The sequence below is a fragment of the Methanoculleus sediminis genome, from assembly GCF_001017125.1.
GTDB lineage: Archaea > Halobacteriota > Methanomicrobia > Methanomicrobiales > Methanoculleaceae > Methanoculleus > Methanoculleus sediminis.
Window position 1 is genome coordinate 1 of the sequence record NZ_JXOJ01000005.1, and the last position, 57,484, is coordinate 57,484.

Consider the following 57,484-nt stretch of genomic DNA (forward strand, 5'->3'; position numbering starts at 1 on the left):
TGTCCCCACCCCCCAGGCGCGATATCCCCACGGTCCACTGCATCGGGCTTTGTCCTCGCTTTGGTTGTCACATCAACCGTGGCAGGAACCCTAATGCCTTTTCACGCTCGTGCTCACAGTGCCGCCGCGTCCATGCTTCCGGTCACTTCCTACCCATCCACCATACACCCCGCCGGAACCCCCTCTCCCCCGCGCTACCCATAAATACCCGGAGCCGGTAGATACCCCTCATCGAGGTGAAGCGCGGTGAGAAGCGAACTTGAAGAGGAGATCGCGAAACTCTCCTCCCTCGCACGGGAGCGCGGTGCGGAAGCGCGGCGGATAGCGGCCCACGATGTCGTCGTCGCGGAGTGGGTGCGGTTCAAGTGCCGGTTCGGGTGCAAGGGCTACGGAAAACACATGTCCTGCCCGCCCTACGCCCCCACCCCCACAGAGACAGAGCGGCTGCTCGCCGAGTACGGCACCGCCCTCCTTCTGCGGTTCGAGGGCATCCCCGGCCACCCCGACCTCAGACCCGACGAGATACCGCTCGACTTCCACCCGTTCTTCCGCGACCTCATCCTCTGGGTGAACTCGACGGTGCACCTCCTCGAGAAGACGGCTTTTTATGACGATTTCCCGAAGGCCTTCGGGTTCGGGGGATACCCCTGCATCTACTGCGAGCACCTGCACTGCGTCGCCGAAGAGCACGAAGGGGTCGTCGACGAGAGCATCCGGAGGCTCTGCCGGCATATGGACCTCGTCCGCCCGACGATGGAGGGCGCCGGGATCGACGTCTTCTCCACCGCCCGGAGAGTCGGGTGGGACCTGCACGTCGTCCCCTGCCGCGACCTCGGGTACGGCAAGATCGAGCACGGCAACATCACCTCGGTAGGCCTCGTCCTCATCGAGTGACGTGCCGCCCTTCAGTCGTCCCGGGCGCCCTGGATGAACTCCTCGATCATACGGCAGGCGTCGTCGTCCCTGACCTGCACCGGCGGGTGCTTCATGAAGTAGGCGGAGGGGGATATGAGCGGGCCGCCGATGCCCCTGTCGAGAGCGAGCCTGCAGCACCGGATGGCGTCGATGACGATCCCTGCGGAGTTGGGCGAGTCCTCGACGGAGAGACGGAGTTCGATCTGCATGGGAACGTCCCCGAACAGCCGTCCTTCCATTCTGAGAAAGCAGACCTTGTTGTCCTTCTGCCAGCAGACGTAATCGCTCGGGCCGATGTGGATGTTATCGTCGTCGAGAGGCACTTCGAGGACAGACTGCACCGCTTCGGTCTTCGACGTCCTCTTCGAGGCGAGGCGGTCGCGGTTGAGCATGTTCAAAAAGTCGGTGTTGCCGCCGGTGTTCAGCTGGTAGGTCCGGTCAAGCCTCACTCCCCGTTGCCGGAAGAGGTTCGCGAGAACGCGGTGGGTGATCGTCGCCCCGAGCTGGGCCTTGACGTCGTCGCCGATGATCGGAAGGCCGTGTTCGCGAAATCTCGCTGCCCAGGCCGGATCACTCGCGATGAAGACCGGCATGTTGTTGACGAGGCCGACGCCCGCCTCCAGCGCACAATCGGCGTAGAACCGTGCGGCCTCCTCCGAACCCACGGGGAGGTAGTTGAGCAGGATCTCGGCACCCGAATCCTCGAGTGTCCGGACGACGTCCTCGCGCGACGCCTCCGCCTCTTCGGCGAGCATGAACCTGCACTCCTCCCTGTAGTTCAGCATGTGCCCGGGAAACCCGTCCAGCACCCGCCCCATCCGGACGGCGACACCGGTTTTCGGCATCCCGGGGCAGAAGGCCGTGGTGCAGTTCGGGGGGGCGAAGATGGCTTCCGAGACGTCCTTTCCGACCTTCCTCGCATCGATATCGAACGCCGCAGCCACCTCGATGTCGGACGGCCGGTAGCCGCCGAGGTCCCAGTGCATCAGTCCGATTGCGTCCTTCTCGCTCTTCCTCCGGTAGTACTCGATCCCCTGTAACAGTGAACTGGCACAGTTCCCGACGCCCACGATTGCAATCCTGATCGAGTCCACGACAGCCCCCTGATAAATCCGGTACGCGCCCGAAACACCCCTCTTCAGGCGGGTGCGCCGGGCACAGGTTGAGACGGTGCAACCCCCTCCAGGTTGCTTTTTTGGGTATAATACGGAGCAGGAAATATAAGGGTATGGTTTGGGAGGCATCCGACGGTCATGGATGATCCCTCCAGGCGCGACGGCGTTCCGTGCGGCCCGGCCCCCGGCCGTACCTGTTTGGTGCGTACGGAGTGATGGTACGGCGGCCGAATCTCGATGAGTTGCCTCCGGGTGCCTCCGGGTGCCTCCGGGATATGGGAGATATGTCGTCTCCCTAAATTCGTTGAGGGATGTTGAGATCACGCCCCCGCCGGCAAAAGGTTTATATGGGCCCCCTACTATAGGGGCTTTCGCGGTAGCCTATGACCAGAATATTCCTCTGCACCAACGGGTGCGTCGAGGGGCAACTCAGGACAAAACTCGTCGAGAGGTATCTGGGCGCCCATACCCGGGATGTTCGGGTGACCCAGGAGATAAGCGATGCAGATACCGTTCTCTTCTATGCCTGCGGGCTGACCAACGAGAAGGAGAGCCATTCCCTGGACATCGTCAGGGAACTCAAGGGGAAGATGCAGCCGGGTGCCGAACTTGTCGTATGGGGATGCCTTGCAAAACAGAACCCGCAGGCGTTCGCGGGGATCTACGACGGCCCGCTCGTCGGCCCGCTGGATACCGATTTCTTCACCTCCATCCCGGGCTCAAACGGCATCTCTCTGGACGCGATCGATCATTCGGCTGCCGAGAACGAGCTGGCAACCATGGCCGCGCCCAGCATCCACGGCTGCAGCGGCACCGATCTCGTTACTCGTGCGCTCCTCCTCTATAAGCGCGGGGTGGACCTTTTCAGCCCACGGAGGGTGAACCATTCGCCGATATACTATATTCCCATTGCAGTCGGATGTACCGGACACTGCACCTACTGCAGCGAACGTCCGGCGTTCGGGAACACCATTCACAGCCGCCCGATTGAAAACGTCGTCTCCGAGCTCCGGAGCGCGATGGGGCAGGGATACGCCCGTTTCTCGCTCGTTGCAACGGATCTCGGGAGTTACGGCGTCGATATCGGCTGCCGCCTTCCCGACCTTCTCGACGAGATGCTTGGCGCCGATCCGTCGGGCAACTGCTCGTTCCTCCTCAACCAGATCGAACCGCACCACCTCGAGACGATCTACGACGGCATGGTGCCCGCCTTTGATTCGGGAAAGATCGAGATGGTGATGTCCCCCGTGCAGTCGGGGAGCGATCGGATCCTGAAACTCATGGGCCGGCACTACACCGCCGGGCAGTGGAGGGCGCTGATGCTGGATATTCATCGGAATCATCCCGATATCCGGCTGAACACACAGTTCATGGTGGGGTTCCCGACCGAGACGGAGGAGGATTTTGCCGCGACGCTGGCTCTCCTCGATCCCCCGTTCCGGCTCGACGAACTCCATATCTTCAGGTTCTCCCCGAGACCGATCGTTCCCGCCTCCCGCCTCCCGGACCAGGTTCCCGATGAGGTCAAGGAGGCACGGGCCGAACGCCTGCTCAGCCGGTTCGCAAGGAACTGCATATAGCGGATGGAGACGGCGGGAATCTGTCCGCGGCCCTGCGTCGATCCGGCAGGAGGCGGCCGTAACCGCATCGCAGAACCGCCTTTCAGGAGATGGAAGTCGCATGATTCGGAACGTGGTATATGGCGGATTCCTCGCGGTACTCGTGATCTGCGCGGGCATGATGGTCTTCGGATGGCTTGATCCGGGCGGCAACGACCATACCTCCCCGGCTCCCGGGGATGGCGCCATCCTGATCGCCGCACACGACAGCCCGGGAGAGTCGAAAGAAGCCGCGGATTATCTCTGCGACGGCACCGCCGACCAGATCGAGATCCAGCATGCGCTCAACGCCCTCGGCAGCGCCGGCGGCACGGTCGCCCTGGCCGAAGGCACGTTCTACCTCAGTGGAAACCTGAACGTCCCGGGCAACGCGGTTCTCGAAGGACAGGGGGCCGATGCCACCCGGCTCGAGTGGTCCGCCGGCTTTATGCAGTGCCGGGGGGTGCAGGAGATCCTGCTCCGTGACTTCACGACCACCGGAACCGGCGCGATCTTCATCTACAACTGCGACCGCGTGAAGGTTCACAACGTCACGGCGACGGTCGACAACTCCCGGTGGGGCGGGGCGTTCACGCTCTGGGCCTCTAACGACGTCATGGAGGATATCGAGTTCGTCAACTGCAGGGCCGTCGACTGCGGAAGGATGGGGTTCATGAACGACGGCGAGGGGTCCCCGAGGCTTATCCGGGATATCCGCTACATCGACTGCGAGGCCGTCAACTCCGGACGGTATTCGAGGTTCTCCCCGTACGGGGAGTGGACGACCGGCTTTGCCGTAGCGGAGAACAACGACCTCGCGGATGCGGCTCTCGTCGGCTGCGTGGCCGAGGGCTCGTTCGAGTCCGGGTTTCATATCGAAGATGCCCCAGAGGTTACAAACCTGGTCTTCGAGAACTGCATAAGCCGCTACAACGGCCAGAAGTCGGACGGTTTCTACAACCCGTCGGAGAACACTCACGGCCTTCATTTCGGCTCCGGGTACTGGGTGCAGGGAGAAACCACGCTTTATGGCTGTGTCTCCGAAGGCAACGGGAACGCGGGCTTCTCCGTGGGCCCGGGCGTCAGTCTCTACAACTGCACCGACGACGGGTCGGCGGTGGGGTTCCGGCTGGTCGATACGCGTGATACCTATCTGGAGGACTGCACCAGCCGGAACGCAGGGGCGTACGCGGTCTATGCGCTCGAGGCGGAGAACATCGCGACGAAGAACCTGCAGATGATCGACCCCGGAGGCGTCAACGGGAACGGTGCGTTCTTCGGCACTGTTGCACACCCGGTCGTCGCCAGCCGGTTCGACATCGTCGGAAGAAGCGGCGGCGACATCCGCACAATCTATGGCGAGGGGTGCCGCGACATCGTATTCACGGGCGTTATCCGGACGGATCACCCGGAGCCGGTGGTCGTCAAGCGGGGCGACGGTGTCGATACCGGCGGGCTTGAGATCCTGGCCGGGCAGGAAGATCCGGGCCGAAACTGTGCAGGCGGGCTGAAGTGCCTTCTGCTGAGGATTATCACGGTGTTCTTATGAGGATTGTTCAGGTCACTCCCTACTACCCCCCGCACACCGGGGGGATCGAGCGGTATGTCCATAACCTGAGCAGGGCGCTTGCCGACCGGGGCCACGAGGTCACCGTCCTGACCGCGAACGTACCGGCCGGCCGGCCGGTCGAGACCGACGACGGGGTCACGGTAAAGCGCAGCACCTGCCTGGCACGCCCCTTCAACGATCCGTTCGTGCCTTCGTTCTTCAGGCTTGGCGGGGAACTCGCGGAAGCCGACGTCCTGCACGCCCACAACGCCTACAGTTGCGCCGCACTGGGGGCGGCTTTTGCCCGGCGGAGATATGGCGTGCCGACGGTTCTGACGCACCACGGCCAGCACCTCTTCGGCAGCCCCCTCAAGGACCTGGTCGTGGCACTCTACCGCAGGACGGTCGAGCGCCGGCTGGTGAACGAAATCGATCGGGTTGTTGCGCTCTCGCCGTCGGATGCGGAGTACGTCTCGACATTCGGCGTTGAGAAGGAGAGAATCGCCGTCATCCCGAACGCAATCTGCCCGGCAGACTTTCTACCGCACATGGACGGGGATACGGGCCGGTTCGAGGAAGGCTACCGGCTCAACGGGAGGAAGAGAGTGCTCTTTGTCGGGCAGATCTCGACGAGAAAAGGGGTCGATGTGCTCGTGCGGGCGGCAAGCCTGGTTGTGAACGGGCAGAACGGGAGCGCTCCGGTCTTTTTCTTTGCCGGGGGCGGGGATTACCTCGATCCGGCACGGGAACTTGCCCGCGGTTACGGTATCGAGGATCACGTCAGGTTCCCCGGGAAGGTGAGTTTCCGCGACCTGGTTTCGGCGTACCGCTCCTCGGATCTCTACGTTCTCCCCTCCCTTTCGGAAGGGATGCCCACGGTGATACTGGAGGCCATGTTCTTCGGCCTGCCGGTCGTCACGACCGATCTCCCCTGCCTCCGGGACAACTTCGGCGACCATGCCGTCCTGGTCCCTCCCCATGACGAGCACGCGCTGGCCCGTGCCGTCACGGGGCTCCTCGGCGATCCCGAACGTTGCCGGCGGCTCTCGGAGAGGGGGCAGGCGTTTGTGCGGTCGAACTACACCTGGGATAAGGTCGTGCTCGCATACGAGCGGCTCTACGAGCAGATGACCCCCTGAACGCTCTCATGTTTTATCCCGCGCGCCTGGCCGGGGTTGCACCGGGGCTCTCGCTGCCGCACCGTCATTCTGTGTGAGTGCCGAATATGTAGCGTTCACGGAATGGCTGGCAGCCGTCCCGGCATGATTCCTGCGGACTTTTTAATTAAAACCTATCCTGAATCTTAATGTCGATTAACTCTGGTTATGGATGTTTATTTCAATTTTAAATCTGGATTTTCTCGAAATATTGAGAATAAAGCGATAATAAAAAATGAAATTGTATATATAACATAATTTATTTATACATCAGATGCTGGAGCACGCGTGCTTCAGCCTGCAACTCAAGGAGGTAAGTACTTGAGCTCTTTTGGCAGTAGATTTCAGCGAAAAACCAGCAAAAGCCCGACCATCTACCGGAGGGTGCTGACGCTCCTTTTGGGATGCGTTGCGATAGGGTGCATTGTGCAGGCCGGCAGCGCCCTGGTCGTTGCGGCAGGCGACAGTTCCGCCCAGTCGAAGGCACAGGCGGATTACGTCTGCGACGGCACCGCCGACCAGATCGAGATCCAGAATGCGCTCAACGCCGGCGGCACGGTCACCCTGACCGAAGGCACGTTTCACCTCAGCGGAAACCTGAACATCCCGAGCAATGTAGTCCTCGAAGGACAGGGGCCCGACGCCACATGGCTCAAGTGGTCCTCCGGCCTTATGCAGTGCCAGGGGAAAGAGAACTTCGTACTCCGTGACTTCAAGACCACCGGAACCGGCGCGATCTTCATCCAGAACTGCGACCGCGTGAAGGTTCACAACGTCACGGCGACGGTCGACAACTCCCGGTGGGGCGGAGCGTTCACGCTCTGGGTCTCAAGCGACGTCATGGAGGATATCGAGTTCGTCAACTGCAGGGCCGTCGATTGCGGAAGGCACGGATGGCAGAGCGACGGAGACGGTTCCGTAAAGACGATCAGAAACATCCGCTATATCGACTGCGAGGCGATCAACTGCGGCCGCGACAGCCGGTTTGCTCCGCACGGCCAGTGGACGTGCGGGTTCCAGCTTGCAGAGAACGCCAACATCGAGGACTGCGAGGTCGTCCGCTGCTATGCGGAGGGCAACTGGGAGGCGGGTTTCATCGTCGAGGCGGCGCCGAGCAAGAAGAACATCGTCCTGCGGGACTGTGTCTCGAAGAACAACGGCGTGAAGCCCGACAACTACTACAACGGGCCTGACGAGGACATGTACGGCGCCCTCTTCGGCGCCGGGTTCTGGCTTCACGGCGATATGACCCTTATCAACTGCACCGCGGAGAAGAACCGGAAAGCCGGTTTTGCGGTCTGGTACCCGTTGTCCTACACCAAACTTTACGGCTGTAGCGACACGGGCTCCGAGATCGGGTACAAGTTCGACTACACGGACAATGTTTATGTGGAGGACTGCACCTCACGCGACGCCGGGAGATACGGGATCTACGCCGCAAACGCCGGAAAGATTACCACCAACGGGCTGACCCTCATCGCCCCGAAGGGCGACGGCTCGAAGAGCAACGTCTTCGGCGTCTCCGGCTACCCTGTCCGGGAGAGCTCGTTCGAGATCGAGACCTACGGCGGCGCGGGTACCGTAGTCTCGTGCCCGAGCGGCCAGAACGTCCAGTTCTCGGGGACCGTCAGGTCGGACGCGGCCCAGCCGGTCGCCGTCTCGGGGTCGGTCGATACGTCGCGCCTGAGCGTGGTGCCGTACTCCGGTGGAGCACCGACCCCTACCCCCACTCCGACTCTGACACCGACACCCGCCGGGAAACCGGACCTCGTGGTGACCGACATCTCCTGGGAGCCGGCAAGTCCGGCACCGGGGAGCGCGGTGACGATGAAGGCAACGATCAGGAACCAGGGCGACGCCCCGACGCCCGCGGGCACGAAACACGGCGTTCTCTTCACGTTCGATGACGGCGCCGCCGGGCCCGGTGTCTGGTCCGATGCTCACACGGCTTCGCTCGCACCGGGCGCCTGGGTTACGGTGACCGCGAACGGTGGTTCGGCCGGCGCGCTCTGGACGGCAGTCGAGGGCGCCCACACCGTGCAGGCCCACGTGGACGACGTCAACCGGATCGTCGAGTCGAACGAGGCGAACAACGTCAGAACCGGGCAGATCATGGTCATGAAGTCTGCACCGACGCCCACCCCCACCCCGACACCGACACCCGTCGGGAGACCTGACCTCGTGGTGACCGGTGTCTCCTGGGAGCCTGCGAGCCCGGTCGCCGGGGATGTGGTGACGCTCAAGGCCACGATCAAGAACCAGGGTACAGGTCCCACGCCAGCGGGCACGAAGCACGGCGTTCTCTTCATGTTCGATGACGGCGCCGCCGGGCCCGGCGTCTGGTCCGACACCCATACGGCATCGCTTGCCCCGGGTGCGTCGGTCACCGTGACCGCGAACGGCGGCTCAAGCGGTGCGACCTGGAAGGCCGTCGAAGGCACGCACACCGTGAAAGCCCACGTGGACGATGTCGACCGGATCCCGGAGAGCAATGAGGCGAACAATGTCCGCTCCGAAGAGATCACGGTCTCGAAGACGGCGCCGGCACCGGCCGGGAAGCCCGATCTCGTCGTGACCCATATCTCCTGGAAACCCACAAAGCCTGTTCCGGGAAGCGATGTGACGTTCCGCGCAACGATCAAGAACCAGGGTACCGCTCCCACGCCTCCCGGCGTCATCAGCGGCGTCGCATTCCTCGTCGACGACAGGCTCACCGTCTGGTCCGACGGTTGCACCCGTTCGATCCCGCCGGGCAGCTGGGTGACCGTGACCGCGAACGGGGGCCCGAGCGGAACTGCGGTCTGGAAGGGGGCCGCCGGGACGCACACCATCCAGGCATGGGTTGACGACATCGACCGGATGGCCGAAACGAACGAGGAGAACAACCGGCGCACGACAACCCTGACCCTGTGAAGCGGCCCACGCTTCACCGGTCCCCCTCTTTTTCTCCGGAACGCACCGTTTCGGCATCCGGTCCCTGTCCCGGACCCGGGGATGGAACGGGACTCTCCTCAAGGTATATATGGCATGAGGACTATTGCCATCCGTGCATTGGATGGATGGACGGTTGAGGGACCTCCTCCAAGCATGATGCAACACCGGGAAGATGCTATGAAAATAGCACTGATCTGCCAGCAGTTCGGGGACAGAACGTCATATCAGGGTTCGGATATCTACGCCGCAGAACTGGTCTCACACCTCGCCGGACGCAGCGACGTCGATCTCCATGTCGTCACCATGGGCAGCGCGAACGCTGTACGGCAGGAAGACGGGTTCACCTGTCATACTCTGCGGAACAACGGCCTGCTCTCCCTCCCGTACGTTCACCCGCTGGTGCTCGCGAGGATGGTGAGGACGATCAGGGCCATCCGTCCGGATATCGTCCACGTGCTCTCCACCCGGTATCCCTGCTCCGCGGCGGGCATGCTCCTCCGGAACGACTACCCCCTTCTCGTGACGGCGTTCGGCATCTTCGAGAGAGAGATCGTCTACTACCGTGAGGACATGCGTCCGCTGGAGAAGGCCCTCTCGCACGTCTTCCACGCTTTCTTCATCCGCAACGAGCGGTGGGTGCTCTCCCGCGCCCCCGAACTCGTCGTGAGCGCTCCGTCGATCGGCGAGCTCCTCCGGACGCCGGCAACCGGCCCCCTCCACGTCGTCGCCGGGGGCATCGACGTCGGGAAGCTCCGGTCGTCCGGTTCGTCCCTCCGTCCGGGGCCGGCCCCCGATATCGTCTTCGTCAACGCGCTCACGCGGCTGAAGGGTGCCGACGTCCTGCTCGATGCCCTGCCTCGTGTGGTGAAGGCGTTCCCGGAGGTCAGGGTCTGCATCGGGGGGAGGGGGCCTCAGGAACCGGAACTCAGGAGGCTTGCACGCAATCTGGGGCTTGAAGAAAACGTCGTCTTCTCCGGGTTCGTAACGGACGAAGAGAAGCATGATTACTACCGTGGGTGCAAGGCGGTGGTCGTTCCGTCGCGGTGGGACTGCCAGCCCTCTCCTATCTTCGAGGCCGCGGCGTTCGGCAAACCGGTCATCGCGTCCGATATGTCCCATCCCGACATCGTCGAGGACGGGGTGACCGGGCTTATCTTCCGCTCCGAAGATGCGGTCGGGCTCGGGGAGAAGATCCTCATGCTCCTCGGCGACGATGCCGCACGCGAGAGGATGGGCCGGGCGGCAACGCTCAGAGCTGATGAATATGACTGGAAGAGCGTTGCAGAGAAATATCTCGCGATATACGGCGACGTCGTCAGGAGGCATCGCCGGCACGGGGGGCGGGCTGCGGCGGCTGCCGGCGCATCCCCGGAGAGGTGACCCGGGAGGATCGCCATGAGAGGGGTTACGGTTGGACTGCTCACGTTTCCGATCGAGAGGTCGGGCGTACGCCCGCTCTCCAACCTCATCGGGATCTTATCGGGCCTTACCCGGGAGCGGATCGCCCTGGTGACGGGGAATGCCGGGCGGGTCTTCGAGAACGACGAGCGGGTCCGGTTCTCCGGGGTCGATCACGCCGCCGGGAGCAACATGGTGTCAAGGATTCTCCATAACGTCGTGACACAGGCAAGAGTGACCCGCCTGATTGCGAGGCAGAACAGAACCGATACCTGGATCTTCTTCTTCGGGGGTGAGGTTCTCGTCCTGCCGATGGCCGCGGCAAGACTCCTCGGGAAGAAGGTCGTGATGGCCCTTCCCGGCCATACCGCCACCATGATGGCCCCCTCCGGCGACCGCCTCCTTCTTCCGGCCAGAATACTCACCGGGGTGACCTGCAGGCTCTGCGACAGGATCGTCCTCTACTCTCCCGCTCTCGTAGGCCACTGGGGGCTTGAGCGTTACCGGGAGAAGATCGCGATAGCTCACGAGCACCTGCTCGACTTCGGGGCGTTCAGGGTTGAGGTGCCGCTCGATGAGCGGCCCGTAACCGTCGGGTACATCGGGCGTCTGGCCGAGGAGAAAGGCGTCTGGAATTTTGTCCGCGCCCTTCCCCGGATCGCCGCCGGGAGACCGGACGTACACGTCTTCATCGGTGGGGACGGCCCTCTCCTCCCGGAGATCCGGGAGTTCGTCAGGGACAGCGGGCTCCAGGAACGGGTGACGTTCGCGGGATGGATCCCCCACGAAGATCTCCCCCGCAGCCTCAACGGTATCAGGCTGCTCGTCCTCCCCTCCTACACGGAAGGCCTCCCGAACATCATGATCGAGGCCATGGCGTGCGGGACACCCGTGCTCGCCACGCCCGTGGGCGCCATCCCGGACTTCGTCAGGGACGGTGAGACCGGTTTTATCCTGGAATCAAACACGCCGGAAGGAATCGCAGCCTCCGCTCTTGCCGTCCTCGACCGCCCGGACCTTGAGTTTGTTGCAGATGCCGCCGGGGAATACGTGAGAGAGGAGATCACCTGCGAACGGGCGACTGCGCAGTTTGCGGCCGTCATCGACGGTCTTGGGAGGTGATCGCGGCATGTATCCTGCACTGTTCCGGGAAGATCCGGATAAGATCCTCGCCTGGCTCGGCATCGTCGCCTCGATCGCTCTCGTCGTCGCCCTCGCGTTCACCGTCGGCCGCCTGGTATTCATCCTCGTCGGCGTCCTCACCGTCATCTCCTGTCTGCTCTGGCTCGGTATCAGGGAGCATGCGGGGTCGGCGTTGGATGCCCGGGAGACCGGCAGCAACCGTCTCTTCACCGTGCTGCTCGTCCTCTTCCTTACGCTCTACTCGCTGAGCATCGTTGCACTCCACCTTCGCGCCTCCCTCTACGAGCGGCCGCCCGGCTACTTCATCCTGACCGGGCTCATGGCCGGCGTCGTCGCTCTCGAGATCTTCCTGCCGCACCGCAGAAAAGCCACCTGGGTTCTGCCGCAGATCATTCTCCTCGGGATATCGGTCGCATGGTCCCAGATCCTGCTCTTTCCCGGTGTTCTGGGTTCGGATCCCTGGTGGCATAACATGTTCGCATCGCACATCCTGAACTTCCACGCCGTTCCCGGGGGTTACTGGTACACCTACATGCCGCTCTTCCACCTGGAGGTTGCCGAAACCTCGCTTCTGGCCGGGCTCGACTACAGGCTCGCGGCGATGCTCTCGGTGAGTCTGGCGCAGCTCGTCGTCTTTCCGCTGGGCGCCTACCTTATCGGGAAGGCGCTCTTCGGCGACGAGCGGATCGGGCTCCTCGCCGGGCTCATGCTGATCACCGCGAACCAGCAGATCGGCATGAGCACCGCATCGATCCCCAACGCCTTCGCGGCGGTATTCATGGTTCTCGTCCTCGTCCTTCTCTTCAAGACGAACTACACGAGCCCGGGACGGGCGCGGTATCTCGCGTACTTCTTCCTTGCCGCCATCATCCTGACCCACACAGTTACCGCGGCATGCATGGCGGTGGTGCTCTTCCTGACGTGGGGTGCGTGCAGGCTCTACGACCTCGTCCGCGAAGATACGGCCCGGAAGGCATATCCCGTCACGCTGGGCATGGCCTCGGTCTTCCTGGCTGCCGTGCTCGGGTGGTGGTACTTCGTATCGGGGCACGTCGCGGTGCTCCTCGACCTCATCCGGCAGGGATTTTCCCGGGACTACTTCGTCAGCAACCCGGCGGTCGTCGACGCATACCCCGGGCTCGTGCCGGTCTCTGAGCAGGTCTTCAACAACATCGGCATGTTCCTCTTCTTCACCTTGAGCCTCGTCGGCATCCTCTACCTGGTGGCGCGAAGGGAGCGGAACGGGTTTGCCTTCGCGACGGTAGGACTCGTCCTTCTTTCTCTCGGCTTCTTCCCGCTTGTCACGGGTCTCTCGTTCATCGAGCACCGGTGGTGGTACTTCGCGCAGATCCTCCTCTCTGTCCCGCTCGCGGTGTCTCTGCTGCTGGTGGGAAGTCTCCCCCGGGCCCGGACGAGGGCCGGGATGGTCGTTTTTGCCGTCGGTATCAGCCTCCTGGTCTTCGCCATGATTTTAAGCCCGGCCGCAAACAACGACACCCCTATCTTCTCCGGAAACAGTGCGGTGAGAACAGGGTTCACGACGTCCGAGATGCGGGCGATCGATACCGTGAACGCCGTGCGAACCGGGCCGGTCTGGGCGGACAGGTACGTCCAGGTTCAGAACTATGTCAGCTTCGACCCGGGATTCATCCTGCCGGGCGACGATATGCTCATCGAAGGAACCTATCGCCCGTACGGGGCGGACGCCGTTCTGACCCGGGGCTGCATCCGGGATCGCCCTATCTTCTGCTACGACGGGATGTTCCGGCTGGCGCACGATCCGGAACGAACGCTCGACGGTGAAGGCTACGACAGGGTGTATGCCTCGGGTTCGGCGAGCCTGTTCGTCTTCAACGAGCCGTAGCGCCGGCGCGGGCGGTGATGCGCGAACGGGGCAGGTGCGGTTCCGGCGGCCGTGCATGGGATAGTCCGCTCCGCAGAACAGGAGAGCCTGAGCCGCACCACGCCAAACGACTGCCTTGCATCCCCGCTCGGGACAGGATCCACTCTCCGCAACGTTTTATTACCTTCACACATCCATACCGGCGTAATCCTGATTCAGGAGGTATTGGATTATGGTTGATTTCGAACATGCCCTCATCGGGGAAGCGCTCGTCGGCGAAGGGCCGGAGGTTGCCCACGTCGATCTGGTCATCGGGAAAAAAGGGAGCAGCGTGGAGCAGGCATTCGTCACGGCGCTCGCATCGCCTGCACGGGGGCACACGCCGCTTCTTGCCGTGCTCACCCCGAACATCCCTGCAAAGCCCCCGACGCTGATGGTCAACAAGGTCACGATCAAGAACGCGGATCAGGCTCTCCTGATCTTCGGCCCGGCGCAGGCCGCCGTCGCGAAGGCCGTGGTGGACAGCGTTGCGGAAGGTATCATTCCCGGGTCGGAGGCCGATAACCTGCTGATCATAGCATCGGTCTTCATCGAATGGGATGCGGCGGACAAGAAGAAGATCCACGAATGGAACTACGAGGCGACGAAGACCGCCATCCGCCGGGCGATCGCGGGTGAGCCGGCGGTTGCCGAGGTGCTTGCACAGAAGGATACTGCAAAGCATCCCTTTGCGTGAAACTGCCGGCAAGTACTGCAGAAAAGGCGGTATGCTCTGAAAGGAACATTGGAAGAAAGGTCAGACCGAAGTTCTGATGCGCCGACCGGGACTCGAACCCGGGTTTAGGCGTTGGCAACGCCTAGTGATAACCACTACACTATCGGCGCACGCCTGTGCTTTCGCACTGTGTGCCTTACAACATGGGTTTTTCAGGCTAATAAGCCTATCGAAGCGGGGCCCGGATCGGGCGGTGCCGCCCCTGCAGGATCGCATGGCGCGCGATGTTTCCGGGCCGACGGCCGGCCCTGCGGGAGGCCGGTCGTGCCGCCCCGCGCCTCTACCGGTGTCCGTGATCGAGTGCCTGCCTGATGTTTCGGTTTGCAAGTATCCAGAGCCCGGGCGTCAGGACCAGGATGAAGACGGCCATGGCGTAGGCGAAGATCTCGGCGGAGAAGAGCAGGAAGTTGAAGATGCCGTGCAGCACCATCCCGAGCAGAAGTCCCTGAAGGATGATCGCCGGCCGGCGTTCGGCGGCTGTGAACTTGGCCCGGCCGAGGGCGTAGCCCCATACGCCGGCGAAGAGCGCGTGCCCGGGGACCGAGAAGATCGCGCGGACGGCGATCGTGCTGAGGGCGAGCGCCGGGGACGTCAGGTATGCCGTAAAGACGTAAAGGATGTTTTCGAGCGTTGCGAGCCCGAGGGCGGCGGCGGCGGCGTAGACGATGCCGTCCATCGGTTCGTCGAACTCGGTGTTTCGGTAGGCGAACCGGCGCACGACCGCAAACTTGCCGTACTCCTCGACGATGGGCGCGATAACGGCGCCCATGATCAGGGGGGATACGATGAAGAGGCCGAAGAACCCCTCGACGAAGGCGACGGGAAACGTGACGAGGACGCCGAGGAGGAAGATCTTTACGATCAGGGCCGCCGGTTCGGGCTCGAATTTATCCCTGCGGTAGAAGTACCACGCCCAGAATACCCCCGGCGCCAGCGCCAGGGCAAGGATTACCAGCGGCTCGACGACCATGCTGATCGAGGTTCATGGTCTCAGAGAGGAAGAGTCTTTCCGTCACATGGGCCGGACGGGCAGGGAGATCCCGGTCCGGCCCGGGATTAGGGGGCCGTGGTCGAGAAGGGCCGCACATCGGAGACGGGACTCCCGAAGAGGGCATCTTTGTTCAAAAAAAAGGGTTACTCGGGGAGGAGGCGGTACTCCGGGGCGAGCCCCTCGAGCACCAGCAGCCCGTAGTACCGGAAGAACGTGACGAACGGCACCGCGATCAGGAGCGCCACCGGGATGGCGATGACGAGGTAGGGGATGATGAGGGCGAGGAGCAGCACGTAGTTTCCTGCCTGGATTGCGGCGAGAAGCACGATCCCGATGAGGACGAACGGTATCGCGATGATCACCAGTGCAAGGATGACCAGGACCGCCTGCACGATCGCGGCGATGAGGCCGAGCACGAACCTGGTGACGATGTAGACGAGGGTCTGCATGACGTTGTTCGATATCATCCCGAAAAGCCGCCTCCAGCCCTCGATGACCCCGCAGTCCTCACGGATCATGATCGGGACGACGAAGTCGGTGGTCAGGAGGAAGACGATCCCGAAGAGGAGGGCTGCGACCAGAACGAACGGGATGAACGCAAGGATGAGTGCGGCACCGCCGACACCGGATCCCCCGATACCGACGAGCATGAGGATGAACGCCATCATGGCGAGGATCAGGATCAGCGTGAGGGCTGCCTCGAAGAGGAAGAGCCGCATCCCTTTTCCGAGCCGCTCTCCAAAGAAGGGCCGGATATGGATGTCATCCGTCCGGAGCATATCGACGAAGACGAACCGCATCGCCGCGCCGATGATCCACCAGATGAGGGCGATCGCAAGTAAGACGATGACGAACGCCACGATGAGCGGCGCGATATCGGGAAGGGATTCCACGAAGCCGGGCGGGAGGTCGCCCTCTTCGAAATTGTACTGGGAGGTGTTCGGGAAACTTACGCCTCCTCCCACGAAGAGCGCTATCAGGGCCAGGCGGAGCCACACGCCCCACCTGATCGGCCAGAGCAGGCTTTTGGTGCGCTGGAAGGCACCATCCAGTCTGCTGAATGCATGCATTTCTTCAGCCATGTCTCTCACGTAGAAGATGTTCTCCGTCTCATTAATACCTTGTTTCGGTAAACGGATCCCGGTGATCCGGCCGCGCATTGTACACTCACGGGTTTTTGAGGAAACCGGTTTTTCAACACCTTAATGTAGTCCGTTCACCACACTATAGAACGAATGATCCCTCTCATGCTTGACCTGACGGGCCGGAGGGTGCTCATATTCGGCGGAGGCGACGTCGGTGCCCGAAAGGCTGCATTCTTTGAGCATGAGGCGGAGGTGACCGTGTTCAGCCGTTCGTTCTCGCCGGACCTCGACGGTCTCGCGATCCGGCGGCGGGAGGCCGATCTTTCGGCTCTTTCGGACGAGGCGCTCCGGGGCTTCCTACGGGGTGTGTTCCTCGCGGTAGCCGCGACGCCGGATCCGGCCCTCAACGACCGTATCGGCAGGCTCTGCGCCGAGGCCGGCGTTCTCTTCAACAACGCCGCCGGTGAGCCCGGCGACGTCATCATCCCTTCGGTCGTCCGGGGCAGCCGCTTTCTCGTCGCGATCAGCACTCGCGGAAGGAGTCCCGCCGTATCGCGGTACCTCCGCACGAGGCTCGAGGCGGACTACGCGGACCTCGATAAGATGATTGAACTGCAGGAGGAGATCCGTTCGATGCTCCGGGAGACCGAGCCGGTGCAGGCAGAGCGGTCCCGCATCCTCTGGAATGTCCTCCGAGACGACGAGATCCGGGCGGCGCTCGCCACCGACTACGGCCGGGCACGCGCACTGGCGATCGAGAGGTATCTCCATGCCTGAACCGTCTGCCATCCCCCTCGCGCTCGCGGGGATCAGCCACCACACCGCGGACATCGCCACGCTCGAGGCGTTCCGGTTCCCCGATGAAGCGGCGTTCCTCCGCGATGCGCGGGAACGGTTCCGGGGCGCGTTCCTGCTCCAGACCTGCAACCGCGTCGAAGTGCTGGTGCAGGGGGACGCACGGAGCCTCGAAGGGTTCCTGCAGGAGAAGGGCAGGGACGGCTTTACGGTCCTCGAGGGCGAGGCTGTGCCCCGCCACCTCCTGGAACTGGCCGCAGGCATCGACTCGCTGATCGTCGGGGAAGACCAGATCCTCGGACAGCTCAAACAGGCGCTCGCGCTCGCGGAGGAGGCAGGAACCTGCTGCAGCGCCATCGGGCTCTGCATCAAGAAGGCGGTGCACGCGGGGGTCCGTGTCCGGCGCCAGACAGAGATCAACCGGGGAGCGGTCTCCGTCGGCTCCGCGGCCGTGACGCTCGCGGAGAACCTCCTCGGCACCCTGCGCGACCGGCACATCCTGGTCGTCGGGAGCGGGGAGATGGGGGTGCTGGTGGCGCAGGCGCTCGCCGCCAGGGATCTCACGGCCATCTACGTCGCCAACAGGACCTACGAACGCGCGGTGATGCTCGCGGATAAGATCGGTGGACGCGCGGTCAATTTCAAGGACCTCTATCGTTACATCGCGCTCTCCGACGTCGTCATCTCCTGCACCGCCGCGCCGCACCCGGTCATCCGGGCGGAGGATATCCGGGCGGTGATGGAGGAGCGGCTCTGGCCGCTCGACCGGCACCCCCGCCACCTTATCCTCATCGACATCGCCCAGCCCCGCGACGTCGAGGAGGGGGTGCGGTCGATCGAAGGCGTGCACCTCTTCACCATCGACGACTTGAGAAACGTCAACGACGCAGCCATGGAGTCCCGGAGGAGCGAGGCGGACCGCGCACGGGGGATCATCGACGAGGAGGCCGAACACTTCGTCCGGCTCCTCCGCCGGACGGCGGCCGACGAGACGCTCGCTCTCCTCTACACCTGGGCGGAGTCGATCCGGGCGCGTGAACGCGACCGGGCGCTCGCACGCCTGGGGGAGAGGGACGATCGCACGGAGGAGGTCGTCGACGACCTGACGCGGGCGCTCACCAAAAAACTCCTCTCGGACGTGACGACAGCCATCCGTGTGAGCGCAGAATGCGGCGATACGGCAACGGCAGAAGCCCTGATGAGGGCGATTACCCGGGGAGAACCATGTTTCCAGAACGAAGAATGAGACGGATGCGGCGGCGGATCGTCCAGCCGCTCCTCCGCGAAACCGAACTTCGAAAGACCGACCTCATCGCGCCGGTCTTCGTGGACGAATCGATCAGCGCACCGATTCCAATTGCCTCGATGCCGGGGCAGTTCCGCCACCCGGTGGACGGTGTCGCCGACTACTGTGAGCGCCTGCGGCACGCCGGCATCCGGGCGGTCCTCCTCTTCGGGGTTCCGGCCGCAAAGGACGGCGAGGCGACCGGTGCCTACGCGGCCGACGGCGTCGTCCAGCGGGCCGTCCGGAATATCAAGGAGCGGTTGCCGGAGATGGTGGTCGTGACCGATGTCTGCGCCTGCGAGTACACCGACCACGGCCACTGCGGCATCGTCGGGGAGACTGCCGACGGCCCGGACCTCTTGAACGACCCCTCGCTTGCGCTGATGGCACGGATAGCCGTCTCCCACGCAGAGAGCGGCGCCGATATCGTCGCGCCGTCATGCATGCTCGACGGGATGGTCCGGGCGATCCGGCAGGCTCTCGACGCCGCCGGATACCAGGACGTCCTGATCATGTCTTACTCCTCGAAGTTCGCGAGCGCCCTCTACGGGCCGTTCCGCGACGCGGCGGACTCGGGATTCAGTTTCGGGGACCGGACGACCTACCAGATCTGCCCGGGCAACGCACGGGAGGCGGTGATGGAGTCGGAGCTCGACGCGGCCGAAGGTGCGGATATCCTGATGGTCAAGCCGGCCGGCGCCTATCTCGACATCCTCGCGGCCGTCGCGGGGTTCGGGCTGCCGGTCGCGGCCTACCAGGTCAGCGGTGAGTACGCGATGATCAAGGCCGCCGCCGAGCGCGGATGGCTGGACGAGCGGGCGGTCGCCATCGAGACCCTCATGGCCATCAAACGGGCCGGGGCCGACCTGATCATCACCTACTTTGCAGAAGATGCGGCGAGGTGGCTCGATGAAGAGCAGTGACCTTTTTAGCCGCGCAAAAACCCTGATGCCGGGCGGGGTCAGCAGTCCCGTCCGGGCGATCAAGCCGTATCCGTTCTACGTGGGGCGCGCCGCGGGTTCGCATCTTACGACCGTCGACGGCGAGGACCTGATCGACTGCTGTCTCGGCTACGGCCCTCTCATCCTCGGCCATGCTCACCCCACTATCCGGGAGGCGATCGAGCGCCAGCTCGAGAAGGGATGGCTCTACGGCACGCCGACGCCGCTCGAACTCGACCTTGCGGGCGTCATCACCGGCGACCATCCCGCGGTCGATATGGTGCGGTTCGTCTCGTCGGGCTCCGAAGCGACGATGGCCGCGATCCGGCTCGCCCGCGGCTACACGGGCAAGCAGGATATCATCAAGATCGAGGGCGGGTTCCACGGCGCCCACGACGCGGTTCTCGTCAAGGCCGGGTCGGGAGCGACGACCCTCGGGGTGCCCGACTCCGCGGGTGTCCTCGCGGATCTGGTGGCGCACACCCGGCAGGCTCCCTACAACGATACGGAGGCGCTGGAAGCCCTCCTCGCCAAAAACGACGACGTTGCCGCGTTCATCCTCGAACCGGTCATGGGGAACGTCGGCCCGGTCCTCCCCGACGACGGCTACCTGGCCGACGTCCGGGAGATCACCGCCGCCCACGACGTCCTCCTCATCCTCGACGAGGTGATCACCGGCTACCGGGCCGGGATCGGCGGCGCGGAGGTGCTCTACGATGTAAAACCGGATCTCGCCACGTTCGGCAAGATCATCGGCGGCGGCCTTCCCATCGGGGCGTTCGGGGGACGGCGCGAGATCATGGAACTGGTCGCCCCCGCAGGACCGGTCTACCAGGCCGGAACCTTCAGCGGCAACCCGGCGAGCCTCGCGGCAGGGTATGCGGCGCTTCGTTACCTCCACGAGCACCCGGAGATCTACCGGCGGCTCGATGAGGCCACGCGGGCGATCGGGGAGGCCGCCGCGGATGCGGGCAAGGGAACGTTCGTCAGGATGGGCTCGCTCTTCAAGCACTTCTTCCGCAGCGAGCCGCCGCGGGACTACCGCGAGGTCAAGGAGTGCGACACGGAGGCGTTCTCGCGGTTCTGGAAGGCGATGCTCGAGGCGGGGGTCTTCCTCCCGCCGTCGCAGTTCGAGACGAACTTCCTCTCCGCCGCGCACACAGATCAGGATATCGAACAGATAGCGGACGCATACGGATCATGTCTCTTCGCATAGGCACACGGGGAAGCGCTCTCGCGCTTGCACAGACAAACAAGGTGGTCGGCATCCTCGCCGACCGGGGGATCGAGACGGAGGTCGTCACGATCGCGACCGAGGGCGACGCCGCGACCGGAGTCCCGCTCCACGCCATCGGGGGGCAGGGTGTCTTCGTCCGGGCGCTCGACGACGCCATCCTCCGCGGCGAGATCGACGCCGCGGTGCACAGCATGAAGGACATCCCCGCGGCCCGCCCGGCGGGGCTCACCTGCTCTGCGGTGCTCGAACGGGACTCGCCGGCGGACTTCCTGGTGCACGAGTGCCCCCTCGAAGCGGTCTCTGTCATCGGGTCGTCGAGCACCCGGCGCCGCGCGCAGCTCCTCCGCGACGCCCCGGCGCTTGAGGTGAAGCAGCTTCGCGGGAACGTCGATACCCGCATCCGGAAACTTCGCGAGGGGCAGTACGACGCCATCGTGCTCGCGGAGGCGGGCCTCGAGCGCCTCGGGCTCACGCTGCCGGGAGAAGCCCTCCCCACCGACCGGTTCGTCCCGTCCCCTAACCAGGGAACCATCGCGGTCGTCTGCCGGGACGACCCGGCCGTCGCCGGCGCCTTCGCGCCGCTCGACCACGCCCAGACCCGCCTCGACGTCGATATCGAGCGTGCCGTCATGGAGGAGGTCGGCGGCGGGTGCTTCACCCCGCAGGGGATCTACTGCCGGGGCGGCGACCTGATCGCCGAGGTGCTCGCGCTCGACGGTTCAAGGTGGGAGCGGATCGAGCGGCACGTCGCGACCGTCGGCGAAGCCCGGGAGTGGGGGCGGGCGCTGCGTGTCCAGGCGGCCACCCTGATCCGGGAGGCTCATGCGGCTCTTGGGGTGAAACCATGACAGGGAAAGCGTATCTCGTGGGGTCCGGCCCGGGCGGGCTCGGCCTCATGACGATGAAGGCCCGCGAGGTGATCGACGGAGCGGACGTGATCCTCTACGACCAACTCCCGGGCGAGGAGATCCTTGCAACCCTCCCGCGGGACGCCGAGCTCGTCGACTGCGGGAAGTACGGCGGGAACCACACCCTTGAACAGGACGAGATCGAGGCGCTGATGGTCGAGCGGGTCAGGGCAGGGAAGACGGTCGTGCGCCTGAAAGGCGGCGACCCCTTCCTCTTCGGCCGCGGTGGGGAGGAGGTCGAGACCCTCCGGGAGCACGGTATCAGGGTCGAGGTGGTGCCGGGGGTGACGAGCGCCATCGCCGTCCCGGAGATGGTCGGCATCCCGGTCACCCATCGGCGATATGCGTCGCAGGTGACCTTCATCACCGGCCACGAAGACCCCACGAAACCCGAGTCCGCCCTCGACTGGGAGGTCCTCGCCCGGCTGAAGGGAACCCTCGTGATCCTGATGGGCGTAAAGAACCTCCCGGCCATCGCGGCGGCCCTCACCGCGAACGGCAAGGATCCCGCGACCCCGGTCGCGATCATCGAGCGGGGGCTCCGGCCCGACCAGCGCGTGACGGTCGGGACGCTCGCCGATATCGCCGAGAAAGCCCGCGGTGCGGGCGTCCGGCCCCCGGCGGTGATCGTCATCGGCGGGGTGGTGGAACTTTACGAGGGGTTTGAGGGGTGAAGGGAACGGGGGCAGTCATGGCGATACCCCCACGAAAGCCGTGTCTGGGGTCTGTTTGATCGATAAATATGCGCATCTAAAGGGTGCGTAACGTAAGCGTTCGCACACGTGACGAATCACCTGCCTCACAATGCAGGCCAATCTCCTTGGCGCACCACCCCCCCGCAACCGGAATACTCTTTTCTCCCCATGCGTTTATTCTCATACGAGGATTACCATGCGGAGTGAGACGGTAAAGAAAGGCTACCAGCGTGCTCCGAACCGGGCGCTGCTCCGGTCGCTCGGCGTCACCGACCGTGAGATGGGACTGCCCTTCATCGGGATAGCAAACGCGTACAACAACATCGTCCCCGGACACCTCCACCTCCGGTCGGTCTCGCAGAAGGTTCAGGAGGGTGTCGCGGCCGCGGGCGGCGTGCCGTTCGAGTTCGGGACCATCGGCATCTGCGACGGGATCGCGATGGGCCACGAAGGGATGCGGTATTCCCTTCCCTCGCGGGAGAACATCGCCGACGCCGTAGAACTGATGGTCGAGGCGCACCGGTTCGACGGTCTGGTCTGCGTCGGCACCTGCGACAAGATCGTCCCCGGCATGCTCATGGCGGCGGTGCGGTGCAACATCCCGGCGATCGTCGTCACCGGCGGCCCCATGCTTCCCGGCTACGCGGCAGGCCGCGAACTCTCCCTCATCGACATCTTCGAGGGCGTCGGCCGCGTCGCCGCCGGCACGATGAGCGAGGAGGAGCTCGGGGAACTCGAATGCGCGGCGATGCCCGGGTGCGGGAGCTGCCAGGGGCTCTATACCGCCAACACCATGGCGTGCGTGACCGAGGCGCTGGGCCTCTCCCTGCCCGGGTGCGCCGCCATTCCCGCGGTCGACGCCGCGAAACTCCGCATAGCCCGGGAGAGCGGGGAGCGGGCGGTCGGGCTCGTTCGGGAGGGTGTCCGGCCCCGCGACATCGTCACCCCAAAAAGCCTCGCGAACGCGATAAAAGTGGACATGGCGCTCGGCGGGTCGTCGAACACCGTTCTTCACCTGATGGCCGTCGCACGGGAGGCGGGTGTCCCCCTCGATCTCGAGACCTTCAACGCCGTCGCCGAGGTGACCCCGCACATCTGCCACATGATGCCCGGGGGGCCGCACTCGATGCTTGCTCTCCACCGGGCGGGAGGCATCCCCGCAGTCTTGAAGATGCTCGAGCGTCACCTCGACGACGCCCCGACGGTCTCGGGCCACTCGATCCTCGAGATCGCGAAAGAAGCGCAGGTCGCCGACCCGAACGTGATCAAGACGACCGACGCCCCGGTCAGCCCGGCCGGCGGCCTGAAGATCGTGCGGGGAACGCTTGCCCCCGACGGTGCCGTCGTCAAGTGCGCCGCCGTCCCGGAGGCGATGTGGCGGCACCGGGGGCCGGCACGGGTCTTCGACGGTGAAGACGCCGCGATGGAGGCGATCCTGCACCGCGAGATCGCGGAGGGCGACGTCGTCGTGATCCGCTACGAAGGCCCGCGGGGAGGGCCCGGGATGGCCGAAATGCTCTCGCCGACCTCGGCGCTGATGGGCCTCGGCTACACCCGGGTCGCCCTGGTGACGGACGGCCGCTTCTCGGGCGGCACCCGGGGCCCGTGCATCGGGCACATCGCCCCCGAGGCCGCGGTCGGCGGGCCGATCGCCCTCGTGGAGGACGGCGACGAGATCGCGATCGACCTCTACGAAAAGCGCCTCGACCTCGTTGTAGAGAGAGCGACCCTCGATGAGCGGCGCCGTACCTGGAAACCGCCGGAACGCCGGCTTACCGGTATGCTCGCCCGCTACGCGCAGACCGTGGAGCAGGCGAACCTCGGCGCCGTCCAGAGGTGACCTCTTCTCCGGGAGAGGGAGCGCATACTCTCCGCCGGGATCGCGCCGCCCGGCGGGGAAACATCTTTTAAACAAACAGGCCCGGTTAAACGGGTCTACCCGTTCCTCATGGCGCGTTCAGCACCCGCACCCTGATCCGGGCGTCGGCCTCCGGGACGGTTCAGGTGCTCCGCACCCAGTCCGGAGACGGAACACCGCTTGTTTGTCCGTCTCCGATACTGCACGGTTTCCCCGAAACTCCAACGATATACCTTTTTAAACCCCTGGAATAATTCACTTTTCAGGCGCGACCGTCCGGAACGGCCGCCCATATCACTTACGGAGCATAATGATGATTGACAGATTTCTTGAGGGTAACAAGCGCTTCCTGAAAGAAGATTTCGCAAAAGATCCCGATCATTACGGCCCGCTTGCATCAGCCCAGCACCCCGTGGTCCTCTGGATAGGGTGCTCCGACTCGCGAGTGAATCCCGAGCGCATCGCCGGCGCGAAAGCCGGGGAGATCTTCGTGCAGCGGAACATCGGCAACATCGTCCCGGTCCATGACTGGAATTTCGCGACCGTACTCGAGTATGCGGTCAACCATCTCAAGGTCGCGGATATCGTCATCTGCGGACACTCCGACTGCGGCGCCATAAAGGCGCTCGACCACGAGAGCAAGGATGCATACGTTCCGCTCTGGCTGAACAACGCGATGGAGGCGAAACGCCGCGTCGATGCGAAGATCCCGGCGCCGAAGAACCCCGAAGAAGAGAAGAACCGGCTGCGTCTCATCGAGCTCGAGAACGTCGCCCTGCAGATCGAGCACCTGCGCACCTACCCGCCGGTCAGGACTGCGGAAAAAGAAGGACGGGTTCAGATTCACGGCCTGTACTTCGATCTCGCGACCGGAGAGTTGAAGAAGATCCTCTAGGACTCTTCAAGCGCATAATCAATCTCTTCTTTTATCAGATCGAGCGAGATCCTCCCGATCGACGTGAGCCTGCCGTTGACCAGGATGATCGGGATGGGCGGGTGGCGCTCCTCGATGATCTCTCTCACGTAGTCGGGCATCCCTTCATCGATCAGCGTCGTCTTCACCTCGACCGTATCGCCGTAAGCGGCGAGCAGTTCGTCGCGCAGCGCGCTGATGGCGTCCATCAGGTTATTCGACGGGTAACAGGTCTCGAGTCCGCAGGATCTCGTCTCGTCGCAGGGAAACGGGCCGCACTCGGACTCCTGGAGCCCGACAATCTCAACAGTCACTTCTGCCATGCATCATCGGTGGGGGACGGATGCTATATTATCCTTCGTTTCGGAACGCGAGGAGCGCGGAGAGCGCCGCCCGGACGTCGCCTTCAACCCCGCCGATCGTATCCACGTCTCTCGCCCGGTCGAGATCGCCGATCAGCACCGGCGCGGCGGGACGGATGTCCAGGTTCTCCATGAACATCCCCACCACCCTCGTTACGCAGACGAATGGCTCGCTCCCCCGCCGTCCCGCGACGGCGACGAGCAGGCCCCGGGCGTGCACCTCCTTCCCCAGAACCTTCTCCCGGGCATGAAGCCACTGGCAGCGGTCCATCGCCGCCTTGAGGGCCGCCGGGACGGTGCCGGTGTAGACCGGGGTGCAGACGACGACCACGGAAGCGGCCTCAAGCGCCCGGATGATCGGGGGCATATCGTCCTCGACCGGGCAGTAGCCCTGGTCGTAGCAGACGTAGCAGCCGATGCACGGGCGGATATCCATCTCCTGCAGGTAGAAGATCCGGGACGTGAGGCCGGCTCGTGCGGCCTCGTCGTCGCACCAGGACGCAATCTTCGCGGAGTTCCCGAACCGGCGCGGGCTCCCCTGCAGGATGACGACGTCGGCCGTGCCGGTGCCCGGAAGCGGGCGGGTGAAGACCCGTGGCCGGGTGTAGAGACTGGGGCGAGACGCCACGTCGTGCGCGAGCCGGGCAAAGACGATCTCCGCCGCCTTCCGGGTATCGAAGAGGGAGGCCTGGCGCCCGCTCTCGTAGGTGTTGATCGCGTAGGTGTAGACCGTCCCGGCGCCGCGGAGAACCTCGACGGTGTACCGGATCATGCCCGGGTAGATGCCCCCGAGGTCGTCCAGGACGAGCCTGATCGTGAACGTTCCTTCGGGCGTCTCGATGGTCCGGGTCTTCTCTGCCGCGCTCTCGCTCATTGTGTGTCATCTCACGCCCGGCCGCCTTCAATATTTCGGGTTGATGAGGGCCCGCCGCTCCGGGTTTCCTGCAGGGGTGCGGGGGCGGGCGTTCGATCCGTCATTACCGTTAATAAGGAATCTGATCCACATGGTATGGTAATTCATGAAGGCGGTTCTGGGTCTTGAAGACGGAACATTTGTTGTAGGGGATGGTTTTGGCGTTGAGGGGACATGTTCCGGCGAACTCGTCTTCACGACGCAGATGACCGGGTACATGGAGGCATTGACCGACCCAAGTTATGCCGGGCAGATTTTGATGTTTACGTATCCCCTCATCGGGAATTATGGTGTAGATCAGCAGAATTTCGAGAGTCCGATGGTTCATGCGCGGGGCTGCGTCGCGCGTGAGATCGCCGCGGTGCCCGCCGCGCGCCCCTCGGTTGCGGACTATTTTGAAGAAAACGGCCTTTTCGGGATATCGGGCGTCGATACCCGCAGCCTGACGATAAAGACCCGGACGGTCGGCACGCTCAGGGCAGCGCTCATCGTCGGCAGCGACGACGGGGCGGAGGCGGTCAGGCGCGCCCGGGCCGTCTCACCGATCGGTGAAGTCGACCTCATCGGGGACGTCTCCTGCTCCGAGCCCTACCGGATCGCCGGTCCCGGAAAGCGGATCGCCGTCATCGATCTCGGGGTGAAGCGGCACATTCTCGAGAGCCTCGGCCACCGGGGCGCAGATATCCACGTCTTCCCGCACACCGCCACACCGGACGAGGTGATGGCGGCAAAGCCCGACGCGCTCTTCGTCAGCAACGGCCCGGGCGACCCGAGGAGGGCGACGCACGCCATCCGGTGCGTCCGCGACCTCGCCGGCGAGGTGCCGGTCATCGGGATCTGCATGGGCATCCAGGTCGCCGCGCTCGCGCTCGGCGCCGAGACCTACAAGATGAAGTTCGGGCACCGGGGAACGAACCAGCCGGTCCGCTACAAGGACGGGAGCATCTACATCACGACGCAGAACCACGGGTTCGCGGTGGACGAGGAGACCCTGCCCGAGGGATGCACGGTCTCGTACCGGAACGTGAACGACGGCACGGTCGAGGGGTTCGAGAACCGCGATCTTGCCATCACCTGCGTCCAGTTCCACCCGGAGGCGCACGGCGGCCCCCGGGACACGGAGATGCACTTCTTTGACCGCATATACAGGGAGATTCCATAATGCCGAAGAAATCTCATATCAAGAAAGTTCTCATCATCGGTTCCGGCCCCATCCAGATCGGGCAGGCGGCCGAGTTCGACTTCTCGGGATCGCAGGCCTGCCGCGCGCTCCGGGAGGAGGGCGTCGAGGTCGTCCTCGTCAATTCGAACCCCGCGACGATCCAGACCGATCCCGACACCGCGGACGTCATCTACATCGAGCCGTTGAAGGCCGAACTCATCGCAAAGATCATCGCAAAGGAAAAGCCTGACGGGATCCTGAGCGGCATGGGCGGCCAGACCGGCCTCAATATGACCGCGGAACTCGCGGAGATGGGTGCGCTCGAGGGCGTTGAGATCCTGGGTACACCGCTCGAAGCGATCTACCGGGGAGAAGACCGTGAACAGTTCCGCGACCTGATGAACGCCATCGGCGAGCCCGTTCCCCGGAGCATGATCCTCGAGAGCATGAACCAGATCGACGAGGCAATCAGCGAGGTCGGCCTTCCGGCAATCATCCGGCCGGCATATACTCTCGGCGGCTCCGGCGGCGGCGTGGCGCACACGCCCGAGGAGATGCGGCGGATCATCGAGATCGGGCTCGCCCGTTCCCGGATCCACCAGGTGCTCGTGGAGGAGAGCGTCGCCGGGTGGAAGGAGATCGAGTTCGAGGTGATGCGGGACGCGGCCGATACCTGCATCATCGTCTGCGGTATGGAGAACGTCGATCCGATGGGCATTCACACCGGCGAGAGCGTCGTCGTCGCGCCCATCCTCACCCTGCGCGACGACGAGTTCCAGACGCTCCGGACCGCCGCGATAAAGATCATCCGGGCGCTCGACGTCCAGGGCGGGTGCAACATCCAGTTCGCCTACCGTGACGGCGATTACCGGATCATCGAGGTGAACCCCCGGGTCTCGCGGTCGTCCGCGCTCGCGTCCAAGGCGACCGGCTACCCGATCGCCCGGGTCGCGGCGAAGATCGCGATCGGGCTTCGGCTCGACGAGATCATGAACACCGTGACCGGCGTCACCCCGGCGTCCTTCGAGCCCGCTATCGACTACGTGGTGGTGAAGGTGCCCCGGTGGCCGTTCGACAAGTTCAAGTCGGCAGACCGGACGCTCACGACGGCGATGAAGAGCACGGGCGAAGTGATGGCGATCGGGCGGACGGTCGAGGAGGCGTTCAAGAAGGCGCTCCGGTCGCTCGACAACGACATGCAGCGGCACACGAACCCAAGCGAGATCCGGATGATCCTGACGTCCCCGACGGACGAGCGGTTCGGGTGTCTCTTCGATGCCTTCCGCGAGGGATTCACGGTCGGGGAGGTTGCCGAACTCACCGCCATCACGCCGTTCTTTTTAGAGAAGATTAAGAATATCGTGGACCTCGAACGGAAACTTGAGACCAATTTCGAACCGGAGGACGTCAGAACCGCCCGGCGCTACGGTTTCTCGGACGAGGATCTCCAGGCGCTGACAAAAAAGAGTGTCGACGAGCTTGCGGCGCTCTCCGGAACGCCCACCTACAAGATGGTCGACACCTGCGCCGCCGAGTTCCCGGCCACGACGCCCTACTTCTACTCCACCTGGGAGGAGGGGTGTGAGCTCTCCCGGGACGGCGCGAAGAAGGTGCTGATCCTCGGTTCCGGGCCGATCCGGATCGGGCAGGGGATCGAGTTCGACTACTGCACCGTCCACGCGGTGATGGCGCTTCGCGAGGAAGAGGGGATCGAGGTCCATATCGTCAACAACAATCCCGAGACGGTCTCGACCGACGCCGACACCTCGGATCGGCTCTTCTTCGAGCCGATGCAGCTTGAGGACGTCGTGAACATTCTCAAGAAGGATGGCTACTACGGCGTCATGGTCCAGTTCGGCGGCCAGAACTCGGTGAACCTGGCCGTGCCGCTGGAAGCGGAGATCAGGCGCCTCGATCTCCCGACGAAGATCCTCGGCACGTCGCCCGATGCCATGGATGCGGCGGAAGACCGCGACCGGTTCAGCCGGCTTCTCACCCGGCTCGGTATCCCGAGCCCGGCGAACAGTTCCGCATACTCGGAGGAGGAGGCGCGGAGGATGGCCGGGGAGATCGGCTACCCGGTGCTGGTCAGGCCGTCCTACGTCCTCGGCGGCAGGGCGATGGAACTCGTCCACGACGAGGCCGAACTCGAGAGCTACATCAAGGAGGCCGTCCGGGTGAGCCGGAAACACCCGGTGCTGATCGACTCCTTCCTCCAGAACGCCGTCGAGATCGACGTCGATGCGGTCTGTGACGGGACGGACGTCCTGATCGGCGGCATCATGGAGCACATCGAGTGGGCCGGCGTCCACTCCGGCGACTCGGCCTGCGTCATCCCGCCGCAGTCCCTCACGCCCTCGGTGATCGCCCGGGTGCGGGAGTACACGAAGAAGATCGCTCTCGGCCTCGGGGTCGTCGGACTGATCAACATCCAGTACGCCGTCAGAAACGACGTGCTCTACGTGCTCGAGGCGAACCCGCGTGCGAGCCGGACGGTGCCGTTCGTCGCGAAGGCGACGGGCATCGCGCTCGCGAAGATCGCGGCGAAGGTGATGGTGGGGCGCAGACTCGCCGATATGGGTGTCGCCGAGCCCGAGATCGAGCACGTTGCGGTCAAAGAGGTGCTCCTGCCCTTCAACAAGCTCCCCGGCGTCGACACCGTCCTCGGGCCGGAGATGAAGAGCACCGGCGAGGTGATGGGGATCGACTACGACTTCGGCCGTGCCTACTACAAGGCGTGCACCGCGGCGGACAACACCCTGCCGACGACCGGCAACGTCTTCATCTCGGTGACGGACGAGCAGAAGGAGGAACTCCTGCCGGTCGCGCGGAAACTCCGGGAGCTCGGCCTCTCGCTCTACGGGACGAGCGGGACGGTCGACTTCCTCACCCAGAACGGCGTCGAGGCGAACCTTGTGCGGAAGGTTCAGGAAGGCTCCCCGAACGTCATCGATGCGATGCGTTCCGGCAGCATCCGGCTGATCATCAACACCCCGGCGGACAAGGCGTCCCGGCAGGATCACATCCAGATCATGCGGGCCGCCGTCGATTACGGCATACCCTACATCACCACCCTCCAGGCGGCGCGGGCGGCCGCGATGGCGATCGACGCCATCAAGCGCGAGGAAGTCACCCTCGAGCCGCTCGGGCACTATCACGGGCTGGCGTAACGCGAGCCCCTCGCGCACTCTTTTTCTATCGAACTTCTTAGCCTCTTGCCGGAAGCACGGGGAGACTTTGGAGAGGAACCGTGCATGGCTTCCCACCGGCTTCGCACCTTCGGTGCTCATGCTCCTGCCCCCGCACCTAACGGTGCTCCAGCTCCGTTCCTCCGGAACATCGCACCTTCGGCCAGTCGCACTCCACCAGTGGCGATAAACGATGCGTGCCCGAAGGGCAGGCGGAGTTCGAGCACCAAAGGTGCGAGTCTCCCACGGTCCACTGCGCGGGGCGATGCTGGGAATGAACAGGGTTCCGGCTCGCTGCCGGGATACGGCTTCCCACCAGCATCGCCATGGCTACCCGTCTACTGATGGAGACAGGGGAGTTCACCTCGAGAACCCTTTCGTGAATCCGCCTGCAAGGATGGCGGGTGAGAAGTGCCTGGGCAGGCGAGCGCCGCCGGATAATAAGTCGCCAGGATACGCGAAGCGTGCGAGCTGAAAAAAAGAGGGGTTATGCGTTCCCGAGCCAGACGTCGACCTTGTCGCGGTTGGCATCGACCCACTTCTGTGCGGCTTCCTCTTCGGGCATGCCGCCCTCGATATCGGTCATGACCGACGCGATATCCTCGGCGGTCCACTCGAACCGGGTCAGGATGCCGTAGGCCTCCGGGTCGTCGGTCGCGAGATCCTGCCTCGCGAGGGTCACGACATCCTCGGCTCCGCCGTAGACGCCTTTCGGGTCTTCGAGGAACTTGAGATCGTAGCGGCCGAACTTCCAGTGCGGCGACCACCCGGTCACCACGACCCACTCCTCGCTGTTGATGGAGGAGGAGAGTTCAGCCGCCATGCCGGCGCTGCTGCTTGCAACCAGGTCGTAGTCGAGGCCGTACTCATCGATGGCCTGCTCGGTCCGGGTCATGATGCCCGCACCGGGCTCGATGCCGACGATCCGGCCGCCGAACTGATCGGAGACGTCGTTCATCTCCTCGATCGAGTCGATGGTCACGTAGTCCGGGACGACGAGACCTATCCGTGCCGCTGCCGGAATGTTCTTGTGCACATAATCGATCCGGTCGCCGTACTGCTCCCAGTAGTGCTCATGGGTGTGAGGGAGCCATCCGGTCGTCGTGAAATCGACATTTCCGTTGGCGAGCGCCTGGAAGAGCGGTCCCGCGTCGACTGCGACCAGTTCGACATCATATCCCGCTTCTTCAAAGACCTGCTTCATCACGTTGGTGCTGGCAATTGCACAGTCCCAGGTGACGTAGCCGATGCTGACCTTTTTTGCCTCAGTTTCCGTACCGGTGCAGCCGGCAGAGAAGAGGCAGAGTGTCAGAATTAAGCCCGTCAGTGCGAGCAGGCTTCCAATTTTTCGAACCATAATTCACCTTGTATCTGTTAACCCGCTTTTTAGGGCGGATTGCATTCAGAACCCGGCTGTGTGGGGTTCCGGGCTCTCACGAACCGTCCGGGACGACGAAGGCGCCGTTGACCCGGACATAGAGCAGAGGTGGCGGTAGATGCCACTCCTGGCGTGTTTGCACCCCAGGGCAAAAAGGCCAGTTTTTGACCGGTTCAACGTATGGACTTAACCCTATTTAGGTTTTACGGGTTCCGTTCGACAAACGGAGCCCTCTTGAAACGGGATTTTAAAGGATGTCCGGCCGGGAAACCATACCCTATGTGCCGGCGGCGTCGCCGTTCTGCCGTTGCCGGGTATCCGGGAAGTACGCAAAAAATTGTGAGTTCCAATCGAGCCTTTCACGGTCACCGGCTCTCGTCGCGCTGCGGCACGAGGTTCTGGGTGATCCGATCGAGGATGATCGCGATGATCACGATGGCAAGCCCCGCCTCGAAGCCCATGCCGATATCCACCCGCTGGATACCCACGAGCACCTGATACCCGAGCCCTCCGGCACCGATCATCGATGCGATGACGGTCATGGAGAGGGCGAGCATGATGCACTGGTTCACCCCCGCCATGATGGTGGGGAGGGCGACCGGGAGCTGCACCTTGAAGAGTTTCTGTTGCGGTGTTGAGCCGAAGGCGTCCGCGACCTCGATCAGTTCGGTCGGCACCTGCCGGATCCCGAGGTTGGTGAGACGCAATGCCGGCGGCATTGCGAATACGACCGTTGCGATGGTGCCCGGCACGTTCCCGAGGCCGAAGAAGATCACGGCGGGGATGAGGTAAACGAACGAGGGCATGGTCTGCATGAAGTCGAGGGCCGGCCGGAGCGCTGCATTGAGCGCGTCGTTCCCTGCGGCCGCGATGCCGAGCGGGATCGAGATCGCGAGCGCGACTATCGTCGAGACGAGGACGAGCGCCAGGGTAAGCATGGCGAGGTTCCAGAGCTGGAGATCCCAGACCAGCAGCAGGCCGAGCACCGTGAGCCCTGCCAGTTTGATATCGCGCCGGGTGACGAACCAGACCAGGACGGTCGCGAGGATGATCAGGACCGGTGCCGGTATGGCGAGCAGAAGATCCTGCAGCCCGCCGATGAGGAACCCGAGCCCTTCGCTGATGCCGTCGAGCAGCCAGCCGAAGTACTGCTCGATCCAGTCGACGAGCGCTTCGACGGCATCTCCCACGGGGAGTTTAGGCAGTTGCATTGATATCCTCCCCCTTTCGTGCCAGGGCGGCGAGTATGGCGCCGCGCGATATGACGCCCCGGAGCCTGCCGGTATCGTCCACCACCGCCACAGGGTAGGGACTCTCGACGATCAGCGAGATGATGTCGGAGAGCGATGCATCGGGAGCCACGATAGGAACTTCGGTGATGAGGATGTCGGCGATCTGTTTGCCCTTCTTGACCGCCTCGGCGGCGTCGTCGAGCGTCACCCGCCCGCGGAGCAGGCGCTGGCGCGTGACCACGAATATCCCGGGGATGTCGTGCTCCTCCATGAGGTGCAGGGCAACCCTCGGGCCCGCAGTGCACTGGGCGACCGGCTCGGGGCGGCGCATCACGTCGCTTGCCGAGAGAACCCTGGTGAGGTCTACGTCGGCGACGAACTTCTCGACGTAGGCGTTCTCGGGGGTCGTCAGGATCTCCTCCGGCGTGCCGACCTGCACGATTGCGCCGTCCTTCATCAGGGCAATCCGGTCGCCGAGTTTCAGCGCCTCGTCGAGGTCGTGGGTGACGAAGATGATCGTCTTGCCGAGCCGCTGCTGGAGGTCCAGCAGTTCGTCCTGCATGTCCCTGCGGATAAGGGGATCGAGAGCACTGAACGCCTCGTCCATCAGGAGGATGTCGGGGTCGCTCGTGAGCGCGCGGGCAAGCCCGACACGCTGTTTCATCCCGCCGGAGAGCTCGCCGGGCATGCTCGCCCCGTAGCCCCCGAGCCCCACCATCTGTAGCACTTCCTCGGCTTTTGCGTGCCGTTCTTCCGCCGGGACGCCCTGGACCTCGAGGCCGAAGGCGACGTTGTCGAGAACCGTTCGATGGGGAAGGAGAGCGAAACTCTGGAAGATCATCCCGAGCTTGCGCCGCCGGGTCGTCCGGAGGTCTTCCTGGCCCATGCCGACGATGTCCTCGCCGCCGATCAGTATCTCCCCCTCGGTTGGGTCGATGAGCCGGTTGATGCAACGGAGAAGCGTCGATTTCCCGCTCCCGGACAGCCCCATCAGGACGAAGGTCTCGCCCGGCATGACGTCGAACGAGACGTTGTTGAGGGCCAGCGTCGAGCCGGTCTCCTCGTAGATCTCCTGTTTCGAGCGACCCCTTCTATGGAGTTCCAGTGCCTTTTCCGGGTCCTGCCCGAATACCTTGGTCAGGTCCCTGACGCTGATTATTGGTTGTAATGATGTTGTGTTCTCTATGGGTATCTTCTCAAAAATGACGGAACCCTCCAGCTTCACGATTTCTATTTTATCTGCTTTATAATTTCGGGTTCTGGAAAATCTCCGTATTTTGGACGAATTTTAGTTTTTGGGTCATTTTGATGTTTTTTAAACGCTGGGCTGTGTGAGTGTCCGTTATCCCGCGATTTATCTATAGTGTGCCGGGTATTTTCTCTATAGTGCCCATTCTTCCGGATCCCGGGATCCCCTCCCGGGCCCCCGGTGACCCCGGGCCGCGCAGATGGGCGCCGGGGTTGCGCAGTCGCCGCGGCAGCGCCGCCGGGACCTCCGCGCCCAATCCTCCGGCATCCGGAAAAACAGGGAATGGTTGGGATTCCTGCCGGTGCGTCCGTCCATACCATTTCTTTTATTGGGTGAAAGGTCATATCAATGTAGATTACTCCAGCCTGCCTTCAGGCAGGGAGGAACGCGGAGATCAGTACCATGGAAAAGGGAAAAGTCGTCCTAGCATTTTCGGGAGGTCTCGACACCTCCATCTGTATTCCCCTCCTGCGCGAGCACTACGGGTTCGACGAGATCATCACCGTTGCCGTCGACGTGGGCCAGCCCGAGGAGGAGATCGCCCGGGCAACCGAGAAGGGCCGGATGCTTGCAGACAACCACTACACCATCGATGCGAAGGAGAAGTTCGTGGCGGACTGCCTCTTCCCCTCGATACGAGCGAACGGGTCGTACGAGGGGTACCCGATGGGAACGGCGCTTGCCCGCCCGCTGATCGCCGAGGAGATCGTGAAGGTCGCGAAGCAGGAAGGCGCCTCACAGATCGCGCACGGGTGTACCGGCAAAGGCAATGACCAGCTCCGGTTCGACTTCATCTTCAGGTCCGCCGGCTACGATATCGTTGCGCCGATGCGGGAGATGAACCTGACCCGGGAGTGGGAGATCTGCTACGCACAGGATCACGATATCCCCGTGACGGTGGCGAAGGACAAGCCCTACAGCATCGACGAGAACTGCTGGAGCCGGAGCATCGAGGGCGGCAAACTCGAAGATCCCGCCTTCCACCCGCCCGACGATATCTACGCCTGGACGGTCTCTCCGAAGGATGCTCCCGACGCGATGGAGGAGATCCGTATCGAGTTCGAGCAGGGCGTTCCGGTCGCTCTCAACGGAAAGAAGATGCCCGGCCTTGCCCTGATCCGGGAGTTGAACAGGATCGCAGGAAGGAACGGTGTCGGCCGCAACGATATGGTCGAAGACCGAATCCTCGGCCTGAAGGCCCGCGAGATCTACGAGCACCCGGCCGCGACCGTCCTCCTTGCCGCGCACAGCGATCTCGAACGCCTCGTCCTGACCCGTTCGGAGCTCGCGTTCAAGCGTATCGTCGACGATAAGTGGTCGGAACTCGCCTACATGGGGCTTGTGCACGAACCGCTCTTCCACGCGCTCAATGCGTTCATCGACAAGACGCAGGAGCGGGCGAACGGCACCGTGGACGTCGGCCTCTACAAAGGCAGCGTGAAGGTGCTCGGACGGAGCTCGGACGAAGCGCTCTACTCCGACGACCTTGTCTCCTTCGACTCGACGACGCTCGACCAGAACCACGCCGTCGGGTTCTCGAATTACTTCGGCCTGCAGGCACGCCTGCTCAAAAACCTCAAGAAGTGTTGAAGGGGTGCCTAGAGCACCTTCTTCCCGGCTTCTTTTCCCGGCGTGCACTCGAAGACGTCGGTGATTGTGATGACGATGAGCGACTTCGCCGGGTACTGGTGGCCCTTCGTTCTCACCTGGTCGCGGAACTTCTCGTAATCAGGGCCGGACGTCTTGATCTCTGTCGCGCCCTTCACCTGGAAGCAGCGCTTGGTCTCCTGGTCGTAAAAATAGAGCGCCGTGACAGGGTTCTCTTTGAGGTTTTCAAGCGTCTTTACCATGTAGTTGTCCATGATCCAGATGGTGTCGTCGGCGACGAGCTGGATCGATGCCATCGGAGCCACGTTCGGAACGCCGCTCTTTGAGGCGGTGGCCATCGGGATGACTTTGGTCTTCGTAAATATCTCCTTAATCTCACCTGAAAGCGCAACCATGCGGTTCACCTCTCCCTGGAAGCGGAACGGGCGCGACGGAGCGCCGGAACCCGTCCGGTAATGTGGTTATCCGCGTTATCGATATATAAGCACTCTGCCGGAACCGGCAGTGCCGGCCGCTTGGTGGTGATCCGTGGCGACGGCGGGAGCGAGCTTTCGCACGGTGCAGGGGGGCCGGAAGTGTAGCGGGTTCTGGTTCCTGCACGGCAAAGGCCAATGCCTCTTCAAACTCCTGGCTTCGGACCGGGCTCTCCTGCAGAACTATCCCGGAACAGCACAGCGCCAAAACCGCCAAACATCGTCCGAATCAATAAATCCCGCTGGGGAATCCCGGATGCCGTCCCGGGAACCGGGAGAAGAACTTCTCCCGGGATTTCCTCCCTTTCCGGGTCACGGGAACCGTATGGAACCATGGAAAGGTATAAAGTGGGAGACGGGGAAACGACTACTATGTGTGCCCGCTTTTTGGAGCGCTTTTTCAAACCCACACCCCATATTGTCGAAAGCCCGCCTCCGCCGTCGCTCTCGCACGGGGCGGGCGCGGGTGTTCCCGAGTACCGGGTGAAGCCTTATTTTATTGTGGCGTCTGTTGAGATGGGCAATACCACGACGAAGTGCATTCTGACCGGCACGAACCTGGAGACGGGCAGGTCGTACATCATCAATAAGACCGTGACCATGAGTCGCGACGTCCGATCACCAAAACCCGGCGAGACGGTCTTCGGGGCGACCCTGGACGGCACGGAGCTGACGCGGGAGTCGGTCACGGAACTGGTGCGCGACACCCTGATCCAGTGCCACAAGGAGGCTCACCTGAGCATCAAGGACGATCTGGACTTCGTCGTCCGGAGCACCGGCGTTGTGGCGGCGATGGACTCCCCCGACCAGGTCGGGGACTTCATCATTGCTCTCGCGAACGGCTGCCTCGAAGCAGGCGTTCCCCCGCGGAAGATGACGCCGCCGATGTCGATCGACAACCTCCCGCCGAAACTCCGGCAGTTCTCGTTCGCCGACCGGGTGGTCTTCGTCGGCGCGGTGGCCGGCGTCGTCCCGCCGGTCGGGTGTACCGGCGTCGAGATGGTGGCAAACGAGATGGAAGGGGAGCTCGCGATGGCGGGGATCAAAGAGGGCGCCAAATGGACGCCGGTCGACTTCCGTAACCCCTGCATATCCATCGACTTCGGGACGACGCTCGACGGCCGGATCACGAGCGACGTCGCCCGCGATGACCCGAACCCGTTCGCCCAGACGACCGGGAATTTCTGCGGGCTCGCGGGCGCCATACCGGACGCGATCGTCCGGGGCACCGGGCTCGTCAAAGACCGGACGGGAACCGCGCTCGACCTCTTCGGCGACCACAGCATCAAGGGCGCGTTCGGGGGCAGGAAGCGTTCCGTCGTCGATGATTACGTCGACCGCTGCCACGAGCACATCGATATCCGGATCGTCCCTCCCGACCGGACGAGGTTCGGGCGGGTTCCGGTCTGCGCCGACGTGGCCGACAAGTCGGGCGTCGCCCTCATCGGGTGCGACTGCGGCGTCAACGGCAGCGAGATGCCTGCCCTTGCGGAGATCGGGCGCGAGATCCACGAGAAGCACGGCATGGGCATGCTGACCGAGGTCGTCGACCGGGTCTGCGCGAGGATGGCGCTCCGGCTCATCGACGTCGCCGTCGAGAGAGGGATGGTTCCGCCGAACTCGTCGATCGGGTTCACCGGGCGTGCGGCGATATCGGGGAGGAAGCCCGAGTACATCCTCGCTGGCGTCACCGAACGGAACCTCTACGATACCCCGAACGACCACCTGGTCTTCGTGGACGACGGCCTTGCCCGGGGGGCGGCACTGATGGGCCGGTGCATGAATTCTCTCGGGAAACCGAAAGAACCGCTCGGCGGCGTGCGGGGAGGGCCATGTATTATGTCCCGCCGGATCAAAATAGGAAAGTAGGATCTGGTGAACCATGGCTGAAGAAGAACTCTACGATATGCTCGTTCCCCCCGGCGTGCCCCGGAAGATGATCTACGACATTGCCGAGAAGTACGATGTCGAAGTGGTGCGCCGGCAGCAGAGGTTGTCGTTCGCGAACATGGATGGAGACGCACGGGAACTGATTGCGTTCCGCGGCAAACGAGAGGTCGTCGAAGAGGTGCAGGAGTACCTTTTCGCGCGGCTCAAAGAGTTCGTTGCGGAATAACTCCATCTTTTTTTAGTTTTGCGCCGGGGGTTGCCGGGGCGAGGTGTGGTTCCGGGGCGCCACGGCGAAGACTGGTTAATGCATAGAGGAGTGAACTGAACCCAGTTTTCTTCGCCTCACCCGTACACTGGACCGTGGGAGTATCGCCACGGAGGGGGGTGGGGACAGGGGAGGGGGGAATACTCCCCCCGGAGGGGGGAATACTCCCCCCTCCCCGTCAGCCCCTCCCCCAACGGCGATATCCACTGGAAAGCCGTGCATGGGGATAGGTGGTGTTCCAGTAAGAACAGAGACCTGAAAAATCCCTGGACGGGCTCCTCCCGCCAGAGGACACCACGATCCACCGGCCTGAAAGAGCCCATAACCGTTCTCACCCACTAAACCTACGGGTGGGAACGGCCGCAGTGGTGTATTACTCCGTCGACGTCATCCCGCCCGCGATCAGCCGCACGAGGAGCGCCTTCTGTGCGTGGAGCCGGTTCTCCGCCTGGTCCCAGACGATGCTCTGCGGCCCTTCCATCACCTCGTCGGTGATCTCCTCGCCCCGGTGGGCGGGGAGGCAGTGCATCACGAGGGCGTCGGGTGATGCCCGGGCAAGAAGGCGGGAGTCTATCGTGTAGCCCTTGAGCGCCTGCAGCCGCTCGGCACGCTCCTGCTCGTCGCCCATGGAGACCCAGATGTCGGTGTAGAGGACGTCCGCGTCCCTGACCGCTTCCTCCGGGTCGGCGACGACGGTGACCTTTCCTCCCGCCGCCCGTGCCTGGTCGACGATCTCGTCCTTCGGCCGGTAACGCGGCGGGCTTGCAACCGCAACCTCCATCCCGGTCAGGGCGGCGGAGAGGATCCACGAGTTGCAGACGTTGTTGCCGTCCCCGACCCACGCGAGTTTCAGGCCGTGAAGGTCGCCGAACCGCTCGCTGAGGGTCATGATGTCGGCCAGCACCTGGCACGGGTGGAGGCGGTCGGAAAGGCCGTTGACGACCGGAACGTCCGCGTAGCGCGCGAACTCCTCGATGGCGGCGTGGCTGTAGGCGCGGATCATCACCGCATCGACGTAGCGGGCAAGCACCCGTGCCGTGTCCCGGATCTCCTCGCCCCGCCCGAGCTGCATATCCTGGGGGTTCAGGAAGAGCGCGTGGCCGCCGAGATCGGACATCCCCACCTCGAACGAGACCCGGGTGCGGGTGGACGCCTTCTCGAAGATCATCCCGAGGCTCCTGCCCCTCAGGAATTCGTGCGCGGTTCCCGCAGACTTCAGCCGCTTCAGGCGCACTGCGTCGGCGACGATGCTCTCGAGTTCGCACTCGTCGATATCGAGGATCGAGAGAAAGTCCTTCTTCATGCAATCTCCCTCATGTGACGGCACCGCTTTTCGAGGATCTCGGGAGTGCCGATGTCCCTGCGGTGGAAGACGCTTCCCGAGACGGAAGATGCCGCCTTCTCAGCTATCGCTTCGGCCTCCTCGAGCGTCTCGCCCCTCCCGACGAACGCGAGCGTCCGCGACGTCAGGGTATGGAGCGTCCCGTCCCGCTCCTCGACGTTTGCGTAGTAGAGCAGGGCGTCGCCGTAGTCACCGAGGGTGAGCGGCTCGTTAGCCCTCGGCGCCTCCGGGTAGCCGTCGGGGACGAGGTACTTGCAGACCGTCGCCTTGTTCGCGAACCGGACGTGGGAAGGCGCAAGATCGCCCTCGATGATGCGACCGACGATCCCGGCAAAATCCGACTCCAGGAGCGAGAGAACGTTCATGGCCTCGGGGTCACCGAAACGGGCGTTGAACTCGATGACTTTCGGGCCGTCGCGGGTGTTCATGAACTGACCGTAGAGGATCCCCCGGTACGGCGTCCCCTCGGCCCGCATGGCCGCGACCGTATCCTCCATGATCCGGAGGGCTTTCTCGTAGTCCGACCGGGAGACGAAGGGGAGCATGTGATCCTGCAGGGAGTAGGAGCCCATGCCGCCGGTGTTCGGTCCCACGTCCCCCTCGTATGCACGCTTATGGTCCTGCACGAGCGGCATGGGCACCAGGTGCTCGCCGTCGACGAAGGCCTGGAGGGTGAACTCTTCCCCCACGAGCCGCTCTTCCAGGACGACGCTCCCCCCGATCTCCCGGGCGTATTCGACCGCCCCTGCCACATCGACATGTTCGCCCATGATTCGGACGCCCTTCCCGCCGGTGAGCCCGATTGGCTTGACCGCGAGGTCGCCATCGTAGGACTCGATGAACCGCCGTGCCTCCTCCGGGTCGCGGCAGACCCGGTACTCCGGGCACCCCGCGATACCGTGCCGCTCCATCAGCCGACGGCAGAACGCCTTGTCCGTCTCGATCCGGGCCGCGGCACGCGTCGGCCCGAGAGACGGTATCCCCGCCGCCTCGAGGCGGTCGACGATGCCCGCCTCAAGGGGGGCCTCCGGCCCGATGACGGCGGCATCGACTCCGCAATTGGTGGCGAATGGTAGTATCTTCTCGATATTGGTCTCGTTTTCGAGGAGCACCCGCTCCGCGAGCCGGGCAATCCCCGGGTTCTTGCGTGCCATGACAGAAAAAATCTTCGTGTCACTGTTGCAGGAAAGCGCCCTGGTGATCGCATGCTCCCTGCCACCACCGCCTACAACGAGTACTTTCATATCCATCATATTTGCCCGCTCTTAAAAAATGTTTATCCGTCCAGCAGCTCGCTGACCCGCACAAGTGCAAGAAGAGATGCGCCTTTTTCTGCAAGCGCCTCGCGAGCGCCCGCTTCCCGGTCGACGACGGTCACCACACGGTCGACGTGCGCGCCCGCGGCACGAAGAGCCTCAAGACCGTAAACGGCGCTTCCTCCGGATGTGGTCACATCCTCGACCAGCAGCACGTTTTTCCCGTTCACGTCGCCGATGATCGTCCCGGCCTTGCCGTGATCCTTCCCTTCCTTCCGGACGATGGCGTACGGCCGGCCGCTCGCGAGCGAGACGGCGACTGCAATCGGTACGGCGCCGACCGCCACTCCGGCGACCATCTCGAATTCCCGGCCTTCGGCAATGGTTTTTCCGATCTCTGCAAGGATGCTGGGGTTCGTCGTCGCAGCTTTGATGTCGATGTAGTAAGAACTCCGGGCTCCCGATGCGAGGACGAAATCCCCGAACTCGATAGCCCCGCACTCAAGTAACAGTGTCGCGATTGGGTTTACCATGGTACCTCTTTAACTCCGATGTAATAACCGATAATGTTCACTACCCGGTGCAGGAGAGGCGTCATGACGACGATCCAGACCGCGATGGGTAAAGTGATGTTTCCGAACAACCACTGGGGGCTGATTATGAGGATCAGCAGGAAGGAACCGGCGACCAGGTCGTACTGGTCGGCAAGGAACCAGGACTCCCCCCGATCCTTACCCAGCCTCCGCTTCAGGAAACTCTTGGCGAGATCGCCGAGGAGCGCGCCGGTTGCGAGGAGGGTGACGGAGAGAAACGTCTGGTGGGGAAGAGCACCCAGGCCGAACGCGGTAGCTGCCCAGATCTCGATGAGACCTACCAGCACCCCTGAGAGGACGCCCCCGAAGAATCCCCGGTACGTCTTTCCGTCGCCGAAGATCCTTCTCCCGTCGGAGAACGTCCGGCCGAGATCGATGGGCGTCCCGCCGCCGAAGAGTGCGGCCGCTGAGTTCGGCACATATGCCGGAATCATGATCCACAGTGCCGCGAGCCCGGCAAAAATCCAGTAGCCGATGTCAGTACTGATAACTGTCAATATTCAGTACAATCAGTAAATATAAAGATTAAAGTGTCGAAACATGAGATACGAATGAAAAGGTGGGCACGGTGAGAGAATGCTGATAAAAAAGACGAAGAGCCTCTGCCCAACATGTGGTCGCGTGCTCGATGCCGATATCGTTGAGGAGGGGGGAAAGGTCTGGCTGGTCCGTACCTGCCCGGAACACGGCGCGTATCGGGGCCTTTACTGGTCCGATGCAGAGATGTACCGGAGATTCGACGCTTACGAGCGGATCGGAAACGGGATCTCCAATCCGCAGAAGACGGTTTCCCCGGCAGGATGCCCGAACGACTGCGGTGTCTGCGAGAATCACCGGTCGACGACGCTGCTCGCGAATATCGACCTGACGAACCGGTGCAACCTCAACTGCGACTTCTGCTTTGCGAACGCCAGGGCATGCGGTTTCGTCTACGAACCGACCTTCGACCAGGTTGTCGGAATGCTCTCCATGCTGCGCGGGGAGAGACCTGTTCCGGCGCCTGCCGTCCAGTTCTCGGGAGGCGAGCCGACGATGCGAGAAGATCTTCCCGAGATCATCCGGAAGGCAAAAGAACTCGGGATGTCCCAGGTGCAGGTCGCGACGAATGGTATCCGGCTCGCGAAAGAGCCGGACTACGCCCGGCAGCTCAAAGAGGCAGGGCTCTCCACCGTCTACCTGCACTTCGACGGCGTCACCCGCGAGACGAACCCGAAACTCGCAAGCGACCGGCGGGCGATAGAGAACTGCGAGAGGATCGGCATGGGGGTGGTGCTGGTGCCCACGGTCATCAAGGGCAGAAACGACCACGAAGCGGGCGCCATCATCAAGTATGCCGCAGAGCACATCAAGACCATCCGCGGCGTCAATTTCCAGCCCGTATCGTTCACCGGGGCCGCAAGCGAGGATGACGTCAGGAACGAACGGATCACCATCCCCGAACTTGCGGAGCGGATCGAGGAGCAGACGGACGGCGTGATCAAGAAGGACTACTTCTACCCGGTGCCCTGTGTCGTTCCGATCTCCGAACTCGTCGAGGCCTACACCGGTAAACCCCAGATCACGTTCACCACGCACCAGCACTGCGGCGCAGCGACCTACGTCTTCGTCACCGACGAAGGGATGGTTCCGGTCAACAGGATGGTGGACGTCGACGCCTTTTTCGAGTCGGTCGAGAAGATGACGGCGAAACTCGCGAAAGGCGGGTCGCTCAACAAGTACGTGACCCTCGTCGAGGGGGTCAAAGACCTCTACGGCTCCACGAGGAAAGCGGAGCAGAAGAACACCGGGGAGTTCGTGAAACTGATAGGAAAGGCTCTCATCATGCAGAACTTCGAAGCCCTGCGCGAGTTCCACTGGAACGCCCTCTTCATCGGCACGATGCACTTCATGGACCGGTACAACTACGACCTCTCCCGGGTGCAGCGGTGCTGCATCCACTACGCGACTCCCGACGGCCGCCTGATCCCGTTTTGCACCTACAACAGCGGCCCGGTCTACCGCGAGCAGGTCTGGAAAGCCTTCGCGCAGCCCGGGACGGAAGAGTAACCGCCTGCCCTATATGGAAACGGTGAGGAAGTTGACCGATCTCTTCCCTGAATACTCTTTTACGTGCGTTAACCTGGGCAGATAAGGATACGGTTCCACGCGAGGAACGACTTCCCTGAAGTATGATTCCGGATGGGTTCGGCCTCCGGGAGGGGCTCCCGCAGGGCCGATCTTAAGGGAACGGCAGTTCGTATCCCCCATCCCCGTCCCGCAGGACGAGGGCGGCGATGGCGAGGTCCTGGATGGCAAGCCCGGTGGAGTCGAAGATCGTGACGGCGTCCGGGGACGACCGTCCTTTCTTCCCGATGACGACCTCGCCGAGGGTTCCCGCGATCCGGGCGGGGTCGTAGTGCCCGGTGCTGATCGGGACGTTGATCTCGCCCGAGTGGGTCGCCTGGCCGGGGTCGTCGACGAAGACCTCGGCTTTCTCGAGGATCGCGGGATCCAGTTCCTGTTTGCCGGGGGCGTCCGCGCCGATCGCATTGATGTGCATCCCTTCGTGGATCCAGTCCGCCATCACGACCGGTCTTGTCGACGCTGTCGTCGTGGTCAGCACGTCGCAGTCGCAGGCGCGCTCAATCGGGACGCTCCGGGCGTTGTAGTCGGAGTAACGCGCTGCAAAAGCCTCTGCACTCTTCTCCGTCCTGCTCCAGACCCGGATCTCCTCGATCGCGAGCGCGGCAGCCGTCGCCTCTACCTGTGCCTCCGCCTGCCGCCCGGCGCCCACGATCCCGAGAGTGACGGGCTGGCGAGGCGCAAGGTACTTCGCCGCAACAGCGCCTGCCGCCCCGGTGCGCAGCGCTGTGAGTTCGGTGGCGTTGATGATCGCCGTCGGGATCCCGGTTGTTATATCGATGATGACGGTGAGCGCCATGACGGTGGGAAGGCCTCTCGTGCGGTTATGCGGGTGGACGTTGACGATCTTCACCCCGGCAATCCCCTGGGCCGGGAGATATGCGGGCATCGTCCGGAAATCCCCGTTCTCGACGAACGTTACGTAGACCTTCGGCGGCATCTGGACGCCGCCTCTCCCGTGCTCGGCAAACGCCGCTTCAATCGCCGGGTTCACCTCGGCATACGGCGGGCATCCGGCATGAACCGGGTAATACTTCACGGGGCGATCACCCCGCGAAGGCAGGGTTGCCTCGCCGTTCTCCTCGATTTGATGGAGAGGTGCATAGAACTACTCCGGCGGGCGGAGATATCAACTGTTTGGTGCGAGGGAATCCGGTGCGTTTATGCGTGTTCCGGGAGATCCCGCAGCACGGTAAAATAGAGGATGTGTATGGGATCTCCCGTACATAGGCCTCGCGTGCACCGCTGATGCGGTTCGCCGGGAGAGAGAGCGGGGCGTGTTGGAACCCCGGCTCTCACTCGGGGTTCTCCTGCATCCCCCGTATCGAGAGCCGGATCAGGCCGAGATTGGCATCCGACTTCGTAAGGATGCAGAGGGAGAGGTCGCCGTAGGGTGCGATGATGAGTTTCCCTGCAGGTGTCTCGAGGATTATCTGGGAGAGATCGCCCATCTCCATATCGCCGGTGATGCGGGTGCCGGCACGGAGCAGGTCTTCGGCGACCGCGGCCACCTGCTCGAAATCAGCGGAGCCGAGCGATTGAAGGGCAAACCCCTCGTGGAAGACCGAGACTGCGATGACGCCCGGCTGCCGCACGATCTGGTCGAGGCAACTCGTGTCCACCGATCCTATCCGGGAAGAAGGCTTTGCCCCGCCCTCGCTGATCAGGCACCCGGCCTCGCGGGAGGCTTCCCGGGCCGCCTCGGTCTCCTCGGCGGTGTAGGCGATGAGTTCCGAGTCGAGCGACGGCCGGTCAAACAGGTAGCTGTAAGCTTCGTCTCCGCTGAGCAGCAAACCTTTGCTGCTGTTCTCGAACGCGGCTGCATATGGCTTTCCGCTCTGAACCAGGACGAAACCGGTTCCTCCGGGCTCGCTGATGCGCACCGCTCCGGTGAAGTGGGGGCTGATTGAAGCAAGGGACGAGAGAGGCCCTTGCAGTCGTCCGAGTGAGATGCCGTCGGGTAGCATCGTCTCACAGAGCAGCGATAATCCGATCCCTGTTCTTCTTCAGTTCGTAGCGGATTCTCCCGACATTAACGTTCGCGTTCGCCACGATGGCGATCAGCTCGTCTTCCGAGAGCGGGGAGAGCAGGATGGGGCCGTTCTCCAGTTCGATGAGCATCTGGTTCATCTCGCCCTTCCCGAGTTCGTCGCTCATGGCTTCGGACGTACCCATGCCTGTCGATGCCATGGCACCCAGGGCCTCAACGTCCACGTCCCCGGCAACGACGCTCTCGATTACAAAGCCGTCCCGCCCCGCCACGACTGCGGCGGTAACCCCGTCAAGTTTCAGGAATTCTCCCAGGATCTGTTTTAGCATGTTCTATCTCCTCATGTTCTCCGAACGCATTCGATCTTGAGGGGCATCCTCCCGATTGCGTGCGTTGCACACGAGATACAGGGATCATACGCCCTGATGATCATCTCGATGCGGTTTGCTGCCCCATCGGTCAACGCTCCGTTCTCCACCACCCGGCGTGCCATATCCTCCACGCCGCGGTCCATCCCGTAGTTGTTCTGGCAGGTCGCCACGATCAGGTTGCACCGCTCGATGATGCCGTTTTCATCGACGGTATAGTCGTGGATCAGGGTTCCCCGGGGTGCCTCGATGATCCCGACGCCCCGGCGGTTCACGACCGCTCCCACCGGCGTCCGGATGTCTGAAGCGGTGATGCCCGGGTCGGAGAGCAACTGGACGGCCCGCTCGCACGAGGCGATGAACTCGATGTAGCGTGCCAGGTTGTATGCGAGCGTGGCCTGGGTGACGGTGCCGAACCGCTCGCGGTACTCCGCGAGAGCGGCGTCCGCGTGCTCCGTGCCCATCTTCTGCACGATGTTGAGCCGGGCGAGCGGCCCGACCCGGTAATAGTTTCCACCCTTGAACCGGGCGAACTTCAGGTACGACCAGTCCTCCGAGTACTCCTCGATGAAGTTCGTGTAGTCCTGGCCCGAGAACGAACCGAGCTGACCGCCGTCCGGACCGAGCATCATGGCAGGCCCTTCATAGGTCGAGTAGACCCCGTTGTTGGCCATGCCCAGGAATCCGGTCGTTACGGCCCCGAACTCCTTATCGACGCCGTCGAGGAGGCCGCGAGCGAGATCCCATCCTTCACGCGCGATCCCGAGAGCCTCATTCGCCATGGTGGCGAGTTCCGCTCTCTTTCCTTCCGTGAGCGGTGTCGACATCCCGCCGGGCAGCGCGTTTGACGGGTGGATGGGTTTGCCGCCGACCGCTTCCGTCAGGCGCTGACCGAACTTCCTGACCGCGATCGCCTTCTTCGCGAGATCCGGCGAGTGGCGGGCAAGCCCGATGACGTTCCGCGTCTCCGCCGGTGCGTCGTGGCCCAGGATGAAGTCCGGAGCCGCGAGCATGAAGAAGTGAAGGGCGTGGGAGTGGATGAACTGCCCGATGCTCAAGAGTTCGCGGAGTTTCTTCCCGGTCGCGGGCGGTTCGACACCGAAGATCTTGTCGGTCGCCTTCGCTGCGGCCAGGTGGTGCGCCGAGGGGCATATTCCGCAGATGCGGGGTGTTATACGGGGTGCTTCCTCGATTGAAGCCCCGATAAGGAACTTCTCAAACCCCCTCAGTTCCACGACCTGGAAGTGGGCCGAGTCGACCTGCCCCTGATCGTTGAGGTAGATCCTGACGCCTGCATGACCCTCGATCCGGGTCACCGGGCTGATGGTGATCTCTTTCATCTGCTCCTCTCCTTTACCAGATCCCGGATCTTCGAGTTCTCCTTGTCCTCCATGATCAGGCTCCCGATGGTGAAGGCGTACATCGTGTGTGCGACGTCGTAGAGTTCCTTCTCCACCTCTTTCTGCGGCTTATCGGTGAGATCCGAGATCCTTCGCACCATCATGCCGTAGATGTCCCGGCAGGGCTCGCGAAGGATATCGAGCGAGGGGCCGTTGCATCCGTGGCACGGGACGTTGTTTTTGGGGCACGACGCGCCGCATCTCCCGAAGGTGACGCTCCCGAGGCAGAGGTAGCCCTGCCCGAGCAGGCAGTGTTCGCGGTCGGGAACACCCTCGTGCCGACGCTTGAGCGTCCAGTTCTCGACCGCCCCCATCTTCCTGTCGCATTCCGAACAGACGGACTTGCGCGAGAGTTCGAGGGTGTCTCCCGCGATCATTGCCGGGATGATCTGTTTTAAGAACGCTTCTTTCGGCGGGCAGCCCGTGACGTAGTAGTCGATCTTCACGAGGTCACCCACCGCGAACGCCCGGTAGAGGAACGGCGGCACGTCCGTCGGGATAACCCCGTCGGGCTTCGTCGTCTCCGCCTCCCGGTAGACGTAGGAAAAGAGGTCCTCGTTCGAGCTCAGCATCGAGAGACCCGATACGCCCCCGTAGCAGGCGCAGGTCCCGAGTGCGACAAGCGTCTTCGACCGTTTCCGGATCATCTCGAGGCGTTCGCGGTTCTCTTCGTTCCGAACGGCTCCGGTCACGAACGCGATGTCGATGCCCTCGGGAGGTTCCTTGACGTCCATGATCACCGGGGAGTAGACGATGTCCGCTTCCGCGACGACGTCGAGCAGCATCTCATGGAGGTCGAGCACCGCGATCGTGCATCCCGAACATCCTGCCAGTTCTTCGATAGCAATCTTCATCGTCATCGCCTCATTTCAGAACCAGTTTCTTCAGGCAGGCGTTCGGGCCGGTGTGAACGATCTCCAGTTTGGCTTTCCTGCCGGTGATCTCCTCGATCGCGCCGACGACGTAACCGAAGAGCGTCTGGCAGAGCGGGCCGCCCTGGTCGAGACCGTTGCGCCGGAGCGTCTGGCGGACGATGCAGTCGTGGAAGACGAGGTAGATGAACGTCTCGCCGTTCTCCTCGATGATGAACGTCTCCTTGTCTTCGGGCTTCCAGACCTCGAACGAGTACTGGCCCCGCAGCAGGTCGGAGAGTTCGTGAAGCGCTCCTTCCACGTCCTCACGTTTCTGGAAGTACTTGGCGACTTCGTGACCGAACTTCTTCCCGGCACGATAGGTGACCGCGTTCGCCCCACGGCCGGCGATCTCCTCAAGCGACCTGATTACGAGGCCGTTGAGTTTCATCACGCCGTGGAGCGTATGTTCCATGTCTCTGGGCTTGGGTGAACACTCGAGGGGAATATCCTCGGAACGGTAGACCAGATCGGAGTGAAAAGCCTCGTGCATTTCGTCGATGTATCCAGCGCTCATCAGACCACCTTCCGAAGCATTTCACAGACCTTGATGTCGATGTAGTGTCTCCGGGCAGCGTAGATGCCCCGGTGCTCGAGTGCCTGGGCCGGGCAGATCTCGTGGCAGGAAAGGCATCCCATGCAATTGTTCGGCCTGACCGCGACACTCACGTTGTCCTGGAGTTCGTACACGTGCATCGGGCAGTCCTTGACACAGAGACCGCACCCGACGCACGCGTCCTTATCCACATGTATCTCCATTGCGAGCCTCAGAAGGTGATTAACACTTCCTGCTATTAAAAGTATATAGTTTGTTCGCTAACAGGATCCGGCATGCAGAAGAATATTTCGGATTTTATGCAATTTATTTCCATTTGCCGACCATACAGCCCGTTTCAGAGTTCGTAAGTAAAATAACCGTGTAACTGTGCCGGCGGTGGCGGCCGGTCGCGGAGATCGGCCGGTTCAAACACCTCGCTCCCCGAAGCATCGTGCAGCCGGAACCGGCGTTTGCACGGCTCGTTACCCGTTGCTTCCCGTGCGAAAAACCGACGAAAATAGGCGGTAATAAGCGTGATAGGCCCTGCCGGCCGCAAAGATCACGCTTTCGCCCGGAAGAGGGCGCGGGCGAGCCGGTCGACAAAGCCTTCACTGGTACTCTGCGTCTCTTCCTCGGCATACTCGATACCGGCTATGTCGGCGGAGAGGCGCTTGAAGGCACGGGAAGCGCTGGACGTCGGGTACTTCACCACGATCGGCGATCTCCCGGCAGATGCGCGCCGGATGTTCGGGTCCTCCGGGATGATCCCGAGCACCCGGACCCCGAGGAGTTTCTCCATCTGTGCGCTGTTGAAGTCGTTCCCGGTGGCCGCGACCCGGTTGATGATCGCCCCTTCGATGTGCCCGCCGACGGTCTCGGTCAGGATCTTTGTCTTTAAGGAGTCGACGATCGAGGAGATCTCGGGGTTCACGACAAGAATCACCCCGTCGGCAATCGTCAGCGGGATGACGCCGTCCCTGCTGATCCCTGCAGGGGCATCCAGGATCAGGATGTCGAACTCGCTCACGAGGTCGGTCATGATGTCCTTGAGCCGGTCGGGGTTCGACTGCTGGAAGCCCTGCAGAGAGAGACCGCACGGCACGATCTTCACGCCGAACGGCCCGTCGTAGATGGCGTCCCGGACGCGCGCTTTGCCTGCCAGCACCTCGTGCAGGGTCACCGGCAGGTTTTCAAGCCCGAGAATGAGCCCGAGATTCGCCATTCCGACGTCGGCATCCAGAATGCATGTCTTCTTCCCGTATTGGGCAAGCATCGGGCCCAGATTTGCTGTGACCGTCGTTTTGCCGGTACCGCCCTTACCGGACGCAATCGTGTATACTTTTACCATGTAATCACTCGCTGTTTTGATCTTCCCGGTCTTACACCCAGTGCTGCAGGGTCTCCCGGATATCCTGTTCGAGTGCGTTCATCTGTTCGTCGGAGAGGTGCTCCGAAGGGTGGGCGATGCCGACCACCGTCTCCCCGCGGTAGGGGACACCGAGGAGTTCCACTCCTTCTTCGTCGTGCAGTCTTCCCTCCGAGTAGAGGTGACTGTACCGTGCGGCCTCGTCCTCGCTGCCGGGCTTCGTCGAGCCGATCAGAAGACCGTCTGCGGCCGCAAGCGTCAGGGATGCAAGGCTGTACTTTTCGCTGATTGCACCGAGCGTCTCCTCAAGGCTTCCCGTGCTCGCGGGATCGATGGCTTTGAGGGGAGGCGTGGAGACGGGCGCCGCGATATCCGGGCCCGGGGAAGCCTCCGGTGTTACTGATGCCTCTGGAGAAGCCTGCCTTTTGATTGCCCGGGAGATCTCCGCAAGGTAGTATGTAATACCGGCAAAACCGACTACCGTCATTATCGTAAGGAGGATGAGGAAAAACTGGATGGTACCTGTTGAATCCATTCTGTTACCAGCTCCTGAATTAGGTCTCTTTGTCCTTGATGAGGTGGTCGAGGTGAATCTTCTTGAGCATGTCCTTGCAGTTTACTTTGAAACTGCCGACCAGTTGCTCGACATCCATCTCTTCCATGTTCTGGACGAGCGTATCGATCTCGTCACCACCTGATTGAGACGCCTCGGCCGTCTCCTGCACGGGTTTCACTCCCGGCATGGGAATATGATGCATCTCTGCGGCCGGTTCCGGACGACGCCTGGATGAAGATGCCGCACCGGCACCCTTCTGTCCTGTGGATGGCGTTGCTCCTCCCGGAGCCCCTCTCCCCGCCGACGACCGTCCCGGTTTTCCGGGCGTTCCGGTCGCAAACGGGGGATTGAACTCCAGGGCGAGCTGTACCTGCTCGGGCGTCAGAAGGTTCAGTTCTGCCGCCACCTCGTCCTCTTCGCCCTCCAGCACCGCGTCAAGTGCGTGTTGCCCTTTTGTGCCCCCATATTCGGCAAGCATGACGAGACCTTCGTTCAGCACCAGGGTGGCACTCTCGTTGCCAAGGACGATCGTGCAGATTCCGGTAAACTGTGCTGAGCTCATCTCTTCTTTCAGCGCACGGGCTGTCGTGGACTTGATAAGACGATGGAACCGACCGCGTGGCAGTTGCATTCAGACAACTTTAGTTCAGTGGTATGACATAAACCTTGTTATTTATACTCTCCATAGGAGAGCCTGGTACGTAAAAATTCGAATGGTACGGTGACGCCTATCTATGATTGCACCCCGGACCCCCGATCCACTCCCGGAGGATGGCGAGGATCTTCTGCTCCGCAACCCGGATCCCCTCTTCGACCGCAGGGTCGATCTCCCTGCTGAACGCCTGGATCTCGCCCACTTCAATCCCGACGGTCACGATCTCTCCGGCGTACCCGAGCTCACGGGCGATCGTCACCACTTCACCGATCCCGATGTCGTGGAGCGCGTATGCCGGAAGGTCCCAGGACGGCGGGGCCTCAAACGCGAGGACTTCCCCGGTGCGGTCGCCGATACCCGTCATTGCATCGACGACCACCACCCTCTCGTAGCCTTCCATCAGCGGGATCAGGCCGAATCCGCCGGTGCCGCCGTCGATTGCGTCTACTCCGGGGAATCTCCCTTCAAAGAGGCGCATCACCGAGATCCCCGCCCCGTCGTTTCCCATGAAGGGGTTCCCGCACCCGATGATACATACCCGGTTCTTCTGCATGGTACCTACCGGTTATATCCGGCAAGGTACAAAATGGTACTGAAAACCCCCTGACCGTGAACTGCCGTTCCGGGAGCGGGATGTGAGGCGCATGATCCACATCGTACCAAAACCGACCGATACGCCGGACGACAACTCGACCGGCGCTGTTATGCGGGAGCTGGAGAGAGCCGACGCCCGATACGGAGTTCTCAAGCTCGACGCAGTCGACCCCCTCGATTCCGGGCTTGAGAACGAACTCATATGGGTCTGCGGTATCCGGCAGGACGGGCACCAGTTTGAGACCCTGAACGTGCTCTCGCTCCATAACCGGGTTATCAACACACCTGAAAGCATCGTTGCCTGCGCATCCAAGGTGATGACGACGGCTCTCCTCATCGCAAACGGAGTACGGACGCCGGAGACGGCCTATATGCAGTCGGAGGAGCAGGCGCGGGAGTTTCTCCGGCGTCACGGAAAAGTCGTCTACAAACCGCTCTACGGGTATGACGGAAACGGCATCCGGCTCGTGACGGAGCCCGGGGAACTCGGGCCGGGGCCCTGGTACCTGCAGGAGTTCGTGAAGAACGACCGGGACTTCCGCGTCTTCGTCCTCGGCGGGGAGGCCGTCGGTGCGATTGCCCGGGTCTCCGATACCCTGATGCACAACATCCACCAGGGCGGGATCGGGATGCCGGTCGATATTGACGAGGAGATGCGCGCCACTGCCGAGGCGGCGGCGGCGGCGATCGGGATCGACTACTGCGGGGTCGATCTCCTCCGTGACCGCGAAGGCTATACGGTCCTCGAGGTGAACGGGACGCCGAACTGGCACTGCATGGCGGCACCCATCCCGGCGTTGCTCGCCCGGTACCTCATCGAGCGCGAACGCGAGATGCATGCCTGAGGAGAGGAGGGAGCCGAGGGCCTTCGGCCCTGCGTGTGTTCTTACTGGAGATACTCTATCTCTTTTAAGGTCTTCTCTGCAAGTTCCTTCATCCGGGCGGAGATCCGGCCGGATGACGAGAACTCCACATCCTTCATGGCGTTCGCAAGTTCCGTGCCGAGCACGAATATTGCGTACTTATGTTCCATCTTGCTCTTATGCACCTGAGAAGGGTCTATCTTCAATGCGTAATATTGTGAAAATTTCAGTTCCGGGTTCTGCAACTCAAAAAAGTCTTTAATCTCGGTAAGAATCCCATGTAAGGCTATTAACTCTTCCTTGTGCATATTCTCTCCCAGAGATAAAAATGGTGGATGTAAATATATATAAATTTGCACCCGGGATAACCGTCACCCTATCTTTATGAGTCTGATGGAGAGCGGGCGCTTTATTATCCCCTTAAAGTCCCGGGCAGCCACGAACTCGATGTCCCTCCCCCCGAGCTGATCGAGGAGTTTCTGGTCGATGATACGATCGACGACAACCCCCTCGACGTCGCCGTTCAGGTTCTGGAGTGCGCCCTCGACGTCGGTTGCGTTGGATTCCAGGAGAACGGTGTAGTCCGGTGAGAGGAACCGCGCAATCTTTTTGTCCCGGACGTCGGCCATGTGCTCCCCGAGCGTCGAGGGGGCTTTTGAGGCCCATTCCCGGCGCGGAGGCCGCTCGTCTTCGCCCGTCCTTCCTGCACCGGCAGGAGCCCGCACCTCGGCGGGGGCCGGATACGCAGGCAGCCGTTCGATGTTCTCTTCGGCGGGAGGCTGGTCGATGATCCCCACCGCAGGCACTTTGTTCCGGAGCGCTTTGACGATCTCCTTGCGGCTCATCTCCTCGACGCTCTTTCCGCGGGGGCTGTAGGCCACGAAGTCGATCTCGGCGACCTGGAGGAGCTCGCGGAGGATCAGTTCTCCGCCCCGGTCACCGTCGAGCAGGGTCGTCACGGTCTTCTGCGAACAGAGGTCGATGATGATGCGCGGGACGTTGGTTCCTTCGACCGCAACGGCGTTCTTGATACCGTAGCGCAGCAGGTTGATGACGTCGGCCCGTCCCTCGACGATGATGATGGCGTCGGAGTCCATGACGTTCGGCCCCGCGTGCACCTTCTCCTCGCCGAGGTACTCGAGTTTCTCGATCCTGATGGTTTCCCTGACCTCATCGAGCAGGTCGTCGCTGTTGATGGAGCCCTCGTCGAAGTCCTCAAGGAGGAGTTCTTTGGCGCGCTCGACGATCTTGCGCCGCTTGGTCACCCGGATGTCCTCGATACGGTCGACCCTTACGTGCGCCGTGCACGGCCCGACCCGGTCGATCGTCTCGAGCGACGAGGCGAGGAGCGCGGTCTCCGCCCGGTCGAGCGAAGACGAGATGAGTATCTCGCCTTTTGTCTCTCCCCGTTTCGTGGTGATCTGGACATCGATCCGGCCGACGCGGCCGGTTCTCTGTAAATCACGCAGGTCGAGGTCTTCGCCGAGCAACCCCTCGGTCTGGCCGAAGATGGCGCCCACTACGTCGGGCTTGTCGACCACTCCCTCGATCTGCAGGATAAGATGAATGAGATACTTTGTGGTATCCGGTGAATACATGGAGTCTTGCCTCCTTCAGTATGTAAGTCTGATTGCCGTACCCCGCACGGTTTTGATCTGCGCGGATGTACGGATTAATCATATATCTAGGGTGCAATTACTTAAATCAGATGGCGGTCCTGACGCAAGATTTTTTAGAGGGTAAATCTAAAATTAAGTTTCTGGAGGGCAGCGTTTCGACAAACCCCGCTGTATCGTTCTTTCACGGCGAACGTCGCTCTGCCCCGGGTGTTCTGCTTTTCCCGTCCGCACCGGGTCATGTACCGGCGGCATTCAGGCGCACGAGAGCGTGAGATTTCGATACGCCGGCGATTGCCACGGTCTTTGAGGAAGACGTGTGTCCGGTGACGATGCTCACGTCGGCGCGGGGCACGCCGAACGTCTCCGCGAGAAGGTCGGTGATGGCGCGGTTTGCTTTTCCGCCGACGGCGGGGGCCGCTATCTGGCACTTGATACTCTTTCGCCACTCGTTATAACCCGCTGGAAACGAGGAGCGCTTTGCACCCGCCGTGACGTCGAGCGCGATAGTCACCCCGTGCGGGGTTTCGGCGACGGCATCGGCATAGGTGTCCATGAGAATAGTCCTCTCGAAAGGGTGTCGCCCGACACTAACGATCGGTGTTCACAGGCGGCTTGTGCCGATCCTCACCCGATCGAACCCATATGCCGGGCGTGCCTGTCGCGCACCTGGGTTGTCCCGCGGATCATGTCCGGGCGTCTCGCCAGATGATCACCCGGGGACCTATAAGGTGCGCTTTATCGGCCCTGTATTATTTATTCTCCCGGGATAAATATCCTTGCCCGGGATACCACGCTCCATGAGCCTCCCGGAGTTCGCCGTGGGCGTAGGCCCGCGTTCCCCCGACGATCACCTCCTCCGGGAAGACCGCGTCGAGCCCCTCGAACGGCGACCAGCCGCACTTTGCATGGAGGTGCGAGGCGTCGATCCGGGTGATCTCGTCCGGGTAGAGGGCGTAGTCCGCCCGGTTGCCCGGCTCGAATCCCGCGCGCGGGATGCCGAGGATGGCTGCGGGCTTCCACGACGTCTTCTCGATCACCGAGGCAAGGGTGATCCGCCCTCTCTGCACCGCCGCCATCAGGAGCGGCACCATCGTCTCGACCCCCGGGATGCCGGAGGGGGCGGTCTCGAACGGCACGGACTTCTCTGGAATCGTGTGCGGGGCGTGATCGGAGGCGACGACGTCTATCCTGTCCCAGCACGACCACAGACCGCGCCGGGTCTCCTCGTCCCTGAGCGGCGGGTTCACCCGGGCCCGGGTGTCGTCCGGATCAAACATCCTGCGCGAGAGGAAGAGGTGGTGCGGCGTTGCCTCCACCGTACCGCGCGCGGCCTCGATCGAGGCGGCGGTGCTGAGGTGGCAGAAGTGGAGCCGCATCCCCGCCGGGGCGAGGCCGGCGATCTTCTGCACGGCGCGGGCCTCACCGCCGCCGGACCGTGCGAGGTCGTGATCGGCGAGCGTCGCCGGCGCCCGGCCGCTGACCTCCTCGGCGTGGACGGTCACGACCCCTCCGAGGGCGTGGATGCGGGCAAACAATCCTCTGAGCGTCTCCGCATCGAGCCCCTCGCCGTAGCTCGACGGGGCGGCGAAGGTCTCCCCGAACGCCATTGCGCCGGCACCCCACATCCCGGCAAGATCGGCCTCCGGCACGACGCCCGCGTTCACCGCAAACCCGCATACGGTCCGCTCCTCCGCCTCGCGGATGCGGGCCCGGAGGAGTTCGGGCGTGGTCAGGGGCGGGACGGTGTTCGGCTGGTCGACGACGACCGTCACCCCGCCGGCGACCGCGCTCGTCGAGCCCGTCCGCCAGTCTTCCTTCCCGGCCTGCACTCCTCCCCGCATGTGGACGTGCATGTCGACCGCTCCCGGGAGGCAGGTATATCCGGTGCAGTCGACCGTCTCGTCGGCACGCACCGCCGCGCCGACGTGCCGGACGATGCCGTCGGCGACGACGATGTCGGCGCGGCGCCCCGTCGGGAGCGTTGCGTTCCGGAGCACCAGGTCGGCGATCATCGGCAGCACGCCTCCAGGTCTGCCCGGGTTGCGTAGTAGACCGCGACCATATAGGCGGGGCGATACCGGGTCTTCGACTCGCGGAGCCCGGGCACGCCCATGTCGCACTCCCGGTTGACGTAGGGGTAGCGATCCCGGAGCCCGGCCGCCGTCTCGGTCGTGATCACCTTGTAGATGTTGCGATAGGTCTCGGGAAGCGCCTTCTCGAAGTGGACGACTGCCATCGATGCGTTGACCGGACCGACAATCGATATCGCCCCGATGGTGCCGCCGATCCTGACGATCCATCCCTCGAGCCCGATGGCGAAGAAATTGTTCACGGCAAAGAGGATGGCGTCTTTCTCGGCGACGAGGATGGGTTCCGAGTCGCAGTCCCGCCACTCGCACCAGACGACTAGGAACTCCCAGACCTCGCTGATGTTCTCCTCCGTGATCTTCTCGACCG

General features: G+C 63.0%; 53 protein-coding genes and 1 tRNA gene (1 of these 54 cut by a window edge). 24 read left to right on the plus strand and 30 right to left on the minus strand.

The genetic code is table 11. From position 1 onward, the window contains the following. Positions 1–246: 246 nt before the first annotated feature. Positions 247–894, plus strand: coding sequence for a DUF2284 domain-containing protein (locus SZ63_RS09610; protein ID WP_048184742.1), 648 nt, complete (start codon positions 247–249; stop codon positions 892–894). An 11-nt stretch (positions 895–905) separates the two neighbouring features. Here the strand turns inward: SZ63_RS09610 and SZ63_RS09615 are convergent, their stop codons facing one another. Beyond that, positions 906–2,009, minus strand: a complete 1,104-nt coding sequence (locus tag SZ63_RS09615) for an inositol-3-phosphate synthase (protein ID WP_048184744.1) — start codon at positions 2,007–2,009, stop codon at positions 906–908. Between the two features lie 404 nt (positions 2,010–2,413). Between SZ63_RS09615 and SZ63_RS09620 the strand changes: the two genes are divergently transcribed. The 8 genes from SZ63_RS09620 to fae all read left to right on the plus strand — a co-directional run bounded on the left by SZ63_RS09620 (position 2,414) and on the right by fae (position 14,388). Next, complete coding sequence (locus SZ63_RS09620) at positions 2,414–3,610, plus strand: radical SAM protein (RefSeq protein WP_048184748.1); 1,197 nt, start codon at positions 2,414–2,416, stop codon at positions 3,608–3,610. A gap of 100 nt (positions 3,611–3,710) precedes the next feature. Beyond that, entirely contained in the window at positions 3,711–5,177 is a 1,467-nt protein-coding gene (locus SZ63_RS12485; protein WP_052959127.1) for a hypothetical protein, read from the plus strand. After that, positions 5,174–6,316, plus strand: a complete 1,143-nt coding sequence (locus tag SZ63_RS09630; protein ID WP_048184750.1) for a glycosyltransferase family 4 protein — start codon at positions 5,174–5,176, stop codon at positions 6,314–6,316. Before SZ63_RS12485 ends, SZ63_RS09630 begins: the two co-directional genes overlap by 4 nt. A gap of 444 nt (positions 6,317–6,760) precedes the next feature. Further along, the gene (locus SZ63_RS09635; RefSeq protein WP_156168467.1) at positions 6,761–9,247 is read left to right on the plus strand and encodes a CARDB domain-containing protein; all 2,487 of its coding nucleotides are present in this window, start codon (positions 6,761–6,763) and stop codon (positions 9,245–9,247) included. Positions 9,248–9,445: 198 nt separating this feature from the next. Beyond that, entirely contained in the window at positions 9,446–10,648 is a 1,203-nt protein-coding gene (locus SZ63_RS09640) for a glycosyltransferase family 4 protein (RefSeq protein WP_048184752.1), read from the plus strand. 15 nt (positions 10,649–10,663) lie between these two features. Then, positions 10,664–11,788: a glycosyltransferase gene (locus tag SZ63_RS09645; protein ID WP_048184755.1), complete on the plus strand. Its 1,125-nt coding sequence runs from the start codon at positions 10,664–10,666 to the stop codon at positions 11,786–11,788. Between the two features lie 7 nt (positions 11,789–11,795). Continuing rightward, entirely contained in the window at positions 11,796–13,673 is a 1,878-nt protein-coding gene (locus tag SZ63_RS09650) for a glycosyltransferase family protein (protein ID WP_048184757.1), read from the plus strand. A 211-nt stretch (positions 13,674–13,884) separates the two neighbouring features. Further along, positions 13,885–14,388: a formaldehyde-activating enzyme gene (gene fae / locus SZ63_RS09655; RefSeq protein ID WP_048184760.1), complete on the plus strand. Its 504-nt coding sequence runs from the start codon at positions 13,885–13,887 to the stop codon at positions 14,386–14,388. Between the two features lie 77 nt (positions 14,389–14,465). Here fae and SZ63_RS09660 read toward each other — a convergent pair. The 3 genes from SZ63_RS09660 to SZ63_RS09670 all read right to left on the minus strand — a co-directional run bounded on the left by SZ63_RS09660 (position 14,466) and on the right by SZ63_RS09670 (position 16,500). After that, a tRNA-Gly gene (locus SZ63_RS09660) sits at positions 14,466–14,537 on the minus strand. Positions 14,538–14,707: 170 nt separating this feature from the next. Continuing rightward, on the minus strand, positions 14,708–15,397 hold the full coding sequence (locus tag SZ63_RS09665; RefSeq protein ID WP_048184762.1) for a PrsW family intramembrane metalloprotease: 690 nt from the start codon (positions 15,395–15,397) through the stop codon (positions 14,708–14,710). A 164-nt stretch (positions 15,398–15,561) separates the two neighbouring features. Then, positions 15,562–16,500, minus strand: coding sequence for a DUF7544 domain-containing protein (locus tag SZ63_RS09670; protein ID WP_052959130.1), 939 nt, complete (start codon positions 16,498–16,500; stop codon positions 15,562–15,564). 153 nt (positions 16,501–16,653) lie between these two features. Here SZ63_RS09670 and SZ63_RS09675 point away from each other — a divergent pair, with 153 nt between their 5' ends. The 8 genes from SZ63_RS09675 (at position 16,654) to SZ63_RS09710 (ending at position 25,117) form a co-directional block, all read left to right on the plus strand. Continuing rightward, the gene (locus SZ63_RS09675) at positions 16,654–17,280 is read left to right on the plus strand and encodes a precorrin-2 dehydrogenase/sirohydrochlorin ferrochelatase family protein (RefSeq protein WP_048184765.1); all 627 of its coding nucleotides are present in this window, start codon (positions 16,654–16,656) and stop codon (positions 17,278–17,280) included. Beyond that, positions 17,273–18,544: a glutamyl-tRNA reductase gene (gene hemA, locus SZ63_RS09680; protein ID WP_048184768.1), complete on the plus strand. Its 1,272-nt coding sequence runs from the start codon at positions 17,273–17,275 to the stop codon at positions 18,542–18,544. The genes SZ63_RS09675 and hemA overlap by 8 nt, the downstream gene beginning before the upstream one ends. Then, positions 18,523–19,506 (plus strand): porphobilinogen synthase, encoded by a 984-nt coding sequence (gene hemB / locus SZ63_RS09685; RefSeq protein ID WP_048184771.1) that lies wholly within the window; start codon positions 18,523–18,525, stop codon positions 19,504–19,506. Before hemA ends, hemB begins: the two co-directional genes overlap by 22 nt. Next, entirely contained in the window at positions 19,493–20,740 is a 1,248-nt protein-coding gene (gene hemL, locus SZ63_RS09690) for a glutamate-1-semialdehyde 2,1-aminomutase (protein ID WP_048184774.1), read from the plus strand. The genes hemB and hemL overlap by 14 nt, the downstream gene beginning before the upstream one ends. Continuing rightward, positions 20,725–21,609: a hydroxymethylbilane synthase gene (gene hemC / locus SZ63_RS09695; protein ID WP_048184776.1), complete on the plus strand. Its 885-nt coding sequence runs from the start codon at positions 20,725–20,727 to the stop codon at positions 21,607–21,609. The genes hemL and hemC overlap by 16 nt, the downstream gene beginning before the upstream one ends. Further along, positions 21,606–22,343, plus strand: a complete 738-nt coding sequence (gene cobA, locus SZ63_RS09700) for a uroporphyrinogen-III C-methyltransferase (RefSeq protein ID WP_048184779.1) — start codon at positions 21,606–21,608, stop codon at positions 22,341–22,343. The genes hemC and cobA overlap by 4 nt, the downstream gene beginning before the upstream one ends. Positions 22,344–22,560: 217 nt before the next feature. After that, complete coding sequence (gene ilvD / locus SZ63_RS09705; protein ID WP_048184782.1) at positions 22,561–24,204, plus strand: dihydroxy-acid dehydratase; 1,644 nt, start codon at positions 22,561–22,563, stop codon at positions 24,202–24,204. Positions 24,205–24,535: 331 nt separating this feature from the next. Beyond that, positions 24,536–25,117 (plus strand): carbonic anhydrase, encoded by a 582-nt coding sequence (locus SZ63_RS09710; protein WP_048184991.1) that lies wholly within the window; start codon positions 24,536–24,538, stop codon positions 25,115–25,117. Here SZ63_RS09710 and SZ63_RS09715 read toward each other — a convergent pair. Beyond that, positions 25,114–25,458, minus strand: a complete 345-nt coding sequence (locus tag SZ63_RS09715; protein WP_048184786.1) for a hypothetical protein — start codon at positions 25,456–25,458, stop codon at positions 25,114–25,116. The genes SZ63_RS09710 and SZ63_RS09715 overlap by 4 nt on opposite strands. A 28-nt stretch (positions 25,459–25,486) precedes the next feature. Then, positions 25,487–26,371, minus strand: coding sequence for a flavodoxin family protein (locus tag SZ63_RS09720; protein ID WP_048184787.1), 885 nt, complete (start codon positions 26,369–26,371; stop codon positions 25,487–25,489). A gap of 145 nt (positions 26,372–26,516) precedes the next feature. Between SZ63_RS09720 and carA the strand changes: the two genes are divergently transcribed. Beyond that, the gene (carA, locus tag SZ63_RS09725; RefSeq protein ID WP_048184789.1) at positions 26,517–27,572 is read left to right on the plus strand and encodes a glutamine-hydrolyzing carbamoyl-phosphate synthase small subunit; all 1,056 of its coding nucleotides are present in this window, start codon (positions 26,517–26,519) and stop codon (positions 27,570–27,572) included. Continuing rightward, positions 27,572–30,742: a carbamoyl-phosphate synthase large subunit gene (carB, locus tag SZ63_RS09730; RefSeq protein WP_048184791.1), complete on the plus strand. Its 3,171-nt coding sequence runs from the start codon at positions 27,572–27,574 to the stop codon at positions 30,740–30,742. Before carA ends, carB begins: the two co-directional genes overlap by 1 nt. A 505-nt stretch (positions 30,743–31,247) precedes the next feature. Here carB and SZ63_RS09735 read toward each other — a convergent pair. The 3 genes from SZ63_RS09735 to SZ63_RS09745 form a co-directional block, all read right to left on the minus strand. Then, a complete protein-coding gene (locus SZ63_RS09735) occupies positions 31,248–32,117 on the minus strand; it encodes a glycine betaine ABC transporter substrate-binding protein (protein WP_048184793.1) in 870 nt (289 codons plus the stop codon). A gap of 386 nt (positions 32,118–32,503) precedes the next feature. Next, a complete protein-coding gene (locus SZ63_RS09740) occupies positions 32,504–33,349 on the minus strand; it encodes an ABC transporter permease (RefSeq protein ID WP_048184794.1) in 846 nt (281 codons plus the stop codon). Beyond that, positions 33,336–34,595, minus strand: coding sequence for a quaternary amine ABC transporter ATP-binding protein (locus SZ63_RS09745; protein ID WP_063842626.1), 1,260 nt, complete (start codon positions 34,593–34,595; stop codon positions 33,336–33,338). Before SZ63_RS09745 ends, SZ63_RS09740 begins: the two co-directional genes overlap by 14 nt. A gap of 426 nt (positions 34,596–35,021) precedes the next feature. Between SZ63_RS09745 and SZ63_RS09750 the strand changes: the two genes are divergently transcribed. Next, on the plus strand, positions 35,022–36,209 hold the full coding sequence (locus SZ63_RS09750) for an argininosuccinate synthase (RefSeq protein WP_048184796.1): 1,188 nt from the start codon (positions 35,022–35,024) through the stop codon (positions 36,207–36,209). An 8-nt stretch (positions 36,210–36,217) separates the two neighbouring features. On the opposite strand, the gene SZ63_RS09755 is transcribed toward SZ63_RS09750, so the two are convergent. After that, entirely contained in the window at positions 36,218–36,622 is a 405-nt protein-coding gene (locus SZ63_RS09755; RefSeq protein WP_048184798.1) for a pyridoxamine 5'-phosphate oxidase family protein, read from the minus strand. Positions 36,623–37,072: 450 nt separating this feature from the next. On the opposite strand from SZ63_RS09755, the gene SZ63_RS09760 reads away from it, so the two are divergent. Both SZ63_RS09760 and SZ63_RS09765 read left to right on the plus strand, forming a co-directional pair. Continuing rightward, positions 37,073–38,569 carry a methanogenesis marker 14 protein gene (locus SZ63_RS09760; RefSeq protein ID WP_048184800.1) on the plus strand — a complete coding sequence of 499 codons (1,497 nt, stop codon included), beginning with the start codon at positions 37,073–37,075 and terminating at the stop codon, positions 38,567–38,569. A 13-nt stretch (positions 38,570–38,582) separates the two neighbouring features. Further along, on the plus strand, positions 38,583–38,816 hold the full coding sequence (locus SZ63_RS09765) for a hypothetical protein (RefSeq protein ID WP_048184802.1): 234 nt from the start codon (positions 38,583–38,585) through the stop codon (positions 38,814–38,816). Positions 38,817–39,228: 412 nt separating this feature from the next. Here the strand turns inward: SZ63_RS09765 and argF are convergent, their stop codons facing one another. Genes argF through SZ63_RS09785 form a run of 4 tightly spaced genes read right to left on the minus strand, consistent with a single transcriptional unit; the run spans position 39,229 to position 42,480 of the window. Next, the gene (argF, locus tag SZ63_RS09770; protein ID WP_048184804.1) at positions 39,229–40,158 is read right to left on the minus strand and encodes an ornithine carbamoyltransferase; all 930 of its coding nucleotides are present in this window, start codon (positions 40,156–40,158) and stop codon (positions 39,229–39,231) included. Beyond that, positions 40,155–41,447: a phosphoribosylamine--glycine ligase gene (gene purD, locus SZ63_RS09775; RefSeq protein WP_048184995.1), complete on the minus strand. Its 1,293-nt coding sequence runs from the start codon at positions 41,445–41,447 to the stop codon at positions 40,155–40,157. Before purD ends, argF begins: the two co-directional genes overlap by 4 nt. A 26-nt stretch (positions 41,448–41,473) precedes the next feature. Then, entirely contained in the window at positions 41,474–41,986 is a 513-nt protein-coding gene (gene pyrE, locus SZ63_RS09780; RefSeq protein ID WP_048184807.1) for an orotate phosphoribosyltransferase, read from the minus strand. After that, positions 41,980–42,480: a CDP-2,3-bis-(O-geranylgeranyl)-sn-glycerol synthase gene (locus SZ63_RS09785; RefSeq protein ID WP_048184808.1), complete on the minus strand. Its 501-nt coding sequence runs from the start codon at positions 42,478–42,480 to the stop codon at positions 41,980–41,982. Before SZ63_RS09785 ends, pyrE begins: the two co-directional genes overlap by 7 nt. Before the next feature lie 142 nt (positions 42,481–42,622). Here SZ63_RS09785 and tes point away from each other — a divergent pair, with 142 nt between their 5' ends. Next, positions 42,623–44,092, plus strand: a complete 1,470-nt coding sequence (gene tes / locus SZ63_RS09790) for a tetraether lipid synthase Tes (protein ID WP_048184811.1) — start codon at positions 42,623–42,625, stop codon at positions 44,090–44,092. Positions 44,093–44,264: 172 nt separating this feature from the next. Here the strand turns inward: tes and SZ63_RS09795 are convergent, their stop codons facing one another. From SZ63_RS09795 to SZ63_RS09845, 11 genes are all read right to left on the minus strand, one after another. After that, positions 44,265–45,206 carry an ornithine cyclodeaminase family protein gene (locus tag SZ63_RS09795; protein WP_048184813.1) on the minus strand — a complete coding sequence of 314 codons (942 nt, stop codon included), beginning with the start codon at positions 45,204–45,206 and terminating at the stop codon, positions 44,265–44,267. A 256-nt stretch (positions 45,207–45,462) separates the two neighbouring features. Then, positions 45,463–46,134: a roadblock/LC7 domain-containing protein gene (locus SZ63_RS09800; protein WP_048184815.1), complete on the minus strand. Its 672-nt coding sequence runs from the start codon at positions 46,132–46,134 to the stop codon at positions 45,463–45,465. Between the two features lie 4 nt (positions 46,135–46,138). After that, on the minus strand, positions 46,139–46,486 hold the full coding sequence (locus SZ63_RS09805) for a roadblock/LC7 domain-containing protein (RefSeq protein ID WP_011843850.1): 348 nt from the start codon (positions 46,484–46,486) through the stop codon (positions 46,139–46,141). 11 nt (positions 46,487–46,497) lie between these two features. Next, entirely contained in the window at positions 46,498–47,865 is a 1,368-nt protein-coding gene (locus tag SZ63_RS09810; protein WP_048184817.1) for a Ni/Fe hydrogenase subunit alpha, read from the minus strand. Beyond that, positions 47,862–48,779, minus strand: a complete 918-nt coding sequence (locus SZ63_RS09815) for an NADH-quinone oxidoreductase subunit B family protein (RefSeq protein WP_048184997.1) — start codon at positions 48,777–48,779, stop codon at positions 47,862–47,864. Before SZ63_RS09815 ends, SZ63_RS09810 begins: the two co-directional genes overlap by 4 nt. Positions 48,780–48,789: 10 nt before the next feature. Then, positions 48,790–49,353: a hypothetical protein gene (locus tag SZ63_RS09820; RefSeq protein WP_048184819.1), complete on the minus strand. Its 564-nt coding sequence runs from the start codon at positions 49,351–49,353 to the stop codon at positions 48,790–48,792. Beyond that, positions 49,353–49,595 (minus strand): 4Fe-4S dicluster domain-containing protein, encoded by a 243-nt coding sequence (locus SZ63_RS09825; protein WP_048184822.1) that lies wholly within the window; start codon positions 49,593–49,595, stop codon positions 49,353–49,355. The genes SZ63_RS09820 and SZ63_RS09825 overlap by 1 nt, the downstream gene beginning before the upstream one ends. Before the next feature lie 338 nt (positions 49,596–49,933). Continuing rightward, positions 49,934–50,722, minus strand: a complete 789-nt coding sequence (gene minD / locus SZ63_RS09830; RefSeq protein ID WP_048184825.1) for a cell division ATPase MinD — start codon at positions 50,720–50,722, stop codon at positions 49,934–49,936. A 31-nt stretch (positions 50,723–50,753) separates the two neighbouring features. Continuing rightward, complete coding sequence (locus tag SZ63_RS09835) at positions 50,754–51,275, minus strand: hypothetical protein (protein WP_048184827.1); 522 nt, start codon at positions 51,273–51,275, stop codon at positions 50,754–50,756. Positions 51,276–51,294: 19 nt separating this feature from the next. Further along, positions 51,295–51,927, minus strand: a complete 633-nt coding sequence (locus SZ63_RS09840; protein ID WP_048184830.1) for a hypothetical protein — start codon at positions 51,925–51,927, stop codon at positions 51,295–51,297. Positions 51,928–52,024: 97 nt separating this feature from the next. Further along, positions 52,025–52,504: a hydrogenase maturation protease gene (locus SZ63_RS09845; protein ID WP_048184832.1), complete on the minus strand. Its 480-nt coding sequence runs from the start codon at positions 52,502–52,504 to the stop codon at positions 52,025–52,027. Positions 52,505–52,595: 91 nt separating this feature from the next. On the opposite strand from SZ63_RS09845, the gene SZ63_RS09850 reads away from it, so the two are divergent. Continuing rightward, complete coding sequence (locus SZ63_RS09850) at positions 52,596–53,390, plus strand: ATP-grasp domain-containing protein (RefSeq protein WP_048184835.1); 795 nt, start codon at positions 52,596–52,598, stop codon at positions 53,388–53,390. Between the two features lie 41 nt (positions 53,391–53,431). Here the strand turns inward: SZ63_RS09850 and SZ63_RS09855 are convergent, their stop codons facing one another. The 5 genes from SZ63_RS09855 to SZ63_RS09875 form a co-directional block, all read right to left on the minus strand. After that, positions 53,432–53,716, minus strand: a complete 285-nt coding sequence (locus SZ63_RS09855) for a UPF0058 family protein (RefSeq protein ID WP_048112360.1) — start codon at positions 53,714–53,716, stop codon at positions 53,432–53,434. 63 nt (positions 53,717–53,779) lie between these two features. Then, on the minus strand, positions 53,780–55,006 hold the full coding sequence (gene dnaG / locus SZ63_RS09860) for a DNA primase DnaG (protein ID WP_048184837.1): 1,227 nt from the start codon (positions 55,004–55,006) through the stop codon (positions 53,780–53,782). A gap of 256 nt (positions 55,007–55,262) precedes the next feature. Next, a complete protein-coding gene (locus tag SZ63_RS09865) occupies positions 55,263–55,580 on the minus strand; it encodes a DUF167 domain-containing protein (RefSeq protein WP_048184839.1) in 318 nt (105 codons plus the stop codon). Between the two features lie 196 nt (positions 55,581–55,776). Next, entirely contained in the window at positions 55,777–57,039 is a 1,263-nt protein-coding gene (pyrC, locus tag SZ63_RS09870; protein ID WP_048184841.1) for a dihydroorotase, read from the minus strand. Next, positions 57,036–57,484, minus strand: partial view of a DUF2156 domain-containing protein gene (locus SZ63_RS09875; protein ID WP_048184844.1) — the 3' portion only. 466 nt of this gene lie beyond the right edge of the window; only the last 449 of its 915 coding nucleotides appear in the window; the start codon falls outside the window, past its right edge — the gene reads right to left on this strand; its stop codon occupies positions 57,036–57,038. Before SZ63_RS09875 ends, pyrC begins: the two co-directional genes overlap by 4 nt.

Coding starts and splice junctions, on each gene's coding strand:
- SZ63_RS09760 (WP_048184800.1), top strand. CDS start 37,073: ATGTGTGCCCGCTTTTTGGAGCGCTTTTTCAAACCCACACCCCATATT.
- SZ63_RS09785 (WP_048184808.1), bottom strand. CDS start 42,480: ATGATTCCGGCATATGTGCCGAACTCAGCGGCCGCACTCTTCGGCGGC.
- ilvD (WP_048184782.1), top strand. CDS start 22,561: ATGCGGAGTGAGACGGTAAAGAAAGGCTACCAGCGTGCTCCGAACCGG.
- SZ63_RS09850 (WP_048184835.1), top strand. CDS start 52,596: ATGATCCACATCGTACCAAAACCGACCGATACGCCGGACGACAACTCG.
- SZ63_RS09750 (WP_048184796.1), top strand. CDS start 35,022: ATGGAAAAGGGAAAAGTCGTCCTAGCATTTTCGGGAGGTCTCGACACC.
- SZ63_RS09620 (WP_048184748.1), top strand. CDS start 2,414: ATGACCAGAATATTCCTCTGCACCAACGGGTGCGTCGAGGGGCAACTC.
- SZ63_RS09815 (WP_048184997.1), bottom strand. CDS start 48,779: ATGAAGATTGCTATCGAAGAACTGGCAGGATGTTCGGGATGCACGATC.
- SZ63_RS12485 (WP_052959127.1), top strand. CDS start 3,711: ATGATTCGGAACGTGGTATATGGCGGATTCCTCGCGGTACTCGTGATC.
- carA (WP_048184789.1), top strand. CDS start 26,517: ATGAAGGCGGTTCTGGGTCTTGAAGACGGAACATTTGTTGTAGGGGAT.
- carB (WP_048184791.1), top strand. CDS start 27,572: ATGCCGAAGAAATCTCATATCAAGAAAGTTCTCATCATCGGTTCCGGC.
- SZ63_RS09765 (WP_048184802.1), top strand. CDS start 38,583: ATGGCTGAAGAAGAACTCTACGATATGCTCGTTCCCCCCGGCGTGCCC.
- SZ63_RS09840 (WP_048184830.1), bottom strand. CDS start 51,927: ATGCAACTGCCACGCGGTCGGTTCCATCGTCTTATCAAGTCCACGACA.
- SZ63_RS09735 (WP_048184793.1), bottom strand. CDS start 32,117: ATGGTTCGAAAAATTGGAAGCCTGCTCGCACTGACGGGCTTAATTCTG.
- SZ63_RS09665 (WP_048184762.1), bottom strand. CDS start 15,397: ATGGTCGTCGAGCCGCTGGTAATCCTTGCCCTGGCGCTGGCGCCGGGG.
- SZ63_RS09810 (WP_048184817.1), bottom strand. CDS start 47,865: ATGAAAGAGATCACCATCAGCCCGGTGACCCGGATCGAGGGTCATGCA.
- minD (WP_048184825.1), bottom strand. CDS start 50,722: ATGGTAAAAGTATACACGATTGCGTCCGGTAAGGGCGGTACCGGCAAA.
- SZ63_RS09715 (WP_048184786.1), bottom strand. CDS start 25,458: ATGGCAGAAGTGACTGTTGAGATTGTCGGGCTCCAGGAGTCCGAGTGC.
- dnaG (WP_048184837.1), bottom strand. CDS start 55,006: ATGTATTCACCGGATACCACAAAGTATCTCATTCATCTTATCCTGCAG.
- SZ63_RS09825 (WP_048184822.1), bottom strand. CDS start 49,595: ATGGAGATACATGTGGATAAGGACGCGTGCGTCGGGTGCGGTCTCTGT.
- hemC (WP_048184776.1), top strand. CDS start 20,725: ATGTCTCTTCGCATAGGCACACGGGGAAGCGCTCTCGCGCTTGCACAG.
- tes (WP_048184811.1), top strand. CDS start 42,623: ATGCTGATAAAAAAGACGAAGAGCCTCTGCCCAACATGTGGTCGCGTG.
- fae (WP_048184760.1), top strand. CDS start 13,885: ATGGTTGATTTCGAACATGCCCTCATCGGGGAAGCGCTCGTCGGCGAA.
- cobA (WP_048184779.1), top strand. CDS start 21,606: ATGACAGGGAAAGCGTATCTCGTGGGGTCCGGCCCGGGCGGGCTCGGC.
- SZ63_RS09805 (WP_011843850.1), bottom strand. CDS start 46,486: ATGCTAAAACAGATCCTGGGAGAATTCCTGAAACTTGACGGGGTTACC.
- SZ63_RS09845 (WP_048184832.1), bottom strand. CDS start 52,504: ATGCAGAAGAACCGGGTATGTATCATCGGGTGCGGGAACCCCTTCATG.
- purD (WP_048184995.1), bottom strand. CDS start 41,447: ATGGATATGAAAGTACTCGTTGTAGGCGGTGGTGGCAGGGAGCATGCG.
- hemA (WP_048184768.1), top strand. CDS start 17,273: ATGCCTGAACCGTCTGCCATCCCCCTCGCGCTCGCGGGGATCAGCCAC.
- argF (WP_048184804.1), bottom strand. CDS start 40,158: ATGAAGAAGGACTTTCTCTCGATCCTCGATATCGACGAGTGCGAACTC.
- pyrE (WP_048184807.1), bottom strand. CDS start 41,986: ATGGTAAACCCAATCGCGACACTGTTACTTGAGTGCGGGGCTATCGAG.
- SZ63_RS09740 (WP_048184794.1), bottom strand. CDS start 33,349: ATGCAACTGCCTAAACTCCCCGTGGGAGATGCCGTCGAAGCGCTCGTC.
- SZ63_RS09820 (WP_048184819.1), bottom strand. CDS start 49,353: ATGAGCGCTGGATACATCGACGAAATGCACGAGGCTTTTCACTCCGAT.
- SZ63_RS09630 (WP_048184750.1), top strand. CDS start 5,174: ATGAGGATTGTTCAGGTCACTCCCTACTACCCCCCGCACACCGGGGGG.
- SZ63_RS09645 (WP_048184755.1), top strand. CDS start 10,664: ATGAGAGGGGTTACGGTTGGACTGCTCACGTTTCCGATCGAGAGGTCG.
- pyrC (WP_048184841.1), bottom strand. CDS start 57,039: ATGATCGCCGACCTGGTGCTCCGGAACGCAACGCTCCCGACGGGGCGC.
- SZ63_RS09865 (WP_048184839.1), bottom strand. CDS start 55,580: ATGGACACCTATGCCGATGCCGTCGCCGAAACCCCGCACGGGGTGACT.
- SZ63_RS09670 (WP_052959130.1), bottom strand. CDS start 16,500: ATGGCTGAAGAAATGCATGCATTCAGCAGACTGGATGGTGCCTTCCAG.
- SZ63_RS09755 (WP_048184798.1), bottom strand. CDS start 36,622: ATGGTTGCGCTTTCAGGTGAGATTAAGGAGATATTTACGAAGACCAAA.
- SZ63_RS09675 (WP_048184765.1), top strand. CDS start 16,654: ATGATCCCTCTCATGCTTGACCTGACGGGCCGGAGGGTGCTCATATTC.
- SZ63_RS09720 (WP_048184787.1), bottom strand. CDS start 26,371: ATGAGCGAGAGCGCGGCAGAGAAGACCCGGACCATCGAGACGCCCGAA.
- hemL (WP_048184774.1), top strand. CDS start 19,493: ATGAAGAGCAGTGACCTTTTTAGCCGCGCAAAAACCCTGATGCCGGGC.
- SZ63_RS09855 (WP_048112360.1), bottom strand. CDS start 53,716: ATGCACAAGGAAGAGTTAATAGCCTTACATGGGATTCTTACCGAGATT.
- hemB (WP_048184771.1), top strand. CDS start 18,523: ATGTTTCCAGAACGAAGAATGAGACGGATGCGGCGGCGGATCGTCCAG.
- SZ63_RS09650 (WP_048184757.1), top strand. CDS start 11,796: ATGTATCCTGCACTGTTCCGGGAAGATCCGGATAAGATCCTCGCCTGG.
- SZ63_RS09710 (WP_048184991.1), top strand. CDS start 24,536: ATGATTGACAGATTTCTTGAGGGTAACAAGCGCTTCCTGAAAGAAGAT.
- SZ63_RS09800 (WP_048184815.1), bottom strand. CDS start 46,134: ATGCTACCCGACGGCATCTCACTCGGACGACTGCAAGGGCCTCTCTCG.
- SZ63_RS09640 (WP_048184752.1), top strand. CDS start 9,446: ATGAAAATAGCACTGATCTGCCAGCAGTTCGGGGACAGAACGTCATAT.
- SZ63_RS09835 (WP_048184827.1), bottom strand. CDS start 51,275: ATGGATTCAACAGGTACCATCCAGTTTTTCCTCATCCTCCTTACGATA.